The organism is Butyrivibrio sp. WCE2006, from assembly GCF_000701985.1.
Taxonomy (GTDB): Bacteria; Bacillota; Clostridia; order Lachnospirales; family Lachnospiraceae; genus Butyrivibrio.
Genome location: NZ_JNKH01000022.1, coordinates 1 through 53,242 on the forward strand (window position 1 = coordinate 1; position 53,242 = coordinate 53,242).

The window sequence follows — 53,242 nt, forward strand, 5'->3', positions numbered from 1 at the left end:
GAAGCCGTCTAATTGCTCTATAGAAAGATGTAGGATGAATGTCATGCAGGGTACACCATGCTCTGTCAGTCAAGCCACTACTACGGCAGTCCTGGATCAGGCAAAGCCATTGTTCGTTACTCAGTTTTTTCTTTGTCATGCGAATCCCCCTTGTAAATGTGATACGTTTACTACACAGTGACTGGAAGAAATGTGAGACGTTTACTACACATAATGTATCATCATGGTGTAGCAGTATAGCATAGCTGAAGTGTAGCTCTATCTTACAAGATCTATTTTATGGCAAAAAGAGACCCCCGTAACTACGGGGGAGTAAAAAGCGCTTACAAGCGTTATCATTTGGATTAAATAATGTACAGATTATAATTTTTCTTCAGAATAAATATAATCGCACCGGATCAGATCCTCGCAAAGCAAGGGGCGATTATCTCTTTGCCCGCAAGAAGTTAAACTTATCGCAATGAAAAGTAACCCTTATATCTGGCAATTAGTATTACTTATTTTTACAAATTGTTCTATCATGATATTATCCTTATAACAAATTTCGAAGGGAGATATGTAACATGGCACAGATAAAAGAAAGCGCACTTGAACTTATTGGTAAGACACCTATTCTTAAACTTAATGGATATAGCAAAAAAGCAGGAGTTACAGATGCAACAATTCTTGCAAAGCTTGAATATTTGAATCCTGCCGGATCAGTAAAGGACAGAATTGCTCTTGCAATGATCGAAGAGGCTGAGAAGAGTGGAAAGCTTAAGCCGGGAGCAACAATTATCGAGCCTACATCAGGTAACACAGGAATCGGCCTTGCAGCTGTAGCTGCAGCAAAGGGATACAAGGCAATTCTTACTCTTCCTGATACCATGAGTGTTGAGAGAAGAAATCTCCTTAAGGCTTACGGTGCTGAGCTGGTACTCACTGAGGGTGCTAAGGGAATGAAGGGAGCTATTGCTAAGGCTGAGGAGCTTGAAAAAGAGATAGAAGGATCTATCATTCTTGGTCAGTTTGTAAACCCTGCTAACCCTGCTGTACATAAGGCAACAACCGGTCCTGAGATCTGGGAGCAGACAGACGGAAAAGTTGATGTATTCATCGCAGGTGTAGGTACAGGTGGAACAATCACAGGTGTTGGCGAATATCTTAAGGAACAGAATCCTGATGTTAAGGTTATTGCTGTTGAACCTGCAACCAGCCCGGTTCTTTCACAGGGAACAGCTGGTGCTCATAAGATTCAGGGTATTGGTGCCGGATTTGTACCTGTTGTTCTTAATACAAAGGTATATGATGAAGTAATTGCTATCGAAAATGATGATGCTTTCGAAGAAGGCAGAAGGTTTGCTTTATCAGAAGGAATACTTGTTGGTATATCTTCAGGTGCTGCACTTAAAGCAGCTACCATCGTAGCACAGAGAGAAGAGTATAAGGGAAAGAATATCGTTGTTCTTCTTCCTGATTCAGGTGACAGATATCTTTCAACACCTCTTTTTGCTAACTAATACTAAAAAATAACAGTACTCGGCATTTATAAAAATTGAAAAACAAACTGGCACTGGCAGCGATAGTCAGGCAGGAAATTCAGAACATGCACTGTGTCAGTTTGGCGGATTTACCGACCGGATAACCGGAGGCTTACTGATTGCACGGAATCATTTGACGTGTTAGTGCTTTGGGAATTAAATGTTTACTATTTATCATTAAAATAGGAGATATTTAATTTCTAAAGCAGAATCAGTGAGCCTCCTTTTATCATTTAGGGACAAGAGAATTTTTATTATATATATTTGGTAAAACGATAATTATGTAGCATTATAGTGTTCTTTGTAGGAGATATGAAAAAATGGCGATTAAGTACAATGGTGTCAGAGAATCCAAGCCAAACCGTGTGAATGACGGATATGGCTCCGGTAAAGAACTGGCAGAAAAATTCAAAGGGGGATGTTTAAAACGCGCTGACAGAAGCTTTTCACAGGGGCTTCAGTGTCAGGAGATCAATGGAATGCAGGCAGTAGTTTCCATAGAGGACTCGGTATTGATAGCTCATGCTCCTCAGGGCTGCACAGGCTGCGTGTCAATGATGGCCGATGGCTATAAGGTAGGTCAGATTCACAGACATGTGGATCATGTTAAGAATCCTAGAATTTTCGTGACTAACCTTGACCAGAAGAGTGTGGTTTTTGGTGGGGAGCAAAGGCTTAGAGATACAGTTAAGAAGGCAGTTGAGAGATATAATCCCAAGCTTGTCTTCATTTTCACCTCCTGCGCTTCAGGTATTATTGGAGATGATATTGATGCGATATCTGAGAGCTTAAGGAGTGAGTATCCGGACCAGGTTATAGTTCCTATACACTGCGAGGGCTTTAAATCAAAGGTATGTGCTTCAGGTTTCGACGCAACTTTTCAGGCTATCAATAAGTACATCCTTAAGGGCGAGAAGGCTGACAGGCAGGAAAATCTTGTCAACCTTTTTGCACCGACTACCATAAGCTATCGCGATCAGCAGGAAATGGAGCGTATGCTCGGACTTCTTGGTCTTGAGGTAAATTATGTTCCTTTTTATTCAAGCTATGAAAAGATAAAGAGAATTCCTCAAGCGGCTGCATCAACTGCAATATGTAAGGTTTTTGCAGATGAATTTATGATAGAACTTGAACAGGATTACGGAATTCCTTTTTCACATACAGTAATGCCGATTGGTCTTAGAAATACAGACAAATGGTTTATGGGAATCGCTAAGCTTGTGGGCAAGGAAGAGGAAGCCCGGAAGATAATAGATGCGGAGCACAAGAGAATAGAGCCTTTAGTTGAACAGATAAGAGAAAAACTAAAGGGCAAGAGGATATTTATCTGCGGTGGTACAGGAAGATCTTTTGCTGCTGCTGCGCTTGTTAGTGATTTTGGTATGGAACTGGTGGGGCTTCAGACGCCAACTTATGATGCTGATGCTCAAATTGACATAGAATACCTTAATGAAAGGCAAAAAGATTACGTTGTTGATATAGCCAACATGGAACCCTTCGAACAAGCTAATATGCTGCGTAAGCTCAAGCCTGACTGCTTCCTTGGCGTACCCACCAGTGCACATAAACTTGGTATTCCAACAACTCATGTACTTGATGGCAAACGTCCTACTCTTGGCTATGACGGACTGATCTATCTTGGAAATAAGATGATCGATCAGCTGTCAAATCCCGGATTCAACAGGAATCTTGCAGCACATACCAAGCTTCCCTACAAGGATAGCTGGTATGAACAGGATGCATTTAAGTTTATAACAGCAAATTGACTTAAGAAAATCGAGGAGGATTGATTATATATGTCATCAATAGTACAGAATCCAAGAGGGGGATGCGTACTGTCAGGAATAAGCGCAACTCTTGGAGCTATGAAAGGTTTTTGCCCGGTGTTCCATGCGGGACCCGGTTGCACAATGCAGACGTCGGCGGCGACCACGGCTGCAAATGAGCTTGGCGGAGTTATGGTACCCTGCTCAAACATGCTTGAGAAGGAAGTTGTTTTTGGCGGAATAGAAAAGCTTAGAACCACAGTTGCCGGGGCACTGGAGGTAATGGATGCAGAGATTTTTGTGATATTAAATGGCTGTACCTCAGGTGTTATCGGTGATGATGTGGAAAGCGTCGCTAATGAGTTCCGTGAAAAGGGAGAAAAGGTATATGCGATTGATACTCCCGGATTTCAGGGAAACACAGAGCTTGGTTATGAGGTAACCTGGAATAATCTGATCACGCAGGTTATAGAGAAGAGAGAAAGAAATGAAAAGCTTGTAAATCTCTTTGGATTAATTCCCGGACTTGATAAGTTTTACAGGGGGAATCTGGAGGAGCTCTCAAGAATTCTTAGAAGACTTGGACTGGAAGTAAATAACTTTTTTGTGGATGGACAGGGCGTTGAAAATGTTTTATCCAGTTCAGGCGCAGCCCTGAATATCATAGTTCATCCCTGGTTATTTGAAGGACCCGCTAAGAAATATGAAGAAAAATTCGGGGTTCCGTACATTAGAGTTGCAGGACTTCCAATAGGTGATACAGATACAACTGCATTTGTAAGGCAGGTAGCAGAAGCTCTTAATCTTGATAAGAAGCTTGTGGATGAAGTTATAGCAGATGAACAGGATTATCTTTACAGATATCTTGAGCATGGAACGGGAATTCTTGGATGGAAGAGACTTGCTGTAGTCGGTGACTCAAATTCGGTTATAGGTATGACAAGATACCTTTCAAACGATTATAGCCTCATTCCTAAGCTTGCTATTGTAACAGAACCTCTCTTCAGGGATTCTGACAAAGAGAGAATAACTGAGAGATTATCATCTCTTACCTATTGTGACGCTCCGGATATTCACTTTATATCTGATCAGTTTGATATAGATGGCGTTATCAGAAGCGGTAAGTACGATGATGTAACACTCTTCCTTGGAAGCTCTAATGACAGAGAAGCTGCTTCATATCTGGATACTATGTTTTATGAAGTGACTTTCCCTATTACAGGAAGATTTATTTTTAATAAAACTGTTGCAGGTTATAGAGGTGCACTGTCGCTGATCGAAGATCTGTTCAGTAATTTGTGATAACTGAAGACTGCGATATAACATAACTAATTCTTATAGCAAGGGATAATCATTAGATAATTGTTAAGATAATAGAATAATAGTATGTTATGTACAACAAAAAAATGTTGTGCATAACTGACCAGACAACTGGAGGTTAATGGATTTGCTAACATTGGGCAAAACTGTTGACCTCCTTTTGCATGTAAACAAACAATTTGGAGGAGAAAGACTATGAAAAGAAAACTACTATCTATCGCACTTACACTTAGCATTTTGGGAACAGCAATCACAGGCTGCGGAAAGGCAAGCGCAGCAGGAGGATCTGAGAGCGGAGTAAAGAAAATAGTAGTCGGTGCAGTAAGCACGGCTGACAAGTTTGGAACAGTTGAAGAAGATGGTACATTCGATGGCTATGAGGTTGCTTTGCTCAAAGCAGTAGATGAAAAACTCGAAGATTATGAATTTGATATTCAGCCATCTGATTTCAATAATATTCTGATCGGCCTTGATACAGGCAAGATTGATCTGGGAACCCATATGTTTGAATACAATGACGAGCGTGCCGAGAAATATTATTTTGCTAATCAGGGATACATAAATTTCAGTACCAACTTTATCATTCCAGTTGATAGTGAGAATACTACATGGGAAAGTCTTGTCGGCAAGATTTTTGGAGGAATAAGCGAGACAGATAACAGCTCACTTATCGTTAAGAAATATAACGAAGAACATCCTGATAAGGCTCTTGAGCTTGATTACTATGGCAGTATTGGTACAGAGGCGGTTTTACAGTCACTTATTGAAGGAAGATGGGATGCGATTCCCGGAATCTGGTGGGTTGCAGATCAGTATAACGAAGAATATGGAAACGGTAAGGATATTGTTAAGAAGGGCGATACTATCGGAACATCCCTTGCATACTATCTCTATCCAAAGAATGAAGATCATGAAAAGCTTCGTGATGATGTAGATAAGGCACTTGAAGAACTTAGAGCTGACGGAACAATGAAGAGCCTTTCAGAACAGTACTTTGGATTTGATATTACACCTGAAGAAAATGTGACACCACAGTAAGGATGAAGAGACTATGAACTTTTTTAGCTGGGAAAGATTTATTGAAGCATGGACATGGATAATTCCATATATTCCTATTACTTTAAAATTTGTCATCGTATGTGTTCTTGCTTCAACCATTTTTGCAATAGTTATTGCGGCAGTGAGGATAAAGAACATTCCTATTGCAAGGAATATATTAGGTTTATATGTCTCTTATATGAGGGGAACTCCATTTCTTGTGCAGCTGATGGTCGTGTATTACGGAGTACCGGTAATTGTTAACTCCTTGTTCGGGGTAAACATTTCCAGATGGGATGGATTCATTTTTGCAGAAATAGCGATGGTTATGAATGAAGCTGCATTTCTTGGAGAGACAATAAGAGGTGCGATACTTGCAGTTCCAACGACGCAGACTGAAGCCGGGTATTCCATAGGAATGACAGGAATACAGACCTTTTTCAGAATAGTGCTTCCGCAGGCGGTTAAGACACTTATTCCTGCATATAGCACTACTCTGGTGGGAATACTCCAGAGCTCATCCATGTTATACACAATCGGTGTTATCGAGATAGTAGCCAGAGCAAGGACAATAGGAGCAAAGACCTCACATATGTTTGAGGGATATGCAGTATGCGGAATCATTTATATTGTTTTCAGTCTGCTGATTAAATTTGCCTCAGGAAAACTTGAGAAACGAATGAACTACGGAAGAGGGGTAAATGCGGTATGACGTTTAATGTGGATTATTTTTGGGAGAGCATAAGATATGGTATAAAATACATCCCATTCACGCTGCAGTTTTCTGTAATTGTTTTTGTACTTTCAGTCCTTTTTGGTCTAATCATAGCCACAATCAGATTCTATAAGGTGCCTGTATTATCGCAGTTTTTTTCAGGATTTATTACTCTCTATTTGGGAGTACCACTGATACTTGCCATAAACATTTATTATGTTCTGTACGCAACATATTACAACGACATAGCGGGTATTCTGGGGACAGGAAAAACAATACGAGATGCGAATTTTACATCCGTCGCATATTTTACTCTCATCCTTAGTTATTCATGTATGATCTCGGAAACCTTCAGAGGTGCATACAGAACGATAGATAAAACTCAGTTTGAAGCAGGGTATGCTATTGGACTGACAAAGCTTGGAACCTTGCGGAGAATAATCTTTCCGCAGGTTGTTCCGGCGGTGCTTCCTTCAATGGTCAACTGGCTTGTAGGAACAATAAAAGGAACAAGCTTTGTGTCGATCATTGGTTTATATGAGGTTATGAATGGAGCACTTATTCCCTGTATCAATACCTACAGTTACGTAGAAGGATATGTGGCAGCGGCACTTATATATTGGGGGATAGTAGTTATAATAGAGCAAGTTGGGAAACTTGTAGAAAAAAGAAGTGCCAGGTTTAGGAGGCAGACTGTATGATAGAGCTTAATCATGTTAAGAAATCTTTTGGAAAGCTCGATGTTCTAAGGGATGTATCGATAAATGTTAATGACGGGGAAGTTGTAGTAATCCTTGGACCAAGCGGTTCGGGGAAAACAACTCTTTTGCGCTGTATTAATTTCTTGGAAAAAGCTGATGAGGGAACCATGAAGATGGGGGATAAATTCCTTGAACTTAAGAAGGCGAAAAAGGGTGAAATATTGGACATCAGAAGAAGAACAGCTTTCGTTTTTCAAAATTACGGACTTTTTGCCCATATGACAGCTTTGCAGAATGTTATGGAAGGTCTCGTCACAGTTCAGAAAAAGTCCAAGGCTGAGGCAAGGAAACTGGCAGAAGAGGCACTTAACTGGGTAGGCGTGCTTGATAAAAAGGATAGTTATCCCTCCCAGTTATCCGGCGGACAGCAGCAAAGAGTGGGAATCGCAAGAGCGGTGGCTCTTAAGCCTGACGTGATCTTGTTCGATGAGCCCACATCCGCGCTTGATCCTGAACTTGTGGTTGAAACCCTTGACGTTATTAAAAAGGTTGCGAAAATGGGGATCACCATGGTGGTTGTGACACATGAGATGTCCTTTGCTGAGGATGTTGCTGACCGCGTCATCTTCATGGATGGAGGAGTGGTTGTAGAAGAGGGCAAACCAAGCGAGATATTCTACAAGCCCAAGGAAGAGCGCACGAGGCAATTCCTGTCAAGGATCATACCTCAGGATGCTTATGTGATTTAAGCTGAAGATTACCTGATTTTTGGTAGATCAGTATGCAAGACAGCACACTGGTAAAATAGGACTAACCATGCCACGCCTTTTAGGATGCTTAGAAGTGGCTGATTAGTCCTTTTTTCAGGAATACTTCGTTTAGGATGAATAAAATTGCCTTTTTTTGACGATTAAAGCTTATTCATCCCTATCACAGATTCTCAAAAATACTTGTTCTCTGGTTCAGTGTTTCAGTAACTTTATTATTCTCGCTCATGGCATTGTCTATACCCTGGATCTCACCTACAATCTCAGTTGAGTTGGTAGCAGAGAGGCCGATGGCTTCTGAGCTTTGCTTTACGGATTCTGTGATGGAACCGACAGAATCAGCCATCTTATCCATGATGATATTCAGGTTGTCAGCCTTGCTGGTGAATTTCTCAAGCATCTCATCCATTAGGATAGCAGCCTGCTCATATTTATCGCCGGTTTCTACGAAAGAGTCATAGTCTGCAATAACTGTATTGTTGATGAAATCAATGACTTCAAGTGCGTTGTCTGACAGACTCTTAACTGCATTTGTTACTTCATTGCTGATAACCTGGATGTTACCTGCCGTCTGTCTGCTGTTTTCAGCAAGAGAACTGATTTCGCCTGCTACAACAGCAAAGCCTTTTCCTGCTTCACCCGCTCTTGCTGCTTCAATGGAAGCATTAAGAGCAAGAAGATTTGTCTGTGAAGCGATGTCCAGAATAACATTTGTAAGTTCGTTTATCTGTGAAACCTTTTCACTGTTCTTTACAGACTCCTGTAGTACATTGCCAAGTTCAGAGATCTTGCTGCCTGTGTTTTCCTTCTTCTGTGCAGCTGTAGCCTTGATCGCATCAGCTTCGTTTCTGATACCAATGGCTGTTTGTGCACCCGCTGAGGCTTCGTGTCTTATCTCATCAGCTGCATCTTTAACTTCTTCAAGTCGGCCGTTGATCTGATCTGCTGTAGTTGCAACTGTATCCATGCTGGCTGATAATTCCTCAAGAGCAGCAGAAGTGTTTGTGATATTGTCGCTTGCTCTCTGAATCTTATCTGTCATTTCGTCAGATGAAGTTCTTAGTACAACGGTGCCATCCTTTACGTCACGTATGATCACCTGAAGGGTTTCTATAAACTGGTTGATACCCATGATAATGGACTGCAGCTCTGTTTTTGAGGCGGTTTTGATACGTACTGTAAGATCACCTTTTCCTGCATTTATATTATCAATGATTGATGTTACTTCAGAAGAAATAGCACTTATCTTATTGCTGATTCTTACAATACCAAGGCCAAGGTTTACGAGAATGCACAATACAATAATGATCATACCTATATATGCATTTGTTTTTGCTGAGTCTAATCTTAATTGAAGAAAAGCATTCATTCCATCAGAGAGGCTTTTGATGGTTGCTTCGGCCGTATCAAAGGATGCATTCATAGCGTTCATGTTGGTATAATAAGTTGAAGACAGAATGCCAAATACAGTATTCATATCCTTGGCTTTACAACCCGCTGCGATTTTATCGGCATCAGCAAGATATGTATCCAGTGCAGTGGAGAGCTCGTTAAAAATCTGATCACCGTTTTGACCCTGAGTTACAAGAAGGCTGGTACTAAGGTAATTTAGCGCATCAGGGATCTGTGCCCTGGCAGCGTCTATATCACTTAGATACCCCTGTATTGTAGCTTCGTCAACGCTATCGATAGTCGAGGCTCCGATAAGAGCGCTGAGTCTGCCGTCGATAAGTAGAGTTGCCTGTTTTATTTTTGCTTCGGCTATAAGAGTTTCTGCTTCACCCTGGCTGGCAGTGACAGCAATTTCCTTCATTCCTATTAAGCTGTTAATAAGAACAATTGTAACTATAACAAATGCCAGGAGTATAACCAGATTTACAGATAAATTTTGGAACACAATTGATTGGAAAATATTTCCTTTTTTTAAGCTATTTTCCTGTTTTGAGTTTTGTTCGATTGCCATTTTTCTTGCCTCCTCAAGTTGAATAACAAAGATTAATCATTCCTTAATATTACTATTTAAAAGTGACATAGTAAGCATATTTTATGCATATTAAGTGCTTATATAATTATTATATCAATCAGCCCAACAGCAGCTATTAAATGATTCTAAAAACTTCATTAATTGTTACTGTTCACACCTTACGGTGCTCACAGCAACTGGATTTGCCCATTCCAGTTGCCTTCGGCAAAGGGGCAAATCCTATATTCAAGACGTAGAACATTCTCACGCTCAGCGCAGCAAGTGCGCAGAGCTGTCTGAACAGTAACCATTAATTTCTTTAATAAGAAATCACTTTCCTACTTGTTTTATTGCGACATGAATAATAAAATTTGTAGAGATAAAAAATAAGGAATGGGAGAGTAACATGGCACAGAGAACAGATATTCACAAGGTACTGATAATCGGCTCAGGTCCTATTGTCATCGGACAGGCCTGCGAATTTGACTATTCGGGGACTCAGGCATGCAAAGCCCTGAGGAGCCTTGGATATGAAATAGTTTTGGTTAATTCCAATCCCGCAACCATCATGACTGATCCGGAGATGGCTGACAGGACTTATATTGAACCCTTAAATGTGGACCGCGTTGCGGCTGTAATTGAAAAAGAAAGACCAGATGCCCTTTTGCCTAATTTAGGTGGACAATCTGGTCTTAATTTGTGTTCTGAGCTTTATAAGGCGGGTGTTCTGGATAAGTATAACGTCAAGGTTATAGGTGTTCAGGTAGATGCCATTGAGCGAGGAGAGGACAGAACAGAGTTCAAGAAAACCATGGATATGCTGGGCATAGAGATGGCAAGATCCAAGGCTTGCTACAGCATAGAAGAGGCTTTGGCTGAGGCAGATGAACTTGGCTACCCTGTGGTACTCAGACCTGCTTATACCATGGGCGGAGCAGGTGGCGGCCTTGTTTACAATAAGGAGGAGCTGCAGACGGTTTGCGCAAGAGGTCTTGCAGCGTCAATCATCCATCAGGTTCTTGTTGAGGAATCAATCCTTGGCTGGGAGGAGCTTGAGCTTGAAGTAGTAAGAGATAAAGACAATAACATGATCACAGTCTGCTTTATCGAGAATGTGGATCCTGTCGGAGTTCACACGGGTGATTCCTTCTGTACGGCGCCTATGCTCACTATAGATGAGGAGCTTCAGAAGGAGCTTCAGCGTCAGGCATATAAGATTGTTGAGCACATCGGAGTAATCGGAGGCACGAACGTTCAGTTTGCACATGATCCCAAGACGGGAAGAATTGTTGTAATTGAGATAAATCCCAGAACATCAAGATCTTCTGCACTTGCAAGTAAGGCAACAGGATTCCCCATTGCTCTTGTTTCAGCAAAGCTTGCTACAGGTCTTACCTTATCAGAACTTCCTGATTCCAAGTTTGGAACTCTCGATAAATATGTACCAAACGGGGACTATGTGGTTGTCAAGTTTGCACGCTGGGCCTTTGAGAAATTCCACGGAGTTGAGGATAAGCTTGGCACCCAGATGAGAGCTGTCGGTGAAGTAATGTCCATCGGAAAGAATTTCAAGGAAGCTTTTCAGAAGGCTATCAGATCCCTTGAAAAGGGCAGATATGGACTTGGCAATGTGAAAAAATATGAGGAGATGGATAAGGATGAACTTCTTCATCTTTTAAAGGATGCTTCTTCCGAGAGATATTTCCTTATATATGAAGCATTCAAGAAGGGTGTTACTGTTGATGAGATCTTCGATATCACTAAGGTTAAGCACTATTTCTTAAATGAAATAAAGGAGCTTGTGGACGAAGAAGCAGCTTTGGTAGAAGCTTTTTCAGGGAAAATACCTTCTAAGGAAGTACTTCTTAAAGCCAAGGAGGACGGCTTTGCAGATATTTATCTTGCAGGACTTCTTGGAGTGTCAGAGGATGATATCAGAAATAAGAGAGAGGAATTCGGCCTTCTCGAAAACTGGGACGGTGTTCACGTATATGGCACGGAAGGCGCAGCATATTACTACTCAACATATAAAAATGGAGTAGAGCTCGAAAATCCCAAGGATATGACAGGCTCTGAGAAGAGAAAGATCATGATCCTCGGCGGCGGTCCCAACAGAATCGGACAGGGAATTGAGTTTGATTACTGCTGCGTACATGCAGCACTTGCCCTCAAGAAACTTGGCTTTGAGACCATAATTGTAAACTGCAATCCTGAAACTGTTTCAACGGATTATGATACATCAGATACACTGTATTTCGAACCTCTTACACTTGAGGATGTTCTTCAGATTTACAGAAAGGAAAAGCCTGTTGGAGTAATTGCTCAGTTTGGCGGACAGACACCTCTTAACCTTGCAGCTAAGCTTAAGGAAGAGGGCGTGAATATTCTTGGAACAACTCCTGAAGTAATTGATCTTGCAGAGGACAGAGATCAGTTCCGTATGATGATGGAGAAGCTTGGAATTCCTATGGCAGAATCCGGAATGGCTTCAAATGTTGATGAAGCAAAGGCAATAGCAGCCAGAATCGGATATCCTGTTATGGTTCGTCCTTCCTTTGTCCTTGGCGGAAGAGGAATGGAAATCGTTCGTGATGAAGAGAGTATGGAAGGTTACATGAGGGCAGCAGTCGGAGTTACACCTGATCGTCCGATTTTGATAGATAGATTCCTTCACAATGCTCTTGAGTGTGAGGCAGATGCCATAAGTGACGGAGAGAGAGCCTTTGTTCCGGCAGTTATGGAGCATATTGAGCTTGCAGGTATTCATTCAGGTGACTCAGCCTGCATCATTCCTTCTAAGCACATCTCTGAGAAGCATTTAAAGACAATTGAGGAATACACCAGAAAGATTGCTGTGGAGATGAATGTTGTGGGACTTATGAACATGCAGTATGCCATTGAAGATGACACTGTATATGTTCTTGAGGCTAATCCCCGCGCATCACGTACAGTTCCGCTTGTATCAAAGGTTTGCAGTATCAGCATGGTGCCTGTTGCAACAGACATCATCACTTCAGAGCTTACGGGACGCCCGTCTCCGGTTCAGGAACTCATTGACTCTAAGAAGGACACAGAGCCTGAGTATTATGGTGTAAAAGAGGCTGTATTCCCCTTCAATATGTTCCCTGAAGTTGATCCTGTTCTCGGACCTGAAATGAGATCAACCGGTGAAGTTCTGGGACTTGCCAAGACTCCCGGCGAAGCCTTCTTTAAGGCAGAGGAGGCAGCAGGTGCAGCACTTCCGCTTGAAGGCGCAGTTCTTATATCCTTAAATAGTGAGGATAAGCCTGAAGCATCAGAGCTTGCAGCTGCATTTTCAAAGGAAGGCTTCAAGATATATGCCACAGGAAAAACCTATGAAAGCATCATTGATGCCGGAATTGATGCAACCAGAATAATGAAGAATTATGAGGGCGGAAGACCCAATGTGGAGGACCTTATCAAGAACGGAGATGTTCAGCTTGTAATAAATACTCCCATAGGAAAAGGCGCAGCCCACGATGATGCTTATCTTCGCCGTGCCGCTATCAAAGCCCGTCTTCCTTATATAACCACAGTTGCCGCTGCCAAGGCTGCTGCTCAGGGAATAAAGGAAGTTAAAAGCGAAGGCCGTGGAAATATCAGATCACTCCAGGAATATCATGGAGCTAACTAAAGTTTTGCAATAGACCGGCGCTGCTCAAGCAAGCTCGACTGGCATGGACCGCACTAAGCTGGCGGGAGATCTTGCTAAATGTTTTGCTTAATCAGTAATAGCCTCGTATCTCTTTACAGAGATAGAGGCTATTTTCTTATGCGATTTTCATTTCTTCAAGTTTATCTAATATTGCTGCAGATAAGCTTCTATGTCCGCTTTCATCCATGTGTTCGTCATCAATTGAGCTTGGACTTGCAAAGTCAGATGCTGCAAGAAACTGATTTCCGCGTCTTTTTGCAATCCTCTCATATTCACGTTTTAGATTAATGCTTGTTTTGACGGAATTCTCATCAAACTCGGGATCCTTTTCCGGAAGATATACTTCATCACCAAGCTTAATTGGAGATACTACAAGAATCTTTTCAGGAGCCACGTATTTTTCAAGTTCATCAAGGCACAGCTCAAGTCCTTTCCCTATGATGTGAGGATTTGCATTAAAAACTTTTTTGCAATCATTTGTGCCGAGCATGATGATAGCTGCATCAAGTGGGTAGTTACTCTCAAGACTTAGCGGCAGTATTTCTGTTCCCTTCCTAAAGGGTCTTAGATGATCGTCAAAAACGGTAGTCCTTCCACATAGTCCATCTTCAATTATTCTCACTTCACTTAGCTTCTCCTGAACAAGGCTGGTCCATCTGATTCCCCAAGGGTATCTCTCTTTAGTTCCGGGAATGAGTCCCCATGTATTTGAATCACCAAATGCAAGTAAATTTGCCATAAGTCACTCCTCATAATCTATGACTTCCACTTTTGTCGGCAAGAAGTCTCAAGTCTGCATCGCTATTTTGTTGCGGAAATTTTATCATCACTAAAATACATTCAAATCATTAAAAAACGACCTTACACATAGATTATGAATGTCTATGGGATATCTGTAAAATATCTAAAACTTTTAGTCACATATAATTACAAGCTATAACCTTTCTATCATTTGAAACAGATCGGGTGAAGTGAATTAGAGTTTGGGGGTATGATGAGTCCTTGTAGAAAGAAGAAGCTTTAGTGACTGATTAAGAAATGACATATTTATATTAAGAATCAGTCTAATAAGATCAACTATATGCTATAGACTTATTACTGACGGAATTATATTTTCGCAGAGGGAGTCTATGAAAAACAAGTACGCGAATAGACTGAAAGGCAGGCAGAAGGAAGATCCGCAGAGGGAGTCTATGAAGAATAAGTACGCGAATAGACTGAAAGGCAGGCAGAAGGAAGATCCCGCAGAGGGAGTCTATAAAGAACAAGTACGCGAATAGACTGAAAGGCAGGCAGAAGGAAGATCCCGCAGAGGGAGTCTATAAAGAATAAGCAGGTGATTAGACTGCATGGCGTGTAAAGCAGAAAACATTATTTAGGGATTTATATTTTCTATTCGTATCTGAGGTACTTTCACAACACTTAGCCATTTAATTACCCAATTATAAATAGCTATGCGTTATAATCTAATTAATGAATGAATCGCGAGAAATCCGGAGAAACAGGGCAAAGTTGTGTATCATCGGTAAGAAGAAATATAGTGTTGAAGCTATCATGTAAAGATGTCTTACTGCTTGGTATTTTACCTTTAATATTACATAATTTATCTAGACAAAGGTATGAGGAAAACGAGAATACAGGGGAACAAATGAAAATTGATATTCAAAAGATAATAAATGGTGAAGAGAGCCTTACCATACGCTATAAAGAGCCTAACCCCATTGTAAGCCGGATTATTGAAATACTCGGAAGGGAAGATAGCAGATTGTGGGGGAGAACGGATCTTGGAAGCGAGAGCGTTAAGCTATCGGATGTGCTGTACCTTGAGACGGTAGATGATAAGGTTTTTGCATATACCATGGATAAGGTTATAAAAATTGATGGTTCTTTGTATTCATTTTTGAATAGCGTAACGGACGATAACTTTTTCAGGTGCAGTAAGTCTATGGTAATCAATATTGCAAAGGTCAAAGCTCTTAAAAGTATGTCATCAAACCGTATTGATGCAATTATGGAGGGCGGCGAGCATATTTTGATATCAAGGCGATATGCTGTAGAGTTTCGAAGAATACTTAAGGGGGACAGATAAATGAAAGATAAAAACAGAGTTACCCTGTGGGAGCTTTATCTTACAAAAGAGATTGGTATTGAATTCAAGGCGTGTCTGTATTTCTTTGCGATACTGTTTTTCTATTGTGTATATCGTATGATCGGTGGAAGTTTCGTTGCGGATATTCTCCATATGACGGAGATGATTTTTACCTGCTACATCATAGGATATTTGCAGGTTTATATGCTATGGAATTTTGATGAAGCTGATGAATTTGGCGCTAAAGTCTGCATAGGAACGGCAATTTGTACGGCCATTTATTGCATTACTTCATACCTGTTTTCATGGTTTGACAAAAGCCTTCTGGTTACAGCATTATTTGCCGCCTACATTATCATAGTGTATTTGTGCGTCTTCCTGATTTATAAATCCAAGAGAACAATCGATGATAAACGCCTGAACGAGGATCTTCGCCTTTTCCAGTCGGAGCACAAAAACAAATAATAGCGGTATATTTATGCTCCGCCATATGGAACAGATCATGCTGACAGGAAACAGCTCTCTTTGACTTGTAATACTTATATTTTTATGGTCAATACATTTAATCCTAAGAGGTTCTGATAGGAAACTTCTTTTGCTATTTTATAAACAAGTCTTATTCCAACATTTTTACCGACTTCGTCCTGTTCATTGACTTTATATCGATCCGAGGGATTAAAAGCTCTGCAGTTGTCACGGCATCTGAGAATTATCTCTTTATCGTCACAAACCACTCTTAAATCGATGGAATGTTTTTTGTTATCCTTGGTAAAGCCATGTGCTACCACATTTCCTGCCATCTCTTCCATACTAAGTCCTGCAAGGAAGGATCTTCTCTGATCAATTCCATGATCCTTACAAAAATCCACAATTTTCTCTGAAATACTGACAACTTCATCCATGTCGTGAACAGTTATATCAAGTCTGTCTGAATCACCGGCGCCAAAGTCTTCCGGGATAGCCATGAGATCCTCTAAGTTACGGGGGAATCTCTTTAAACAAATGCAGGCAGCAATCACAATAATTGCGGTGCAAATTACACCATTTAAAATATTGGCTATGTATAAGCCATTCATTTTAAATAATGGGATTAAAATAAGGCTCCAGCATACAACTCCGATCATTCCATCTGTTGTAGGGAGAACTACCGCCAGGTTTTTTCGTTCAATTGTCTGTGCGTAGCAGGTAAATTGCGTGCATACAAGAGAAAGAATCATGCAGAATGGCAGAAGTCTTAAGCCCATAACAGTCATTCCAAATACCGGATCCTGAGGATCCTGATAGAATAAGAAGGTAAGCGGCTTTGCAAAAAGTACAATAAACGCTATGACTGCGAAGATTACCAACATACCCTTTACAGTACTGATATACATGGTGTCGATCAGAGACCTTCTGTCTTTTTCACCCACGCTAATGCTGTACAGCATTCTTGAAACCGCCATCATTCCAAAGACAACCGGCCAGAAAATAGCCATAACAGAGTTAGAAGCAGCAAAGGATGAAATCCCTACTGTTCCTACATAAGCAATAATCAGGTAATTTACAATAACACAGCGGAGGGTCTCAACTAAACGGGAAATGGCACCGGGCACCCCGAGACGGGCGATATCTTTTCCATCTTGCCAGTTACAGATTTTGAAATCGAATCTCCACTCTGATTTTCCTGCAAAATAATACTGGGCCTGAATCAGTAAAAATGTCCAGTATGAAAGGGATGTACTTAATGCCAGCCCAAAAATCCCAATGGGCAAAATTACTACAAACAAGTGGTTAAGGATAGCATTCATAACAAAGCAGGATATACTTGCAATCATAGTTCTTTTTGACTGATTTTCCAAAGATAAAAATGCAAAGAGCTGCTGTCCCAGAACCAGTGCCGGAATTCCTATAGACTGCCCGATAAGGTACAGGTTAAACATTGAAAGATCGGGCTCAGTGTCAACAACAATCCGCGTTGCTCCTGTGACTGCAGTAATAATTATAATCAAAGATGTTACAATCGACAAAATAACAGACAGAATAATATCGATTGTAAATACACTGTTTACTGATTCTCTTTTTACTGCTATGTATCTTCCATAGAGAATCTGCGAGCCTCCAACCAACATAATGCTGGCTGCATATAGAAAATGAGTAATTGGCGCATATAGTCCAATTGCAATCATGGCAGATTTGCCCAAAACATTGCTGGCATAGAGGGTATCCACTATACCATTTATGGCATTGATAACTATAAGAAGGATCTGGTAGGGCAGCAGGCGAAAAAACAGCCCGGTTAATAGCTCGCGATCCGATAAAACCTGTTTTTTATTATCTCCATCAACTGAGAAACTGCTTCTGTTATGATGCATGTATTCCCTCCAGGATAATCCACGAAAACAGCTACGGTTAAGTAATCACTATCTTGTATATAATTATCCAATATTTTCGCTATGCTGTTTATTAAATTATCATAAAATTCCCGGTTGGAATTTTTATGAGGGAACTGCCGCTAATTAATTCAGCTTGCCAGATCTCTTTTATCATAAAATATGAATGCAAAAATGGTGGCGCAAAGTATCACCATAACTGCTGTCACAAATGCCATAGCATCGGTCTCTACTCCTGAGAAAATTTCAGAAGCATTAGCATATGCATAGGGCCCTATAAAAAGATAATCCTTAAGGTCAGGAACCACGCGTCCTATCAGATCATATACATAGAAAACAAGTGCAATTCCAAGTCCCATGCCCATTTTACTTTTTCCTGAAACCGCTGATATTCCAAAACAGAGGGCAGCAATTTCAATATTCATTAGAAGCTGTCTGAGCATAAAGGAGGTGAATTCCTTAAGAGGCAGTTCTTCTTTCAGATAGACAAATCCTGCAACATAGAATAATGCGCAGATAATTGTAAAAAGTACCAGCAGTACTGCCACGCATATTCCCTTTGCGGCGACTACTTTGCTTCTTGATACAGGAAGTGAAAACAGAAATTCTCCTGTATGCTTGTCCTCTTCTTTTGACAATATATCAATTGCCAGAATCGCAGCGAACATGGCACCTCCAAGTCCATGGACAGTACCAACCTCTGTGGCAAAATATCCCTTCAAAGTAGCTATGCTAAGTGTGCTCATGCCAAATGCGTCGGAAAAGGCTCCCATATTGGAAAACATATCCGCCATATCCTTCATATCACCTTCCATACTCTGATAAAGAAGTATGCAGGCAAGCCCCATGAGCCCTACTGATAATGACCATATAAGAAAGCTTTTAAAATTCAGTTTTATTTCTCTTAATAAAATTGTTCTCATAATATTCACTCCTTGTAAAATATGTAATTAGTACGTTTATTCCGTAATCCTGACATATCGGTCGGAACCATTCCAAATCATGACTTCGTCATGACAGTTCATTCCTCATAGAATCTGATAAATTCATCCTCGTCAATCAGCACAGAATCCAGCATTGATAACCTTCCCTCCCGCATGATTGCTCCATGTCTGCAATATTTATTCACTTCAGATAGCACGTGAGTTGATAAGAGGCAGGTTGCACCTTCATTTACATATTCATCAATGAGATTAAAAAACGTCCTTTGCATAAGCGGATCAAGGCCGCCTGTCGGTTCATCAAAAATGAAAAGCCTGGGTCTGTGCTGCATGGCGCAAACTATGCTGACTTTCTTACGATTTCCATAAGACAGTTCTTTTATCCGTTTGTTCACATCAACCTTTAGTCTCTCACATAATTTCTCAGCTTCTGCGCTACAGTCCATTTTTCTGACATCTGCAGCATACTTTATGACATCCTTCACCTTCATTGAGGTGTAGAACCAACTCTCAGAGGGCATATATCCCACATTTTCAAGAATCTTTTCATGATCTTTGACGCTGTCCATTTCAAGAATTTTTATGCTTCCGCTATTTATCTTAAGAAAACCCAGCATAGACCTTATAGTGGTGGATTTACCCGCTCCGTTTGGACCAATAAATCCGAATATATCACCTTCCTCTATAGTCAGGGAAACATCGATAACCCCCCTGTTTTTGCCGTAGCTTTTTGTGAGATTTTGAATTTCAACTACATTTTTCATAAACGTCGTCTCCTTTTTTCGACAAGCCATCATTTTTACTAAGTATGAAGAACTACACATTTCTCTTATCTTACAAATACCAAATAACAAAAGCAGGAACAATAGCTGTCCCTGCAAGGTGCACTTATTTACCGCTATGTTTCACTTTTATCCTGAATAAAACAGTAGATTTATTCCTTTTTAGCTGCGATTTTGGTATAATTAGGATAAGAAAACAGAGTAGAGAGAATGATTATCTATAAGAAGAGATGTAGTAAAGAATCTATTTTTAGGAGGTAACTGTCATGGCTATTATAGATAAGATTTTCGGGGAACACAAAGGTTTGTACAATTCCCCTTCAGAGGATGAACTTCAGATGGAACAGACAGGGACCAAGGAAAAGAAGCCAAAGGCTGAGATTTCTGAGGATGATACCGTAAGATTCACTGAGCACGATAGATTTTGGGAGGGAATGAAATAAGTGCAGTGAAAGTTAGTGTTGATTTATCACGTTGACACTTTAGTGTACTAGTGCTATTCTTTTATAAGATTTAGATAGAGGTTGCGTATTCTATCAGTACGGATTCTGATGCGACAGGCGCAGGAGAGGGATTCGGAAAGGACAATACGCCGAAGGATGAGCCATCCTGTGAGGCTTGTACCTGGGCATGCAGTGAATAATTGCATGACTGTCATCGCAAGATGGGGAGCTATCAGCTAATAGAATCAATGGCGATTTTGTGAAGCTAACTCTCCGAGTGATGAGTTAGCTTCTTTATTTGAGCAAAGTTAGTAAAAGTTTTTTATAAATAATATTGAGGAGAAATATTATGGCAGTTTTTAAGGGTGCAGGTGTTGCTATTGCTACACCATTTTATGAGGATGGATCGGTCAATTATGATGAGTTCAAGAGACTGATCGATTTCCAGATTGATAATGGAACAGATGCCATTATTGTATGCGGAACGACAGGTGAAAGTGCTACCATGACCGAAGAAGAGCACATGGAGGTTTCAAGATTCTGCATTGATTATGTAAATAAGAGAGTTCCTGTAATTGCCGGTGCCGGATCAAATTGCACAAAAACGGCTATTGATCTGTCTGTTGATGCTGCTAAGGCAGGCGCTGATGGTATTCTTTCAGTAACTCCATACTATAACAAGGCAACTCAGGATGGTCTTGTTCAGCATTTTACAGCTATTGCCAAGGCAGTTGATGTTCCGATCATTCTTTACAATGTGCCTAGTCGTACAGGCTGCAATATTCAGCCTGCTACTGTAGTTAAGCTCTGCAAAGAGGTTGATAACATTGTTGGAATTAAGGATGCTGTGGGCAATCTTGCTCAGACCACCAAGATGATGCAGCTTGCTGATGGAGCAGTTGATCTTTACTCAGGTGAGGATGGTCTTGTTGTTCCAATCATGTCTCTTGGAGGACTTGGAGTAATTTCAGTCCTTTCAAACGTAGCTCCTGCTAAGACACATGAGATGTGCCAGAAGGCACTTGATGGCGATTTCAAGGGTGCAGCTAAGATACAGCTTGAGGCACTTCCTCTTATAGATGCGCTCTTCTCAGAGGTTAATCCTATTCCTGTAAAGGCAGCTCTTGAGATGATAGGCTTCAAGGCAGGTCCGCTTCGTCTTCCTCTTACAACTATCACAGAGGAGAACAGAGTGGTACTTGAGAGAGAGCTTAAGAAATTTCTTGGTATGTAATTAGAAATTTAGCGATAAGAGAATTCCATGATTCGGAAATAGTGACTTAGCTATTTTGGTAAATGTGCCGGTGTATTCTTGGACGCAGATGAAAGAATAAAGGAGAATGGGAATGACAAAAGCGATAATGCACGGCTGTAACGGCCGAATGGGGCATGTTATTGTTGACCTTGCAGCAAATGATGACAATATAGAAATAGTGGCAGGAATTGACGCTTACGGCGAGAATAATTACAGTTTTCCCGTATTCGATTCAATTGATAAATGCGATGTAGATGCAGATGTGGTTATTGATTTTTCTAATGCATCAGCTATTGACGGGCTTCTTAAGGCCTGTGCTGAAAAAAAACTCCCTGTTGTATTATGTACCACAGGATTGTCTAAGGAGCAGCTTGAAGAGGTTAATAAGGCATCTGAGAAGACTGCAATCCTTAAGTCAGCAAATATGTCAGTTGGAATAAACATGCTTATGAAGGTATTAAAGGAGATTTCTCCTGTACTGGATGCGGCAGGCTTCGATATAGAAATAGTTGAGAAGCACCACAATCAAAAGCTGGACGCGCCCAGCGGAACAGCTCTTGCACTTGCTGACAGCGTAAACGAATCATTATCTGAAAAATGTGAGTACGTTTATGACAGAAGTGACAGACGTATGAAGCGTCCTAAGAAGGAAATCGGAATTTCAGCTGTTCGCGGTGGCACGATTGTAGGTGATCATGATGTTATCTTTGCCGGAATGGATGAGGTTATAACTCTTTCTCACAGAGCATATTCAAGATCAGTTTTCGCAAAGGGCGCAATTGAAGCCGCTAAGTTCCTTGCAGGAAAAGAAGCAGGAATGTACGACATGAGTGATGTAATATAATGATATAGGTGTCAAAAGTCAAAAATGCGTACATGCTTGCATGTTAAGCATTTTGACTTTATGACCCGAACAAATATGAGGAATTAGCAATTTACGCAGTAAATTAGCGGTTTCCGAATATTTGTAGAATTGCAAGAGTTTCGAAGAAACGGAGCAATTCGTATATCATATAATGAATTATTAAAATGCTCCATGCTTAGTGCTGGAGCATTTTTAGTGTAAGACATAAAAGAGGTAAATATGAGATTCAGGCCGTGTATAGATATACATAATGGACAGGTTAAACAGATAGTAGGAAGTAGTCTGCGTGATGCCGGTGATGTTGCTGCAGAGAATTTCGTGGCTACTCAGGACGCTGCATTTTATGCAAAAATGTATAAGGATAAGGGGCTTTATGGAGGGCATATTATTATCCTTAATGCAAATGATAGTCCCTACTATGAAGCATCGGTAAATCAGGCTTATATGGCTCTTAGACAGACTCCGGGATGTCTTCAGGTTGGTGGCGGTGTAACTGCTGAAAATGCTGCGCAGTATTTAGCTGCAGGAGCTTCACATGTGATTGTGACGAGCTATGTTTTTAAAGATGGAAAAGTGAATTATGAAAATCTGAGGAAACTTGTTAGTGAGACCGGAAAAGAACATCTGGTGCTGGATCTTAGCTGCCGTAAAAGTACTGAGGATGGGAAATATTACATTGTTACAGACAGATGGCAGAAGATGACAGAAGTAGAAGTGAATGCAGACATTCTTGATGAGTTTTCATCCTACTGTGATGAATTTCTTGTTCATGCGGTTGATGTTGAAGGCAAACAGTCAGGAATCGAAAATGAGCTTGCAGGGTTACTTGGAAACTGGGGAAAGATACCAATGACCTACGCCGGAGGAGTGCATAACCTTCAGGATATAGAAGAACTTAAGAGATGCGGCATGGGAAAGCTGGATGTGACAGTTGGCAGCGCATTGGATATATTTGGCGGTACGATTTCTATAGATGAAATAGTAAATGAATTAGAGTAGAGGCATGTTTTCTTATAAAACCTGCAATCATCCGAAGGCGCTCTAAAGTAATCAGCAGAAATATTTGGCGCTTACTATAGCAATTGAACGCAAAATTACGCCCCCGAAATGTATAGATTCCTGTTTTTCCTTAGAAAAACGGGAATCTATACATTTCGGGGGCTATAATTTGAGCTTTCTATGGAGTATGTTCTCTTATAGTGAGAACCTGGCTACAAATTCCTGAAGTTCCTGTGCGTTTTCAGCAAGACGATCGGAAGCTTCTGCAACCTCATGGGTGGAAGCTGTCTGCTGCTGGGATGCTGCAGATACATTCTGAGTCTCATCTGCAACACTTACGCTCATTTCTTCAATCTTCTGAATGTTATTAGCAATTGTCTCTGTACCGCCGGATAGCTGGTCAACAATTTCGCTCATGCGAGCACTCTGCTCGGAAACGGAATGAACCTTGTTAACAATTTCATTGAAGGTATTACCGGCCTCATTAACGACTTCAGAGCCTTCAAGAACGCTCTGTGCACCGTCTTTCATGGAGTCAACTGCTTCTTCAGAGCTCTTCATTATGTCTTCAATAAGAACTGTGATATTGTTTGCAGCTTCATTTGACTGATCAGCCAGTTTGCTGATCTCACTTGCTACAACTGCAAATCCTTTACCCATTTCTCCTGCACGGGCAGCTTCAATGCTGGCATTTAGAGAAAGGAGATTGGTCTGACTTGCGATTTCAGCGATAGTATCAACGAAGGAATCAATATTTTTAAGCTTGTCGCCCAGTCCTTCAACCATGGTAGCTGTATTTTCAACAGAATCTTTGATGGTTTCCATCATGGTTGTTGCACGATTCATGTCAGAAGCGCCCTTTGTTGCTGCTTCGTTGGTTGCCTGTATCATTTCGCTGGAAGCTACAATTGCATCCTGGAATTCCTGCATATTATTTACAAATGCCTGAGTTTCATCACTTGCACCTGATACAGCTGTAATCTGGCCGCTGCAGGAGTTTGCAACGTTTGTGCAGGAGTTTGCAACCATTTCACTTGCTTCAGCTGACTGGGAAGCACTTGCTGAAAGTTCCTCAGATGCGGATGCAACATAAGCGGTAGTGTCAGAAATCTTAGCCATCAGCTCTCTGATATTTGAGTGAAGAAGATCGAGAGCATCGGAAATAAGGCCAATTTCGTTATTAGTTTTCTTAAGAGGTCTAACCTTCTTCATATCGGCATTGTCACTGAAGTCGCTGTTTGCCATGTGCTCCATTTCTTTAGCTACAAGCACGATAGGAGTAGTGATTTTCTTACCAATGTAGAAGGCTACTATAATCCCGCATATAATAAGAACTACAAGAACGATGAGGGATTTAATAATAGAGTTCCTGAGGGCTTCATCAGCGTGTTCTTTGTATACCGCTTCAAGACTGTCAATGTGATCAATCCAGACACCTGTACCAATAACCCAATCAAAGGGCTCATACAGCATTGTGTAACCCATCTTGGGAAGGGGCTCGGTTTCGTTCGGTTTCGCGAAACTGAAATATGAAAATCCGCCGCCTGCCTTTGCGTTAGCAATGAAATCTTTTATCATGTATACGCCATTAGGATCGTGCTGTTCAAGACGGTTAGTACCTTCTGTATCGCGGCCAAGAAGAACCACGTTTGTACCATCTGAAGTATCAACCCAGAAATATCCGTCGCCGTCCATGAAACGAAGTTCACGAACATAATCAGCAGCGATTCTCTTTGCGTCTTCTTCTGAAAAAGCACCTGCAAGGTGCGCTTTATCTACCTGTTCAACAAGACTTACAACATTTTGAACCTGGTTTCTAAGCTCAGATTGCTGATCCTGCATAAGTCTTTCTCTATAAGCAGCAGTCTGTTCCTTGGTGGTTGCGATTGTACTGTTAATTGTGAATAACTCAATGATGATGCCGGTCAGGATAACTGCACCTGCTATGACACCGATTAGAGCATACAATAAAGAACCTGTTCGTTTTTGCATTGTTACACCTCCATAAGAAATTATGACACACATTCAGCTTAGCAAAACGTGTTTGGTATAACAATTAATTAAGTATAAAATTTTGGTAAATAAGTTGTGCACTATTCGAATTTTTTACGTGTTGATTTTTGATAATTTTCAATATTTGACAGGCTTTTGTTTTCCTTCGGAAAAGGGGAATTGTGTTGGTCAGATCCTCGCAAAGAAATGGGAGTGTTCTGCGGATCTGGTCAGTTTTTTTATATCAGAAAACCCATCCGTTTCCGGATGGGTTAAGTGATTAATCATTTGTACACTTGCTGATTCTATATATAAAGAATAAGGCACATTGTAGTCTTGATTAAAATGATTGTCCGTTAATCAAAGCTTGTTTACGTTAACGGCCTGAGGTCCTTTTTCGCCCTGGATTACATCGTAATCAACTGCAGCGCCTTCGTCGAGAGACTTGAAGCCCTCCATGTTGAGTCCTGAATAATGTACGAATACATCATTGCCTGCCTCATCAGAAATGAAGCCGTAACCCTTCTGGTTGTTGAACCACTTAACTGTACCCTTGTTCATAGCTTACCTCCACTAAAAAATAAAAAATAGTTCTAATCGTCAAATGAGTACTTCTATTGACGATATGTTGTATTAAAACAACATAGTTAGCATATCATAAGGAAACTTAAAAGTAAAGAAATTATTAAAATATTCGCGAATTAATTCACAATTCATCTAAATGAAGGTCCCTGTTACTTTACTTTAATTGTTTAGTGTGTTAAAATATGCAAGCAGTAAAGTAAATTGACGAAATTAAGTTAATTTGGATACTTGGTTGATTATAACTCAATTGAGTAGTGGAGGGATACATGAACAAAAAAATTCGTACAGAAGCGGTGGATCATTTATTTGAAGCGATTCTGTCACTTGATAATAAAGAGGAGTGCTATAGCTTTTTTGAGGATTTGTGTACGGTTAATGAATTGATGTCACTTTCTCAGAGATTTGAAGTAGCAGCAATGCTCAGAAAGCATAAGACATACCTTGAAATAGCAGAGAAGACAGGAGCATCAACTGCCACTATAAGCAGAGTGAATCGTTCTTTGAATTATGGAGATGATGGATACGCTCTGGTTTTCCAGAGAATGAAGGAAAGCTGATTTTTAGTGCGATCCATAATTTTTCTTAGAATTTTTTAGAGAACATTTAGTTGATATATTTAACTGATAAAAAGAACCCCATGATTGGTAATGTGATTACAATCATGGGGATTTTGACGTACAAAAAACTGAAATACAATTAGTTTGCAGCAGCTCGTTCTTTTGCAGTTTCAGCAGAGGTTTTTTCAGCTGTCATATTACATTGTCCCTGGAAAACTGCATTTTCATCAATTACAAGAGTTTTTGCTGTAAGATCACCTATAAGCTTGCCTGTGTCACTGATCTCAACTTTTCCGGTGCCAGCACTTACATTGCCCTGTATTTCACCTGCCAGAAAAAGATTAGTGGCGGAAACTGCGCCTGTGATTTTTCCTTCCTGACCAACTATGAGTGAACCGTTGACGGATACATTTCCGTTTATCGTACCGTCTACTCTGGTACTCTCCTTGGCGGTAAAGGGACCATCCACAATTGCCCCTGCAGCGATGAAAGATGTTATTGGTTCTGCGGAAACATCAAGTGTTCCATCTTTTGCATTATTAAATAGTGCCATCTTACTCCTCCTCTAAGCACATTATTTTAATCATCCATTTATCTGAACAAGTTCTTCAGGGTTAATGAAAACCCCGTCTTTTTTGATCTGATATCCAAGCTTGGTATTATCACTTCCGACTACAAACAGTGTAGCTCCTTTAACGACGGTGTCACCTTCGTGAACAAGGCTTTCACCGGAATTTCTGTAAATTGAAATATAGCCATTTCCGTGATCAATGGTCACACTGTTGCCGTATTTAATATCTCCGGCTACAGAAGTTACGGTTCCTGCACCTGAAGCAATGATTGTAGAACCTTCCTCGGTTGTCAGAAGAAGAATAGGATCTAAAGTTGAAACATCGACAGGTTCTGTGGCTTCGTCGGTATTTTCTTCTGTGTTCTCAGCATTTTCTTCACCGTTTTCGTCATTGTTTTCTGCATTTTCTGACTGATCAATAGCATTTCCATCTGCATCTATAATGCCGGCTATAGCAATCTCAGAGGATCCGGGATCATCATATGTGCTGATCATGGATGCAGTACCTGAAATAGGAAGCTGTGAGGGAATACTCAGCTGCTCAGCCTCTGCTGCGCTTTGAGCCTCTGCTTCAACCTTCTGATTGAGCGCCTGACTAAGCTGAGTGACTTCATTCTGCAGTTCGGAATTGGATTTGGTAAGAGTCTTGTTTTCCTCATCAAGCTCAAGTATTCTGGCATTCTGCTCCGCTGTATATTTTTTTAATGATGAAACTGTGATTGCTGAATTTACAAGAAAACAGACTAGTGCTACAAACACGGCAAAAATAGAAAATGCCAGCACCTGTGTGGCAATATGGCCAAGATGGATACTTCCGCTGCTTCCATCGGAATCTCCTGATATTATCATAAAAGTATAATGCCTTTTATGTCTGTGTTTTTTAGGTTTATTAATGTCTGCCATAAGAACCCCCGTTTAAATCGTAATAATGATATCACAATTAAGCAGATTAGAAAAGAATTTACTGTGAAGTACAAGGAGTTAGAGTTTATTGTATCTACAATTTACATTAACCTAAAAAGATAATATAATATGATGGATTGCGACATGAGAATCATGTGCATATAGAAATACTAATTATTGGAAGTGAGGTTACATTATGGCATTATTACAACAGTGGCGTGATATGGCTTATTCAGAGAAAGCTGATAAAGCTCAGCTGCAGAAACTTTGGACAGATTATTTTCAGAAGGAAAAGGAAATCTACTCGATCCTTCTTAAGAATCCTGATGAGGTAGTTAAGGGCACAGTTAAGGAACTGGCTGACAAATATAGCATTGATGTAATGACAATGACAGGTTTCCTTGATGGAATCAATGATTCACTTAAGGAGCAGAATCCTATCGAAGAGATGGAAGAGGACACAGAGGTTCAGCTTGGTTTCGACAAGGAACTTCTTTACAAGAACATGGTAGCTGCAGGTGCTGACTGGCTCTATGGTCTTGAAGAGTGGAATGATATCTTCTCTGAGGAGAAGCAGAAGGAGCTCTACAAGGAACAGAAGGCTTCTCAGACAGTTCGCAAGGAGAACAAGGTTTATCCTAACGATCCCTGTCCGTGTGGAAGTGGTAAGAAGTACAAAAAGTGCCACGGTAAAGGCAAATTCTAAGAGAGACTGATCAAAATATAGCTGTACCCGGTTGGTATGGCAGAAAGAGGATAAAATGACAAAAGAAGAATTTAAAGAAGTGTATCGCCATTCATTGGCACACATCCTGGCAAAAGCCGTAATCGAGATTTACGGTAAGGAGACTCAGTACGCAATTGGTCCGCAGGTGGCAGACGGTTGCTACTATGATTTTGTTTTGCCCAAGGCTGTAACAGAGGATGATTTCAAGACTATCGAAGATAAGATGCGCGAGATCATCAAGAGAAGAGAAGACTGGACAAGAAAAGAGGTTTCTAAGGAGGAGGCTCTTGAGATCTTCAAGGATCAGAAGTTTAAGACAGAGCTTATTAATGATCTTCCTGATGGCGAGGTTATCACCACATATAACACAGGTGATGATTTCATCGACCTCTGCAGAGGACCTCACATCGAGAATTCTCAGGAGCTGATGAATGTTTCATATAAAATAAAAGCAGTTTCCGGAGCATATTGGAGAGGAGACGAGAAGAGAGATTCCATGACAAGAATCTATCTGTACGCTTTCCCTTCAAAGGATGAGCTCAAGGCACATCTTAAGATGATCCAGGAAGCTTTGGAGCGTGATCATAAAAAGATTGGTGCACAGCTTGATCTTTTCATGTTTGATGAGACAGCACCCGGTATGCCTTACTGGCTTCCCAGAGGATGGAAGATGTACCAGAAGCTCCTTAAGTTCTCAAGAGACATTCAGGAGAGACATGGATATACCGAGATCGCAGCACCTCTTATTGACAATAAAAAGCTTTGGCTTATCAGTGGACACTGGGCTCACTACATCAACAACATGTTTATCGTACCCGGAATTGCAGGACACGTTCAGGCTGACACAACTATTCCGGACGTTGCAGATGGCATGGAAGAGGATGCAGCTAAGGCTCCCGTTAAGATCGAGAGAGGCTCTGTTATCTACAACAGAGAAGCACTTGATACAATGGGTGCTAAGCCTATGAACTGTCCTAACGCTATGATGACTTACAAGAGAACAGTTCATTCTTATAAAGAGCTTCCTATTCGTTACAGTGAGTACGATGTACTTCACAGAAAAGAGAAGTCCGGACAGATGAACGGTCTTTTCCGTGTTCAGGAGTTCAGACAGGATGATGACCATACATTCGTAATGGAGTCACAGATTCAGGATGAGATTGCAGATATCATCTCAATTGCTGATGAGATCTACAAGACATTCGGTGTTACATACAGAGCTGAGTTCTCAACACGCCCTGATGATTTCATGGGTGATATTGAGGTTTGGAACAGAGCAGAGGCTGCTATTAAGAGCATTCTCGATAAGAAGTATGGCGAGGGTGGCTATGAGATCAACGAAGGCGACGGCGCTTTCTACGGCCCCAAGATCGACCTTCAGATCAAGGATGCACTTGGAAGAGAGTGGCAGTGCGGTACAGTACAGCTTGACTACCAGCTTCCTCATAACTTTGGTCTTACATATCAGGCTCAGGACGGAAGCCTTGAGATGCCTGTTGTTATACACAGAGCTATCTACGGTTCACTTGAGAGATTCATCGGTATTATCATCGAGAACTTCAAGGGTGCATTCCCGTTCTGGCTCAGCCCTTATCAGGTTGGTATTGTGCCGATCCGTGTTGAGCACAACGAATATGCTAAGAAGGTAGCAGACCTTCTCTACGAGAACGGAATTGATGTTGAGGCTGATTACTCTGACAACAACATGAAGGAGAAGATCAAGAAGTTCAAGAACTTCAAGGATCCCTACATCATTGTACTTGGAGATAAGGAAGCAGCTGAGAATACAGTTTCTATCAATGTGCGTGGCTCTAATAAGCAGATTCAGAATGTACCTCTTGATAAGTTTGTTGAGATGTGCAAGAAGATGAATGCTGAGCATACACTTGAACTTATTGACAGTGTTGAATAAAAAATATGGGCAACAGTAACAGAGCAAAAACATTATGGATCAAGGTACAGAGGCTCTTTAGTTTAATCATGTATCTGTTTTCAGCAGGCATGCTTGGCTTCATGGCTTACCTGTGCTTTAGTCCGGATATATGGTATGACGAGCTTTTTAGTATTCAATTTGCTCTTAAGCCCATACCTGAGATGGTTAAATTAACAGCGGCGGATGTACACCCGCCGCTGTATTATATTATTGCGCACTTTTTTGTAAAAATATTTGGCTTACTAAGCGGAGTATTCGGTGGCGCATCAGGCCATGGGCAGGGAGCTTTGGATTTAATACAGGCAGGGAATCTGCCTGTTTATGCTGCGAAGTTTGCAAGCCTTATTCCACTTATTATCTTATATATCTATGGGCTGACTATCATAAGAAAGCGATATGGATGCCTTATTGGAGGAATGTTTTCCTGTGCTATGATCGCAATGCCTCAGATGTCAGAGTATGGTGTTGAAATCAGAATGTACAGCTGGGTGATGCTTTTTGTGACAGCTTTATGTATCCATGCAAGACCATTTCTTGAAAGCAATCTCGAAAAGCAGATTAAGGGGCTTAAGTGGAAGAATATTTTACCTGTTTTTATATATGGGTTACTTGCCTGCTACACTCAGTACTACGCAGCGGTTGCAGTTGCGGCAGTTTATGTATTTCTGATTATTTTGTCTATAAGGAAAAATATCTGGCAGCTCGGGATAATCCTCATCAGTGCAAATCTGACTGCGGTTTGCTATTTTCCATGGATTGGGGTTGTGCTATCGCAGGCAAAAACTGTTTCGGGCAGTTATTGGATTCAGCCTCTGGGATTAAGAAGCATTGGAGGTATTATAAAGTATCTGCTAAAACCGGGATTTTTTAATGAAAAGCTGGCTACATTCCTGGCGGTAGTCATATTTATACTGCTTTGTGTTCTGGTTATTACGAACATAAAGGATGAATATATGTGGCTGTGCTTTATGCCGATAATTGGAATTATTGTTTTTGGATTTGGAGCATCATTGCTGCTTAGGCCTGTATTTGTTTACAGATACATGATTCCCGGCATGGGAGCCTTATGGTTTGGGGTATTAGAAGGCATCCATGAACGACTAAAGGATGGTAGCAGAAATTCGGGTAAAACAGTGTCTTATATATGTATGGGACTCCTGGGACTTATGACCGTTTTCTGCGTCAGGGATTTCTGGGCTTTCCGTGGAAATGAGCTGTATAAACGTGTTAATATGGTGGAAACGCAGAAGGTCTGGGATGCTATTGATGAAAACACAGTACTTATCTGTAACTTTGATCAGGTAGCAGCTTTATCTTGGTACTACTCAAATGGCATGACCGATGTAATAAACGTAGATAAAGACCAGCTTCCTGCTCATGTGTACCTTTATGGTGGAACAACTGATGTGGTTTTGGAAAATATGTTTTCCGGAATAAGCATGATATATGAACCCTCAGAGGTAGCAGAACTTGTTGAAAATGAGGACAGGGTACTGTTTCTTGGCAGTTTTAATTCCAGGGAGGATATTTTAAAAGACTGGAAAGAAAAAGCAGGAATAGATTGCGTCAATAATGGAAGCTTTATGAACGAGAGATATTGGTTTGATGTATTCGAACTTAGTTTAGCAACCGGGAAAAATTGTTGTACATATTATTGTGTGAGGGAACAGTGAGGAAAACTGATATATTGAAAAACAGAAAAATTCAAATGATGGGATGTTTTGCTGCGACGGTGCTATCGATATGCCTTGTAGGGGATACAGGCTTACCGGCACTGGCTGAAGAGAATAATGATGCAAGTGGGTCGGTACCTGTTGTTGCAGGTGAGATTACAGATGCAAGTGCAGTAGGTGCCAATGCAGTGCTTGAAGAGATAGTGGAAGGCAAAGACAGTAGCCAGGAAGAAAGCAGTGAAGACAGTCAGAACCAGTCAGGTAGTACTGGAGAAAATGATGAAGGAAAAAGTGGTAGTACTGAAGAAAATGGTAATGTCATTAGTGAAGCAGAGAAGGCTGAAGGCAGTAAGCTTGATGGAAGTCAGAATTCAGAGCCTTCTAAACTGAGTACTCTTCCGGAAGCGCTTTGCTGCTCTTTTATAGTTCCTGCAGGTTTTCATTTATCTGATGTAGCTGGGCAATATGTGAATGATTATTATCCTCTTGAATCTGCAAACATAACTTATAAAGTGACTCAGATTCCCAAAGCCAAGGTACTTACCAATGCACAAAAGGCTGCCGGGGAAAGTGCAGATGATGGTGTGGAATACAGATATGATGAGCTGACTTCTGAGATGTATGAAAGCATTCAGAAAGAAAACTATGAAAATCTCTATGGGGAAAACATAAACTTTATTCTTGAGAGCTTTGAAAATAAGGAATTTGAAGGATTCCCGGGATATCTTATAAAAACCTCATTTACTCCTGAAAACTCCCAGACTATTCATCAGATGACAGTCATGGTTTTATCATCAAACAAGGTATTTACTTTTGTATTTTCCAGGGCAGAGGATGATGATTTTGAGGAGATTTTTAATGAGACTCTTGAGACTATACATGTTATAGGAAAATAAGTATTACTGTTTTTATGAAAAAACGGGAATCGTATCCTGTAGAATGCAGAAATTCTGTGGTTTATTTCAACTCCCCTAAAGGGAGTTGAAGTTTCTTAAATATCTGAATAAACATCCATATCTTCCTGATTTAGTGTTGTAAATAGTTTCCTAATTAGGTAAAATCTCTTTTGTGAAAAATATTTTGGAGGGAAACTATATGTCAAAACAACAAGAATCAAATCAGGTAAGTATTATTTTTTCTATCGTACTGCTTCTAAATGTTGCGATTGTAATAGCGGCACTGCTGCTTTCGAAAGTTGACATTTTCATGGGAATCTGGTCTACAGTCCTGGCCGAGGCAGCAATCTTTGTTCCGTTAATCATTTATCTTAAGAAGAATGGGGAGCCTGTCATTAGCACACTTGGCTTCCATAAGATAAAGATTTCAACAATTCTTCTTACAATTTTACTCACAATAGTGATAAATCCCATATTGATTTTTGGTAATTTATTTTCTCAGCTTTTTGTACCGAATGTAATAGCACAGGGAGCATCTAATATGATGCAGGATTCTGCAGCCCCTATAATTATGGTAATTTCATTGTTACCGCCTATTTTTGAGGAAATCTTTTTCCGCGGTTTTCTGTTCAATAAATACAGAACAATATCCACCATTATGAAGGCAGCAATTCTTTCAGCACTGTTTTTCGGAATCCTGCACCTTAACCTGAATCAGTTCTGCTATGCATTTTTACTTGGTATAATCTTTGCCTTTGTTAATGTGGCAAGTGGAAGCATTGTTACATCAATGATCATTCATTTCCTTATTAACTTTGGAAATATTCTTATGCTCTATGTATACACAATTGTAATGCAGTCAGCAGGGAAGGATTTATCAACTGAGATTGAAACTGCAAGACAGAGCGGAATGGGTACAGCAGTTTTAATTTGGTTCGTTATTGCTGTGATTGCTGCATTTATTGCAAAGATAATCATGCAGGCTATCGCTAAAAATGAAGGACACCTTGAAGAGTTCAAATCAATATTTGCTAAGAATAGTTCTGAGGAAAAGGAAGTAGTTCACATTTTCCGTACAGCACCTTCTGTTTTTGCAACAGTTCTTGGAGTTGTAGCAATCGGACTTATCTCTTTTTACCTGCCTAACGTATTTTAACTGGCAAAAACAGTTTATTGCTATTTTGTAATGAACTAAATATTAAAAATAAAAAGCAGAGGAAGCATACTTCTTTTAGTAGAGGGGCTTCCACTTTTTATTTGTGCGGAGCACTTGGCGAGGTATTTTCGAGCCTAGTGATATTTGTTTGAGCAGAACACATAGTAAGGTCTCTTTGAGCAAGCATTCTTAAAAAATGTCGGAGAAAGGTCAAAATAATTTGTTTTTCATCCAAAATGCAGATATTAAAATTTTAATGTAGTAATTTGAGAAATCAAAAGGCAAAGGAAGATAAATATGAGAAAGACAAATTGGAATGATAACTGGCTTTTTTGGAATAGTAAGGATGCGTTTGCTCTTGTGTGGGATATTCCGCAAAACGCAAGGAAGATAGACCTTCCCCATGACGCGATGATTGAAACCACGCCTCATGCTGATTCTATAAACGGTGGAAATACGGGATTTTACGACGGAGGTTCATATACCTATGTAAAATTCTACGAGTCAAAACCCGGAGACAGGGAGAGAAATATTTCGCTCCTTTTTGAGGGAATCTACATGAATTCTTTTGTGTATGTCAATGGTCAGCTTGCAGGCAATAGACCTTATGGTTATTCAGAATTTATAGTCCCGATATCGCACCTTCTGAAGGAAGAAGGGGAAAATGAAATCCGCATTCAGGTTAAAAATAGTTCCGGGAAAAACAGCCGCTGGTATACAGGTTCAGGAATCTATAGGGATGTTTATATGCTTACCGGTGGAAAAACATATGTGAAGGAAAACAGCTTCCTGGTTTCAACTGAAGATTGCAGTGAGGAAGAAGCAACCGTTTTGCTTAGCGCAAATGTAATGAATGGCGAGCCGGTATCTATGGACATTGCTGTCTGCTTTGAACTTATGGACAGGGTAGGAAAAGTAATTGCCAAAGAGCGAAAAATAGTAAGCACCAAGGCGGATTCAGAAAGCAAGGTGCTCTCAAGATTGTTCGTTGAAAATCCATTACTGTGGTCTGAGGACAACCCTGAGCTTTATAAAGCAGTTGTGACTGTTTCTGTGGCTAAGACTGAAGACAACGGTTCATTTAGTCAGGGAGAGATTCTGGATACGGAAGAGACTACTATCGGCATTAGGAAACTCAGTCTTGATTCACGTCATGGACTTAGAGTAAACGGCAAAACCGTGAAGCTTCGCGGAGCTTGTGTTCATCATGACAGCGGAATACTGGGGGCAAAGACTTATAAGGAAGCTGAATATAGAAGAATTTCCATACTGAAAAAGGCGGGCTTTAACGCTATCAGAATGTCTCATCATCCTGCCGCACCGGTGCTGCTTGAAGCCTGCGATGAGCTTGGTATGTATGTGATGGAAGAAGCCTTTGATATGTGGACCAGGGCCAAGTCGGATTATGACTACAACCTTTATTTCATGGACTGGTGGGAGCGTGACATAGAAGCAATGGTGCTTAAGGATTACAATCATCCTTCTGTTATCATGTATTCCATAGGTAATGAGATTCCTGAGATCGGAACAGACGAGGGCAGCAGACTTGCAGGAAAAATAAGTGCGCTTTGTCATAAGCTTGACCCATATAGATTTACCCTGGCATCCATCAACGGTGTATTTGCTGCAGGGGATGCCGTGCCTCAGATTACTGCTGATGTGGCATCATCTGTTGGAGAATCTGATGACTCAATTAATGTCAATGATTTCATGACTATCATGGATAAATATATGGACAAAATAGTTGTTCATCCTGAGATTACAAAAAGACTTGATAAGGCCTGCGCTATGACGGATATAGCAGGATACAATTACATGACTGCAAGATATGTTCTTGATAATGAAATTAACCCTAATCGCATTATTGTAGGCAGTGAGACTTATCCTCCTGAGATTGCCGTCAACTGGCGTGAAGTGATGAAGTTTCCCCAGGTAATCGGTGACTTTACCTGGACGGGGTGGGATTATCTTGGAGAAGCGGGAGTTGGAATCCCTGCCTACAACTTTGGAGAGGGAGGCTTTGGAGCTCAGTTTCCTGCTAAGCTTGCCTACACAGGAGATGTAGATATTACGGGATTTAGAAGACCCTTGTCATACTATAGGGAAATAGTATTTGGACTTAGAAAGGCTCCGTATATCGCTGTTCAGAACCCTGCACACTATGGAGAAAAGCTAATTAAGACCCCCTGGGTTATGAGCGATGCTATTTCAAGCTGGAATTTTGATGGATATGAAAATAAGCCTGTAATTATCGAAGTCTATTCTGCAGGAGATGAGGTTGAGCTTTTTGTAAATGATAAACGCATTGAGAAAAAGAAAATCAATAAAGAAGATAATTGCAGAGTGCTCTTTGAAACTGTTTATAAGCCAGGAAACCTAAAGGTAGTCTCATATTCTAAGGGAGAAAAAACAGGGGAGTATGAGCTTGTAACTGCTAAAGGAGATATCAGACTGGTTGCAGAGATAGATGAGAACACAAGTAAAGGGGATAAGCATGTGTTTGTAAATCTGATGCTGGAGGATGCAGATGGCAATACATTTACAGATCGGGATGAAACTATAACAGCAGAGATAGAAGGAGATGGTGTGCTTCTTGGATTTGGCTCCGGAGATCCTAAATCGCAGGAAGCATATACAGGAAATGTTACTAAAACCTACTATGGCAGAGCGCTGGCTGTTATACAAAGAAAATCTGTAGGAAATGTGGCATTAAAAGTATCATTAGATGACGGAAAACAGATTAAAATCAATATTTAAGCCTGCTTTATGAATATTTGCAAAAATAATGCACCTTAAAATATGTCGGATATGAATAAAGTTATTACATGGAGGCATGAGTAAACTCTTGCTATTATACTTTTGCAAAGCAAAAAACATTGTTACCAATAAAAACTAAGGAGAAGGACAATGGGGAACAAAAGTAATACTAATAGCAAAACTGAAGTTGGAAGTTCATTCAGATGGTTTCATGCAACTTCCGTAAATGGAGGAGCAATGGCAGCTGCGGCTGTTCTTGCCAGTTATCTGTCGGTTTACATGACTGATACATTAAAAATACCGGCAGCTATATGCTCTGTGATAATGCTTATCTCAACTTTATGGGATGCAATAAACGATCCTATCATGGGTGTTTTAGCCGACAGCACACATACAAGGCTTGGAAGATATCGTCCATATTTCTTATTTGCACCTGTGCTCTTAACATTTTTTGCAACAATGGTGTGGGTAGACTGGGGATTTACAAGTAATATGGCAAAGGCTGCATATATCCTTGTGATGTACATTGGTTACGGAATGACAGTAACAATGTATACCATGCCTCAGATGGCAATACTTCCAGCAGCTGTTAAGAGAGATGAAGAGAGAAATAAGATCATAACAATGGGTGCGGGATGCTGCGCTGTGGCATTTACAATCGGAAACACATTTACACCCAACATCACTGGATTCTTTAACAGCCTTGGATTTTCAAACGGATACATTCCCTACATGATAATATGCGGAATTCTTTCATTCGTATCCTTCTGGGGACTGTTCAGGGCTTCCAGAGGCCAGGAAAGATACCTTTCAAAACCTGAAAAGAATCCATTTAAGGGTCTTAAAATGATTCTCAAGTACAAAGAGGTTTATCCCAATATCATCGCATGGGTAATGGCTTCAATGGGATATGGCCTGATGTTTGCATCATCAGTTTACTATATGATGTACTACTATGAGAGACCTGATCTTATCAGTGTTTACATGGGAGTTATCTCAATCGGAGCGCTTGTTTCAATGGTTGTAGCAATGCCTATAGTTCTTAAGGTATTCAAGACAGGACAGAGAGCGCTGTGCTTTTCACAGATATCAACAATCATTCTTTATATGATATTGTTCTTCTTTGGAAAAACAAACTTCGTTTTTCTGTGCGTGCTTACATTCATCGCTTCAGTAACAGGAGCAATGCAGAATGCACTGGTTAACATCCTTGTAAATGATACTATCGACTTCATCATGTACAAGGAAGGAAAAACTGCAAATGGTCTTGTCTCATCAATCAAGGGATTTGCCCAGAAGTGTGGAAATACAGTAACAAATTCAGGTATTCTTGCAATCCTCGCTGCATCAGGATATGTGGCAGGTGCAATCGGCCAGCAGCCTGAATCTGCAATGTTTGCCCTTAACTTCATCAAATTCGGAGCACCTTCACTGACTGGTCTTGTAGTTATTCTCTGCGTAGTCTTCGGACCTATCAGAAAGTACAAGAACGAAATTGAAGAGATGAAGGCAAAGATGCATGCAGAAAATGATAATGCAGCATAAAATAATGTATTAAAGATGATGGTTCTTTCATCCTTAGTTTTCAGTAGAGAACGGGATGAAGGGACCATCTATTTTATTTTGTTTTCTGAATTCAGCAGGGGACATACCGAATTCACCCCTGAAGACTCTTGAAAAATGGTCGGCACTGTTATATCCGATTTCTTCAGCGATTTCATTGATTTTCTGTGTAGTGTTCATAAGAAGATCCTTTGCGTTTTTCATGCGCAGGCTCTTTATCAGGTCTGTATAGTTCTTTCCTGTGTTCTGCTTTATCAGAGTGCAAAGGTGAGGCTCTGAATAGTGGAAGAATTCTGCCAGTGAGGATAATGTCAGATTCTGATAATTGTGCTGGATATATTGAAGCACCAGTGAAAAATCTGAATTTATGTCATAGTTATAAAAGGATATGGTTTTACTGTAATTCCTGAGCAAATTTGAAAAGAACAGATTGATCAGATTGATGCAGCAGTTGTTGCTGTAGCTATCCTGGTTTTCAGTTTCGATGAGGAGCTTTCTTAGGAAAATCCTGCACTCCATATTGTTCTCTGTAAAAAGCATAAGGTAGTTGGAATGCTTTTCATCTTTTAACATGGTTCTAAAGAAACCTGACAGGAGATCCTGCTGGTACATGAGTGATGAAAAAGTGCTCTCAAAGGTGCTTCTTCTTATGCATACGGTATAAACTATAGAAGTTTCATCCTCTATCACAAGGTCATGAGTTGAGCCTGGGGCGATGATGCTTACTTCTCCCTCGTTCATTTTTCTGCAAGTCTCTTCAAAGTAAAAATTTGCCGAGCCCTTCACGACAAAATTAAGCTCAAAGTAGTTGTGGGTGTGTGATGAATGCCGCGTAAGACGGGGATGGCGAATAGTGAAGACGTCAAATAAACTGGGGATCATCTTATCCTCGCCTATTTCATTGGAACCGTTGTAAGTGGCTCCTATGTGAAGAGGAATGGAATCCACCAGCTTATCAAATTCCTCGTCATCCATGGAAAGTGAATCCAGAGGAATTCTGACATATGAAGGGGACTGATCCATAAGCCCCTTTTCATCCATTCTGGCTATCATCTCCGGAAACTGCATCTTCATGCCTGTGCGCTTATAATATGAGTTCATTTCACTCTGGAATTTTCCATAAGTTGTGTATTTGATCATAGGTACTCCTTGTGCTTCCTATACTTTTTCTGTCTAGTATATCATTTTATCACAAGATTAAAAAATGTCGGATATAGGAAAATTTATTCCGTTCAAAATTAGTGTGACAAATTATAAAATACTGATTATAAGCAAGAAAAGGAGTATTCAAATGATTAATTTTAAAGACAAACCCTTTAACCTTACTGAAGAACAAATTAAGTGGGTTGAAAGTACATATGAAAAAATGACGCTTGATGAAAAAATCGGACAGCTTTTTTGCCCGGTTGTCTTTAGCAAAGATGAAACTGAGTTAAAGGATTTTCTTGATAAATATAAGGTTGGAGGTGTTCTGTACAGAGAAGGTCCGGGAGAAGAAATTCATGCGGCTCACAGTTTCTTACAAAAGGAAAGCAAGCTTCCTCTTTTAATTGCTGCAAACCTGGAATATGGCGGAAATGGCTCTGCTTTGGAGGGGACATTTTACGGAAGAGAGATGCTTGTAGGGGCAACCGGCAATTATGAGAGAGGATATCAGCTTGGAAAGGTAAGCTGCTCCGAGGGCGCAGCGGTTGGAGTTAACTGGGCTTTTGCTCCGGTTGTGGATCTTGATAGAAACTACCATAATCCCATTATTAATGTCAGAGCTTTTTCGGATGATGAGGAAACTGTAATAGAGATGGGACGCGGATACCTTAAAGCAGCAAGGGAGGAAGAGGTTGCCACTTCTATTAAGCATTTCCCGGGCGATGGAATAGATGAGAGAGACCAGCACCTTCTGACAAGCGTTAATTCTATGTCAGCAGATGAATGGGATGAGAGCTTTGGAAAAGTGTATAAGGCTATGATTGATGAAGGGACTCTCACTGTAATGGCAGGGCATATCGCTTTACCTGCATATGAGGAATACTTTGATAAAAAGGCTCCGGATCGAGTAATCCCGGCTACACTTTCTAAAAATCTTCTTCAAAAGCTGCTTAGAGAAAAGCTTGGGTTTAACGGGCTTATAGTATCAGATGCATCTCCAATGGTGGGCTTTTGTGCAGCCATGGACAGAGAACATGCAGTTCCTGCCTGCATTGAGAACGGATGCGATATGTTCCTGTTTAATAGGAATATCGATGAAGACTATGAATTTATGCATAAGGGGTATGAGAGTGGAATCCTGTCAGAGGAGAGATTGAAGGAAGCTGTTGAGCGCATCCTTGCTACAAAGGCTGCTCTTAATTTACCCAAAAAGAAGAAAGCCGGCACCCTGGTGCCTGATAAAGATGCGTTAAAAATACTTTCCTGCAAAGAGCATGTAGAGTGGGCAAAGGAGTGTGCAGACGAAGGAGTAACACTTGTAAAGGATACTCAGAAACTTTTGCCTGTAAGTCCCAAGAGACATAAAAGAGTTTTGCTTGAACTAATGGGAGGCTTTGATTCCGATGAGAGAGTATCCTCCTACATGATAGGAAGACTTACGGAGGAAGGCTTTGAAGTTACCCTCTATGAAAAAGAGGGCTTTGAAGTTATGAATGACTCTGTGGGGAATTTAAAGTCTAAATATGACCTTATTTTGTATGTTGGAAACATTGAGACTTCATCCAATAAAACCACAGCAAGACTTAACTGGCATACTATGTTTGGCCTTGGAAATAACATGCCCTGGATGGTGAATGAGCTGCCGGTTATGTTCGTGAGTCTTGGTAATCCATATCATTTGCTGGATGCGCCTATGGTAAAGACCTTTATCAACGGTTACTGTAACTCTGAATTTGTTATGGATGCGGTGATCGACAAGATCCTTGGCAGAAGTGAATTCAAGGGAAAATCCCCTGTTGATCCCTTCTGCGGAAAGATGGATTTGAAATTTTGATCAGAAAGGAATACATGCATGAAAGCATATATTTTTGATTTGGATGGAGTACTGGTATTTACGGATAAATATCATTTTAAGGCATGGAAAATGATAGCTGACAAGCTTGGCATTGACTTCGATGAAGAGAAAAATAACAGGCTTAGAGGCGTCAGCAGAATGGAATCACTGGACATCATTCTGGAAGGCAGCACCAAGAAATTTTCTTCCGAGGAAAAGGAAGATCTTGCAACACAAAAGAATGAATACTACAAGCAATTACTTGAGAATATGACTCCGAAAGATGTATCTGATGATGTCAGAAGCACCTTGAAGGAACTTAAAGATAGAGGCCACAAGCTCGCTATAGGATCATCCAGTAAGAACACAAAATTCATTTTAAACAAGGTGGATTTAATGGACTATTTCGATGCTATTTCAGATGGAACAAATATTAGCAGATCAAAGCCGGATCCCGAGGTCTTTGAAAAAGCTGCTGAGTTTTTAGGTGAAGAGCCAAAAAACTGTATTGTGGTAGAGGATGCCTATGCAGGTGTGGATGCCGGAAAGGCAGCAGGTATGGCAGTTGTGGGAATCGGTGATGCAGCTTCGTACGATAAAGCCGACTACTCAATAAAAGAATTTAATGAACTATTAGAATAACAAAAAACACGTGCAGCCAAGTTGTGGCGGCACGTGTTTTTTCGCGAGTTTAGCGCAAATATTTAAAATTTTACTTTAGGTAAGTTCCAGCGGAAATGTCTTGCCATTGCCCTGAGGATTATGACGAATGCAAAGCTGCATACCATTGCTGTATCCCAGGTGTTCATGATTTCATGCAGCATAACCATTATGATGCCCCCTATTATTACGGGAAGGGCATACACATGCTTTACGAAAATGGCAGGCATTTGGACTGACAGAATATCTCTCAATACTCCTCCGCCGACTCCGGTGAGAAATCCAAGAAATGTAAGAAGAAAAAGGTCATCTTCATAACCGAAATTCACACCTATCATTACTCCGTCTACCATGAATGCGGCAAGTCCGAGGGTGTCAAAAATAAACAGTCCACGGTCATACACGCCTGAATACTTAAGCGGAACACTTTTATGAAAATACATAATTAAAAATACAATATTGGCTACTATGGCAGCCACCAGAACATAAAATGGATTCACGAACATCTGTGGAGGGAAATTACCCATTACTATATCTCTCATAAGACCGCCGCCGCAGGCGGTAACTATAGCAAGTATATTTACTCCCAGTATATCCATTTTTTTATGGATGCCTGTTATAGCCCCTGATATGGCAAAGGCAACAGTGCCAATAAAATCAAAGATCAATAAAAGTTGTACTGACATCTTCTTTTCATAAATCTCCCATTTGTATTGCGCTTATCTTCTGCTCCAGGTTCTGGGAGAGAAGAGTATCAGCATAGGCAGAAGCTCAAGTCTTCCTGCAAGCATATCAAACATAAGGACGAACTTTGACAGGTCTGAGTAGGCACCAAAGTTGCCTGTGGGACCAACCATGCCAAGTCCGGGACCGATATTATTTAGTGTAGCGGCAACCGCTGTAAAGTTTGTCTCGTAATCAAATTCATCTATTGAGATGAGCAGGATTGAGAACATAAAAATTACAACGTACATGCTAAGGTAGGCAGATACTGATTTTACTACAGTAGAATCAATCGGATGGCTATCCATATAAACCTTTTTAACAGATTTGGGATGCACAATGTAAATCAGCTCATTTTTCATAGCCTTTAATAAAATCCAAAGTCTTGAGAGCTTGAAACCACCACCTGTGGAACCTGCGCAGGCACCAAGCAGCATAAGGGTTGCAAGTAGCGTTTTGCAAAGCTGCGGCCAGGTGTTAAAGTCGAGGGTTGCAAAACCTGTTGTGGTCATTACTGATGCCACAGTAAAAAGCGAATGATGGAAGGACTCAAAAGGAGTATTTGTGATTCCCTGATCGTAGATCATAAAAGCAATAAGAGTTGCAGAAGAGAACATGAGCAACAGATAGAGCTTAACCTCATCATTCTGGAGCGCTTCCTTCGGACGCATTGTGATCAGATAATAATAAACACTGAAGTTTATACCGCAGAGGATCATGAAAATAGTAATTATGATCTGTGATGCGGTTGAAAACTCGTTAATTCCTGCATTTGATATACCAAATCCACCGGTACCAACAGTTGCAAAGGTGGTTGTAAGTGATTCATACAGATTCATTCCGGTAAAAAGAAGGAGAACGATTTCTGTTATGGTTATTCCTATGTAGATGAGATATAGTATTTTGGCTGTGTCACGCACTCTGGGAACGATTTTGCCAACAGAAGGTCCGGGGGATTCTGCGCGCATAAGGTGCATACTGTAGCCGCCTGACATAGGCATTATTGCAAGTATAAATACCAGCACACCCATACCGCCGATCCAGTGGGTAAAGGTTCTCCAGAACTGAACGCTGTAATACATACTGACATCTGAAAGTATAGTGGAACCGGTTGTGGTAAGGCCGGAAATGGTCTCAAACATGGCATCCACATAGCTTTCTGTGACACCTGTCATTACAAAGGGAAGTGCGCCAACCATACTAATAAGTATCCAGGTCAGGGCCGTGGTGACAAAACCTTCCCTGGCATAGATGGCTATGTTATGTGGCTTGAAATACGCACCAATTGAACCTACGAGAATACATCCTGCTATCAGGATAATGAACATTTCTGCACAGAAGTATTCTTTGTAGATCAGAGCTACTATAAGTGGTAGCAACATAAGAAGTCCTGTTATCTGAAGAACACGTGATAACAGAAATCGTATCATTTTATAATTCATTTTTTTTCTCCAAAAAAGTTTTATCCATTCCTGAAAAGTAATCGTTAAATTACATTCAGGCAAGTATATCTGATATATCAAGAAGACCAAGCTGGCTGGTAATTACAATAACAGTATCGCCGGCCTTTATGACACTCTGACCTGTAGGTGAGATTATCTCGCCCTTGCGATTTATGAGAGCCACAAGGATACCCTTTTTCAGGTGCATCTCACTGAGGGGCTTATCAATTACTGCAGCATTCTCAGTAACAAAGAATTCCAGCGCTTCAACTCTGCCGTCATTCATCTTGTAAAGTGCCTCAATACTATTGCTTCCAAGAGAGTTGGTCATACCGCGGACATACTGGACAATTCTCTGGGCAGTTACGTTTTTGGGATAGATCACACTGCCTATCTGGAGAGAACCTATTATCTCGCCGTAGTTAACCCTGTGCACCTTTGTAATAAGCTTTGCCTTGGGATTAACACTCTTAACGTACATTGAAAGCATGATGTTTTCTTCGTCGAGGTTTGTCATGGCAACAAAGGATTCTGTTCCCACAAGACCTTCCTCCATAAGGGCATCCTTATCAGTGCCGTCTGCGTTGATGATAAGAGCCTGAGGTAAAAGGTCTGATAGCTGTTTGCAGCGCTCAAGGTCTTTATCAAATATTTTTACATCTATACCGAAGGATATAAGCTGCTCTGCAAGGTAGTAGGAGGTTGCTCCGCCGCCTATGATCATGCAGGAATGTACCCTTGCGGTGGGAAGACCAATTTTTCTGAAAAATTCAGCGATACTTCTTGAAGCGCCCACAATGGTAAGTTCATCGTTCTGTCTCAAAACAAAGTCACCGTTGGGGATGAAAACTTCATCTGCTCTCGAAACTACCGCAATCAGCACCTTACTTCTGATCTCAGACTGGATTGTTTTAAGGGACTTGTCACATATTCTGGAATCCTCAGTGACAGTCATGTGTACGATCTCAGCACGTCCTCTTGCGAAGGTCTCAATCTTGGTAGCAGCAGGGAACTTCAAAAGTCTTGCTGCCTCTGCGGCAGAGAGCTCCTCGGGATTCACGATAAGTGAGAGACCAAGCTCTTCCTTGATGAAGCTTATCTCTCTTTTATAGATAGGGTTCTTAACGCGGGCGATGGTGTTACAATGACCAGCCTTTCTTGCTATCAGACAGCAGAGAAGATTGAGTTCATCGTTACCTGTAACAGCTATCATAAGGTCAGCATATTCAATACCTGCATCCTTCATGACAAGATAACTTGCACCATTACCTACTATTCCCATTACATCAAAATTATTCACAAGGCTCTGGATGACATCCCTTTTCTCCTCGATTACAGTGACATCATGACCTTCACCGCTTAATTGCTCTGTGAGTGCTGCACCAACATTACCGCAGCCAACTATGATTATTTGCATATTTGCCTCCTGATTAAATACATCAAACTATTATAACACAAACTTAATAATCCGCATCATTAGGGCAAAATTAGGTAATAAAGGATTAAGGGATTTTTAAGAAAGATTTATATGCGATTCATTGTAATTTTAAGTAATGAAAATTATACTTTCTTTAGATTGAGGGGATTTGTCTATTAAAAGCTTGATAGCAGGATAAGGAGCTGTATTTAATGAAAGATTTTCTCTATCGCTTATTTCAGGGTAGATATGGTGCATACGGAACGGACAGACTTACGAAATTCTGTCTGGTTATAGCAGTTGTTTTACTGTTTGTGTCATTCCTGACCCCGCTTGGATTTTTGTATTATGTAGCTATTGCCATTCTGGCTTACAGCTATTTTAGGCTTTTTTCCAAGAATATACCATTTAGATACAGAGAGAATGAGATCTTTGTTAAATATACCAACAAGATAGCAGACTTTTTCAGAAGCTTTGGTGACAGCTGGACGCAGAAGAAAAATTATCATATATATAAATGTCCTAATTGCGGTCAGAAAATCAGAGTGCCAAGGGGGAAAGGCAGGATAGAAATCAGATGCCCAAAGTGTGATAACAGATTTTTGAAAAAGTCCTGACTGCGATTTTTGCAAGAGGGATTCATGCTGAAGTATTTAGTTGTTTATGCGAGTGAAACAGGTAATACCAAGAAAATAGCTGATGAAATTTTCTATGCGATTCCTTCAGATTCGAAGGAGGAAATCAATGTAAGGCGCTGGAACGGCAGGCATGACGCGGAGACGTATTTCATAGGTTATTGGGCAAACCGGGGGACTTGCTCACTTGAAGTTATAGACCTCATAATGTCACTTCATGGTAAAAATGTGGCTTTCTTCGGAACCTGTGGCATGGGAAATGATGCCGCATATTACCGCCAGGTTGAAAATATCGGCAAGGTGTGGCTTCCTGATGACAACAAATACCTTGGAGGGTATTTCTGTCAGGGCAGCATGCCGATAGCCATAAGGGAACGCTACCAGGAAATGCGTGGCAGGATTAACGATGATAAGATTGAAAGAATGGTGGCGATGTTCGATGAAGGGATCAGTCATCCCGACAGGCAGGATCTTTTGAGGGCACATGTTTTCGCTGATACCACGGTTCGCAAGATTCCGGGGTACGATATTTTTTCAAGAATAATGGATATAATATAAAAGTCTTAGAATACCGGGCGGGTAATCTAAGACTTTTATATTATAAGTTGGAATATAAATAGCATCTGACCAGATATACAAAAAGAAGGTGAACTGGGTAAAATGCGTAAAATGCAAGCTTGAATCTTTTGCGCAGGCGGCCGCTTTTTCCATTGTATAAAAATGCCAGCATTGTGAAAGCCGGAAGACTCCATGCTTCAGTCGACATGTTCATGAAAAATATATATCCGGCAATGCAGGCAAGCACACGATTTTCTCTAAATACAAAAAATATTGCTATAAGTATTATGCCCCAATATGAGTAGTCGGTTTTCATCAATTTGGCAAGGTATGCTCCGGCAGCTACAGGTGCGATATACAAAATGAGGTAAAGCGGTTTTGAAGGCACCTTTCCGAGGGGCGAGAGAGGATTTTCAATAAATAAGTTATCCTCCACATACTTCATGATCCATATCACTATCAGTCCGATGAGGAGAGTGAAGTAGACATTGGATTTTTCCATTATGTATTCTGTATTCCTGGCAAGGACATATGGTATATTCGGTGAAAAAACATTCTCTTTTAGTCTGAAGGCCAGATCAAAACAAGGCTCTGATATGATTCCGAAAAGTCCAAGCCTTAGCATGTATTTTTTGACGTTTCTGGTATGTATAAGACCCTCTACAATGAAAAAACAGTAGATGGGGAAGGACCATCTTCCTATATGCCTGATATATTGGTATAGAGCAGCTGACTGGTCAAAATCCATGCCGAAAGGATAGTAGCCGGATCTGACTAGGAACAGTAGTATTCCTGCCCCTATGTGATCTATAAACATTGTGATCACGGCAAATATTTTTAAACGGTCAGAGCTTAATACCTGGAAATTGATCATGTAATCCGGGATTTTTTTTATCATAGTTTTCATAGAGGATATTATAACCTGAAAAAGACTATCGGCAATACCTTAGATTCAGAATTATGATGAAAACCGGAGGGTTTTAAGAAAAAAATTCTTCTTTAATTCCGTTATAATTTGTGTGATAATGCAATCTAGTTAAACGAATAACGCAAATAGCGCAAGGAGGAAAAAAGTTATGCCGGCATGGTTATCTGATGCAGTATTTTATGAGATATATCCTCAGTCATTTAATGATACAAATGCTGATGGTATCGGAGATATTGAAGGTATTATTGAAAAACTTGATTATGTGAAGGGACTTGGCTGTAACGCGATATGGCTCAATCCCGTATTTGATTCACCTTTTAAGGATGCGGGCTACGATGTCCGTGATTATAAGAAGGTTGCGGAAAGATATGGCACAAACGAAGATTTGGTGCGACTTTTTGACGAGGCGCATAAAAAAGGAATAAAGATTCTGCTTGATCTTGTTCCCGGTCACACTTCAGAGGAGCACGAGTGGTTTAAGAAGAGCTGTGAACCTGAACGAAACGAGTTTTCAGACAGATATATCTGGACAGACAGCGCATTTTGCGGAATTGCAGGCCATCCCTATATCGGAGGCGAGGCTGAGCGAGAGGGCTGCTATATGCTTAATTTCTTCAAATGCCAGCCTGCTCTTAACTATGGAGTATTAAACAAAACTGAGAAATGGCAGCTTACACCTGACCATCCCTCATGTATTGCCACAAGAGAAGCTTTGAAGGACATTATGCGTTTCTGGCTCGATAAGGGCTGTGATGGTTTCAGAGTGGATATGGCCGACTCCCTTGTAAAAGAGGATGATGAGGTAAAGAGCGCAACAGGTGCTGTGTGGCAGAATATCAGGGAGATGATGGATAAGGATTATCCTGATGCTGCGCTGGTTTCTGAGTGGTGCAATCCTCAGTGTGCTTTGAAATACGGCTTCCACGCAGACTTTTACCTTGATCATCACGGAAATGGTTACAACGTTCTTGTAAGAGACTGCGAGACAGAGGGCGGTGACCACAGCTATTTCAAGAAGGATGGCGGTGATGGTCCCCAGAGATTCCTTAAGGATTATCTTCCAAGATATGAAGGCTCAAAGGATTATGGCTATATCAGCTTTATTACCTGTAATCACGATACTCCTAGACTTACAAAGGCTCTGGATATCTCAGAGATAAAGCTTGCATATGCATTTTTCTTCACTATGCCCGGCGTGCCGTTTTTATATTACGGCGATGAGATCGGAATGAAGTATCTTGATTATGTAAGAACTAAGGAGGGCGGATTCCAGAGAACCGGCTCCAGATCTCCCATGCAGTGGGATAAAAATGAGAAGAATTTTGGCTTCTCTGATGCAGATAAGGATAAGCTCTACATTCCGCAGGATTTATCAGATACGGCGCCAAGCGTAGCAGAAGCTGAGAACGATCCTGATTCTGTACTCCATACAGTAAGAAGCCTCATATGTCTCAGGCATGAAAACAAGGATCTGCAGGCTGATGGTGACTTTGAAGTGGTATATACCGCTGAAGGTGAGAGGATTTTTGTATACAGAAGAGGTAAATTAGTCATTGCAGTGAACCCTGATGGAGCTGAGGCAAGGGTTAAGAGAGCAGACTTTAAGTGCGATACTGATGCATCAGGAAATCTTATCTATGGCATAGGAAGTGCAGACTTTACTGATGAAGAGATTGTTCTGGGACCTCAGTCCTTTGCAGTTTGGGAATAAGATTCATGGTGTCCGTTTGGAAATGAGCAGTTTCAGACGGGGCGATGATTTACAAGATTAAAAAACAGATAAATGCCTATTGTTCTAAATAACATTGAAGGGGCATTTATCTGTTTTAAATTTCCGGAAATCACAATTTGGTGCAACAAATATTTTTAAATGGATATTTTTGTGCCGGGCGCTATTGTTAATTTACTCGAATTTTCCGATCGACAGGAAAATTGCTGCCAGAATTAATAGAATAAGTAATACAAAGATGATTTCTATTATCTTTGCAAAAAGACTAAACTGCTTAAATTCTCCGCTGAAGAATAAAAATCTTATCAGGACGAGGAAAAATATCAGTTCAGTAACTATTATGATGGCATCAAATATTATGGACATAAGGGCTATTGAAGCCATTACCGGAATCGTGATCATACGAGTTGTCCTTCATAAAATCTATTATTCCTGAGGCGATATCTGCCTGCAGGTATTTTTTCTCACCTTCATTCTAACACCAAATGGATTACAAAGAGAATCCATAAACCCCATTTTTAAGCCATTTTTAATATGGTGTTAATAGAATTATCATTGTTATAGTGATACCATAAAATCGTATTATCATACAATGGTATTGTGTGAGAACTGTGTGTATTAAGTTGCTCATATGTGGAGAGTTAATCATGAAAAAGGGAAAAGTTACTCTTACAATGCAACTGGTTATTATAGTATCTGCCATTCTTCTCATAGGCAATGTGCTTGTGGGTCTTGTTTTGTTGAACCAATCCCGCGAATCAATTAAAACCATAATAAATGCGCGAATGCTTGATATTGCCAATACGGCAGCAGCCATGCTGGACGGCGATATTATGGAGCATATTTCTCCTGAGGATGAGGGGACGGAGGAGTATGAGTCCCAGATGAACAATTTAAGGGCTTTTCAGGATGCCATCGAACTAAAATATATCTATTGCATAAATGATGAGGGAAATAAACATTTCACTTTTTCAATTGATCCGACTGTTCTTGATCCAGCGCCCTTTGGCGATGATGTTGTATATACCGATGCGCTGTATGAGGCAAGCCTTGGAACCCCTTCCGTTGATGATGAGCCATATGTGGATGAGTGGGGATCTTTTTACAGTGCCTACAGCCCGGTTTTTAATTCCAAAGGCGAGGTAGCAACGATTGTTGCCGTGGATTTTTCAACGGAATGGTATGAGAAGCAGATAAGAAAATTCGCAGAGACAATTTTTATCAGTGTAATTGTGACAATCGCTCTTGGTATATTTGCGGTCACAGTTGTAATGAGCGGGGTAAGAAAGCACTTTAGGGATATGAATTTGGAACTGATTGACCTCACTAAGGATATTGATGACATTACCAGAGAAATCGCTGTATCTGCTGCTGTAGACAGAAGTATGAACGGTTTTCATGAAAAACTGTCTATAGAATCAGAGGATGACACCGGCGGGGAAAAGGCAGTTGAGGATGCTATTGATGATATACAGGCTCTTGGGGAAAAGGTCCATTACGCAAGAGGAATCATACGAGAGTATATAGATCATGCCCAAAGGCGTGCAAACAACATGATCACTGCGCTGGCAGCCGATTACAGGAGTGTTTATTATGTAAATCTTGATACGGATTCAGGGGTGTGTTACAGAGCGCATTCCAAACTTGAAAACGGCCTTGCAGAGGGGGAGGATTTCATTTTCAGTGAAACCTTCACAAATTATGCCAACGAATATGTGGATGAAAAATACAGGGAAGGTTTTCTCAAATTCATCGATCCGGATAATATAAGGAAAAGTCTTGAGACACAGCAGCTGATAGCCTATAGATATCTTGTATCCAAGGATGGCAAGGAGTCCTATGAAATGCTCAGAATGGCAGGTGTCAGAAAAGCAGAGGACAGAGATGACCATATGATCCATTCCATTGGTGTGGGATTTACTGATGTTGATGCTGAGATGAGAGAGTCACTTGAGAGAAGTCAGGCTCTGTCGGATGCACTGGCAGTGGCTGAGGAAGCAAGTAAGGCAAAGACTGTCTTTTTATCAAATATGAGTCATGAGATCAGAACACCCATGAATGCTATCATCGGGCTTGATAAAATCGCTCTCAGTGATACGGATATTTCTGACAGGACAAGGGAATATCTTGAGCAGATAGGAAGTTCTGCGGGACATCTTTTAAAGATCATAAATGATATTCTCGATATGTCCAGGATCGAATCCGGCAGGATGGTAATAAAGAATGAGGAGTTTTCATTTACAAAGCTTCTTGAACAGGTAAATACGATAATAGGAACGCAGTGCAGCGATAAAGGTATTTATTATAACTGTGAAGTCCTTGGAGAAATCGATAACTATTACATCGGCGATGATATGAAACTAAAGCAGGTTCTTATAAATATCCTCGGAAATTCCGTGAAGTTTACGGAGAGGGGCGGGAATATAGGACTGACTGTTGAAAAGACCGCAGGTTTCTATGGTAAGTCAACGCTAAAGTTTGTTATGAAGGATGACGGAGTTGGTATGGATAAGGAATTCATACCAAAAATATTTGATGCCTTTAGTCAGGAGGATTCTTCAACCACCAATAAGTATGGAAGCACCGGTCTTGGAATGGCTATAACCAAGAGAATTGTGGAGATGATGAACGGAGCAATCGAGGTGGAGAGTACTAAAGGCGAAGGAACTACGTTTGTAGTATCCGTGACTCTTTTGGATTCTGATAGAAAAGATAGCGATGAGAATATTGGAGAAATCAATCCTCATGAAACAACGGTTCTTATCATAGATGATGATCAGATAGCCTGCGAGCATGCCCATGTTGAGCTTGAGAAAGTAGGCATTGTATCAGAGATCGCAAGCTCAGGAAAAGAAGCAATCGAGATGGTAAAGCTCCGTCAGGCAAGACGTGAACCCTACAGCCTCATTTTGGTTGATCTTAAAATGCCTGAGATGGATGGAATTGAAACAACAAAGAAACTGCGGGAGGTAATAGGCGATGATTCAGCAATCATTATCCTCACCTCGCAGCAGTGGGAGGATGTGCTGGATGAGGCTATAAGTGCCGGTGCTGACAGTTTTGCATCAAAACCCCTTAATACTTCTTTCGTGCTCGAACAGTTTAAGGAGGCTCTGATCCAGAAAAATATCAAGAACTCCGCAAGGACTGATAAGGCAAACCTGGAGGGCAGGCGAGTTCTTTTGGCTGAAGATATCAAGGTCAATGCAAAGATTATGCAGAAGGTGCTTAGTATGAGAAATATTGAAGCAGATCATGCAGAAAATGGCAGGATTGCTGTTGAATTGTTTAAGTCTCATCCCGAATGGTACTACGATGCGATTCTTATGGATATGAGAATGCCAGAAATGGACGGACTCCAGGCAACTATGGCCATCAGAGCCCTTGACAGGGCGGATTCAAAGAAAATCCCCATAATTGCACTTACGGCTAATGCTTTTGATGAGGATGTTCAGCGAAGTCTGCAGGCGGGACTTAATGCCCACCTTAGCAAGCCGGTGGAGCCTGATGTGGTATTTGATACACTTGAAAGTCTTATCAAAGATGATGACAGATGTTACTGTTCAGACAGCTCTGCGCACTTGCTGCGCTGAGCGTGAGAATGTTCTACGTCTTGAATATAGGATTTGCCCCTTTGCCGAAGGCAAC

45 protein-coding genes and 1 riboswitch are annotated in these 53,242 nt (G+C 40.7%); of the genes, 29 read left to right on the top strand and 16 right to left on the bottom strand.

Annotated features, from left to right (window positions below; translation table 11 throughout):
• Positions 1-139 (bottom strand): IS66 family insertion sequence element accessory protein TnpA (gene tnpA / locus T501_RS22915; RefSeq protein WP_442856373.1); only part of this gene is annotated, 139 nt, incomplete at its 3' end.
• A gap of 424 nt (positions 140-563) precedes the next feature.
• On the opposite strand from tnpA, the gene cysK reads away from it, so the two are divergent.
• The 7 genes from cysK (at position 564) to T501_RS13030 (ending at position 7,809) form a co-directional block, all read left to right on the top strand.
• Positions 564-1,499 (top strand): cysteine synthase A, encoded by a 936-nt coding sequence (gene cysK, locus T501_RS13000; RefSeq protein ID WP_026512166.1) that lies wholly within the window; start codon positions 564-566, stop codon positions 1,497-1,499.
• Between the two features lie 341 nt (positions 1,500-1,840).
• Positions 1,841-3,286: a nitrogenase component 1 gene (locus T501_RS13005; RefSeq protein WP_050008305.1), complete on the top strand. Its 1,446-nt coding sequence runs from the start codon at positions 1,841-1,843 to the stop codon at positions 3,284-3,286.
• A 30-nt stretch (positions 3,287-3,316) separates the two neighbouring features.
• Entirely contained in the window at positions 3,317-4,588 is a 1,272-nt protein-coding gene (locus T501_RS13010; protein WP_044915261.1) for a nitrogenase component 1, read from the top strand.
• Between the two features lie 213 nt (positions 4,589-4,801).
• Positions 4,802-5,644 carry a transporter substrate-binding domain-containing protein gene (locus T501_RS13015; protein ID WP_044915263.1) on the top strand — a complete coding sequence of 281 codons (843 nt, stop codon included), beginning with the start codon at positions 4,802-4,804 and terminating at the stop codon, positions 5,642-5,644.
• Positions 5,645-5,657: 13 nt separating this feature from the next.
• Positions 5,658-6,356: an amino acid ABC transporter permease gene (locus tag T501_RS13020; protein ID WP_044915264.1), complete on the top strand. Its 699-nt coding sequence runs from the start codon at positions 5,658-5,660 to the stop codon at positions 6,354-6,356.
• Positions 6,353-7,060 (top strand): amino acid ABC transporter permease, encoded by a 708-nt coding sequence (locus tag T501_RS13025; RefSeq protein WP_044915265.1) that lies wholly within the window; start codon positions 6,353-6,355, stop codon positions 7,058-7,060. Before T501_RS13020 ends, T501_RS13025 begins: the two co-directional genes overlap by 4 nt.
• The gene (locus tag T501_RS13030; RefSeq protein WP_044915266.1) at positions 7,057-7,809 is read left to right on the top strand and encodes an amino acid ABC transporter ATP-binding protein; all 753 of its coding nucleotides are present in this window, start codon (positions 7,057-7,059) and stop codon (positions 7,807-7,809) included. Before T501_RS13025 ends, T501_RS13030 begins: the two co-directional genes overlap by 4 nt.
• A gap of 181 nt (positions 7,810-7,990) precedes the next feature.
• Here T501_RS13030 and T501_RS13035 read toward each other — a convergent pair whose 3' ends face one another.
• Complete coding sequence (locus T501_RS13035; protein WP_044915267.1) at positions 7,991-9,790, bottom strand: methyl-accepting chemotaxis protein; 1,800 nt, start codon at positions 9,788-9,790, stop codon at positions 7,991-7,993.
• Positions 9,791-10,196: 406 nt separating this feature from the next.
• Between T501_RS13035 and carB the strand changes: the two genes are divergently transcribed.
• Positions 10,197-13,445 (top strand): carbamoyl-phosphate synthase large subunit, encoded by a 3,249-nt coding sequence (carB, locus tag T501_RS13040; RefSeq protein ID WP_044915268.1) that lies wholly within the window; start codon positions 10,197-10,199, stop codon positions 13,443-13,445.
• Between the two features lie 136 nt (positions 13,446-13,581).
• Here carB and T501_RS13045 read toward each other — a convergent pair whose 3' ends face one another.
• The gene (locus tag T501_RS13045) at positions 13,582-14,205 is read right to left on the bottom strand and encodes a GDSL-type esterase/lipase family protein (RefSeq protein WP_026512154.1); all 624 of its coding nucleotides are present in this window, start codon (positions 14,203-14,205) and stop codon (positions 13,582-13,584) included.
• Positions 14,206-14,596: 391 nt separating this feature from the next.
• On the opposite strand from T501_RS13045, the gene T501_RS21355 reads away from it, so the two are divergent.
• From T501_RS21355 to T501_RS13055, 3 genes are all read left to right on the top strand, one after another.
• Positions 14,597-14,746: a hypothetical protein gene (locus tag T501_RS21355; RefSeq protein ID WP_155994858.1), complete on the top strand. Its 150-nt coding sequence runs from the start codon at positions 14,597-14,599 to the stop codon at positions 14,744-14,746.
• Positions 14,747-15,114: 368 nt separating this feature from the next.
• Entirely contained in the window at positions 15,115-15,555 is a 441-nt protein-coding gene (locus tag T501_RS13050; RefSeq protein ID WP_044915269.1) for a LytTR family DNA-binding domain-containing protein, read from the top strand.
• Positions 15,556-16,020, top strand: a complete 465-nt coding sequence (locus T501_RS13055; RefSeq protein ID WP_026512152.1) for a DUF3021 family protein — start codon at positions 15,556-15,558, stop codon at positions 16,018-16,020.
• A gap of 74 nt (positions 16,021-16,094) precedes the next feature.
• On the opposite strand, the gene T501_RS13060 is transcribed toward T501_RS13055, so the two are convergent.
• From T501_RS13060 to T501_RS13070, 3 genes are all read right to left on the bottom strand, one after another.
• Positions 16,095-17,906 (bottom strand): MATE family efflux transporter, encoded by a 1,812-nt coding sequence (locus tag T501_RS13060; RefSeq protein WP_044915270.1) that lies wholly within the window; start codon positions 17,904-17,906, stop codon positions 16,095-16,097.
• 149 nt (positions 17,907-18,055) lie between these two features.
• A complete protein-coding gene (locus T501_RS13065) occupies positions 18,056-18,847 on the bottom strand; it encodes an ABC transporter permease subunit (RefSeq protein ID WP_026512150.1) in 792 nt (263 codons plus the stop codon).
• A 98-nt stretch (positions 18,848-18,945) separates the two neighbouring features.
• On the bottom strand, positions 18,946-19,629 hold the full coding sequence (locus T501_RS13070; RefSeq protein ID WP_044915271.1) for an ABC transporter ATP-binding protein: 684 nt from the start codon (positions 19,627-19,629) through the stop codon (positions 18,946-18,948).
• 284 nt (positions 19,630-19,913) lie between these two features.
• On the opposite strand from T501_RS13070, the gene T501_RS21360 reads away from it, so the two are divergent.
• The 4 genes from T501_RS21360 to hisA all read left to right on the top strand — a co-directional run bounded on the left by T501_RS21360 (position 19,914) and on the right by hisA (position 23,209).
• The gene (locus T501_RS21360; protein ID WP_155831576.1) at positions 19,914-20,090 is read left to right on the top strand and encodes a hypothetical protein; all 177 of its coding nucleotides are present in this window, start codon (positions 19,914-19,916) and stop codon (positions 20,088-20,090) included.
• A gap of 67 nt (positions 20,091-20,157) precedes the next feature.
• A riboswitch (Lysine riboswitch) is annotated at positions 20,158-20,330 on the top strand.
• A gap of 109 nt (positions 20,331-20,439) precedes the next feature.
• The gene (gene dapA, locus T501_RS13075) at positions 20,440-21,324 is read left to right on the top strand and encodes a 4-hydroxy-tetrahydrodipicolinate synthase (RefSeq protein WP_026512149.1); all 885 of its coding nucleotides are present in this window, start codon (positions 20,440-20,442) and stop codon (positions 21,322-21,324) included.
• A gap of 112 nt (positions 21,325-21,436) precedes the next feature.
• A complete protein-coding gene (gene dapB / locus T501_RS13080) occupies positions 21,437-22,189 on the top strand; it encodes a 4-hydroxy-tetrahydrodipicolinate reductase (protein ID WP_026512148.1) in 753 nt (250 codons plus the stop codon).
• Between the two features lie 240 nt (positions 22,190-22,429).
• Positions 22,430-23,209, top strand: coding sequence for a phosphoribosylformimino-5-aminoimidazole carboxamide ribotide isomerase (gene hisA, locus T501_RS13085; protein WP_044915272.1), 780 nt, complete (start codon positions 22,430-22,432; stop codon positions 23,207-23,209).
• A gap of 195 nt (positions 23,210-23,404) precedes the next feature.
• On the opposite strand, the gene T501_RS13090 is transcribed toward hisA, so the two are convergent.
• Positions 23,405-25,201, bottom strand: coding sequence for a methyl-accepting chemotaxis protein (locus tag T501_RS13090; protein ID WP_044915273.1), 1,797 nt, complete (start codon positions 25,199-25,201; stop codon positions 23,405-23,407).
• Positions 25,202-25,561: 360 nt separating this feature from the next.
• On the bottom strand, positions 25,562-25,762 hold the full coding sequence (locus T501_RS13095) for a cold-shock protein (protein WP_022761586.1): 201 nt from the start codon (positions 25,760-25,762) through the stop codon (positions 25,562-25,564).
• 290 nt (positions 25,763-26,052) lie between these two features.
• Between T501_RS13095 and T501_RS13100 the strand changes: the two genes are divergently transcribed.
• Complete coding sequence (locus T501_RS13100; RefSeq protein ID WP_026512145.1) at positions 26,053-26,343, top strand: YerC/YecD family TrpR-related protein; 291 nt, start codon at positions 26,053-26,055, stop codon at positions 26,341-26,343.
• 139 nt (positions 26,344-26,482) lie between these two features.
• Here T501_RS13100 and T501_RS13105 read toward each other — a convergent pair whose 3' ends face one another.
• Together T501_RS13105 and T501_RS13110 are read right to left on the bottom strand one after the other, a co-directional pair.
• The gene (locus T501_RS13105; protein WP_049945990.1) at positions 26,483-26,896 is read right to left on the bottom strand and encodes a bactofilin family protein; all 414 of its coding nucleotides are present in this window, start codon (positions 26,894-26,896) and stop codon (positions 26,483-26,485) included.
• 30 nt (positions 26,897-26,926) lie between these two features.
• Complete coding sequence (locus T501_RS13110; protein WP_044915274.1) at positions 26,927-27,817, bottom strand: M23 family metallopeptidase; 891 nt, start codon at positions 27,815-27,817, stop codon at positions 26,927-26,929.
• Positions 27,818-28,013: 196 nt separating this feature from the next.
• Here T501_RS13110 and T501_RS13115 point away from each other — a divergent pair, with 196 nt between their 5' ends.
• The 7 genes from T501_RS13115 to T501_RS13145 all read left to right on the top strand — a co-directional run bounded on the left by T501_RS13115 (position 28,014) and on the right by T501_RS13145 (position 38,504).
• On the top strand, positions 28,014-28,523 hold the full coding sequence (locus T501_RS13115; RefSeq protein ID WP_044915275.1) for an SEC-C metal-binding domain-containing protein: 510 nt from the start codon (positions 28,014-28,016) through the stop codon (positions 28,521-28,523).
• 55 nt (positions 28,524-28,578) lie between these two features.
• Positions 28,579-30,456 carry a threonine--tRNA ligase gene (locus tag T501_RS13120; protein ID WP_044915277.1) on the top strand — a complete coding sequence of 626 codons (1,878 nt, stop codon included), beginning with the start codon at positions 28,579-28,581 and terminating at the stop codon, positions 30,454-30,456.
• Positions 30,457-30,461: 5 nt separating this feature from the next.
• Positions 30,462-32,150 (top strand): hypothetical protein, encoded by a 1,689-nt coding sequence (locus T501_RS13125; protein ID WP_155994859.1) that lies wholly within the window; start codon positions 30,462-30,464, stop codon positions 32,148-32,150.
• A gap of 14 nt (positions 32,151-32,164) precedes the next feature.
• Positions 32,165-33,046: a hypothetical protein gene (locus T501_RS13130; RefSeq protein ID WP_155994860.1), complete on the top strand. Its 882-nt coding sequence runs from the start codon at positions 32,165-32,167 to the stop codon at positions 33,044-33,046.
• 199 nt (positions 33,047-33,245) lie between these two features.
• The gene (locus T501_RS13135) at positions 33,246-34,202 is read left to right on the top strand and encodes a CPBP family intramembrane glutamic endopeptidase (RefSeq protein ID WP_044915281.1); all 957 of its coding nucleotides are present in this window, start codon (positions 33,246-33,248) and stop codon (positions 34,200-34,202) included.
• 297 nt (positions 34,203-34,499) lie between these two features.
• Positions 34,500-36,959, top strand: coding sequence for a glycoside hydrolase family 2 TIM barrel-domain containing protein (locus tag T501_RS13140; RefSeq protein ID WP_044915283.1), 2,460 nt, complete (start codon positions 34,500-34,502; stop codon positions 36,957-36,959).
• A 150-nt stretch (positions 36,960-37,109) separates the two neighbouring features.
• Positions 37,110-38,504 (top strand): MFS transporter, encoded by a 1,395-nt coding sequence (locus tag T501_RS13145; protein ID WP_044915284.1) that lies wholly within the window; start codon positions 37,110-37,112, stop codon positions 38,502-38,504.
• Positions 38,505-38,537: 33 nt separating this feature from the next.
• Here T501_RS13145 and T501_RS13150 read toward each other — a convergent pair whose 3' ends face one another.
• Positions 38,538-39,662 carry an AraC family transcriptional regulator gene (locus tag T501_RS13150; protein WP_026512136.1) on the bottom strand — a complete coding sequence of 375 codons (1,125 nt, stop codon included), beginning with the start codon at positions 39,660-39,662 and terminating at the stop codon, positions 38,538-38,540.
• Between the two features lie 151 nt (positions 39,663-39,813).
• Between T501_RS13150 and T501_RS13155 the strand changes: the two genes are divergently transcribed.
• Positions 39,814-41,502, top strand: coding sequence for a glycoside hydrolase family 3 protein (locus tag T501_RS13155; protein WP_044915286.1), 1,689 nt, complete (start codon positions 39,814-39,816; stop codon positions 41,500-41,502).
• Between the two features lie 18 nt (positions 41,503-41,520).
• Positions 41,521-42,144: a beta-phosphoglucomutase gene (gene pgmB / locus T501_RS13160; RefSeq protein WP_044915288.1), complete on the top strand. Its 624-nt coding sequence runs from the start codon at positions 41,521-41,523 to the stop codon at positions 42,142-42,144.
• Positions 42,145-42,206: 62 nt separating this feature from the next.
• Here pgmB and T501_RS13165 read toward each other — a convergent pair whose 3' ends face one another.
• The 3 genes from T501_RS13165 to trkA are packed head-to-tail and all read right to left on the bottom strand — an operon-like array spanning position 42,207 to position 45,744.
• A complete protein-coding gene (locus tag T501_RS13165; protein WP_044915289.1) occupies positions 42,207-42,848 on the bottom strand; it encodes a trimeric intracellular cation channel family protein in 642 nt (213 codons plus the stop codon).
• Positions 42,849-42,881: 33 nt separating this feature from the next.
• Entirely contained in the window at positions 42,882-44,327 is a 1,446-nt protein-coding gene (locus T501_RS13170) for a TrkH family potassium uptake protein (protein WP_026512132.1), read from the bottom strand.
• A 55-nt stretch (positions 44,328-44,382) separates the two neighbouring features.
• Entirely contained in the window at positions 44,383-45,744 is a 1,362-nt protein-coding gene (trkA, locus tag T501_RS13175; RefSeq protein WP_026512131.1) for a Trk system potassium transporter TrkA, read from the bottom strand.
• A 212-nt stretch (positions 45,745-45,956) separates the two neighbouring features.
• Between trkA and T501_RS13180 the strand changes: the two genes are divergently transcribed.
• Both T501_RS13180 and bilS read left to right on the top strand, forming a co-directional pair.
• Entirely contained in the window at positions 45,957-46,361 is a 405-nt protein-coding gene (locus T501_RS13180) for a TFIIB-type zinc ribbon-containing protein (protein ID WP_044915290.1), read from the top strand.
• A gap of 24 nt (positions 46,362-46,385) precedes the next feature.
• Positions 46,386-46,937 carry a flavodoxin family protein BilS gene (gene bilS, locus T501_RS13185; RefSeq protein ID WP_044915291.1) on the top strand — a complete coding sequence of 184 codons (552 nt, stop codon included), beginning with the start codon at positions 46,386-46,388 and terminating at the stop codon, positions 46,935-46,937.
• 40 nt (positions 46,938-46,977) lie between these two features.
• Here bilS and T501_RS13190 read toward each other — a convergent pair whose 3' ends face one another.
• Positions 46,978-47,835 carry a TraX family protein gene (locus tag T501_RS13190; protein ID WP_207641194.1) on the bottom strand — a complete coding sequence of 286 codons (858 nt, stop codon included), beginning with the start codon at positions 47,833-47,835 and terminating at the stop codon, positions 46,978-46,980.
• Positions 47,836-48,013: 178 nt separating this feature from the next.
• Between T501_RS13190 and T501_RS13195 the strand changes: the two genes are divergently transcribed.
• Positions 48,014-49,576, top strand: coding sequence for an alpha-amylase family glycosyl hydrolase (locus T501_RS13195; protein ID WP_044915295.1), 1,563 nt, complete (start codon positions 48,014-48,016; stop codon positions 49,574-49,576).
• 192 nt (positions 49,577-49,768) lie between these two features.
• Here the strand turns inward: T501_RS13195 and T501_RS13200 are convergent, their stop codons facing one another.
• Positions 49,769-49,996, bottom strand: coding sequence for a hypothetical protein (locus tag T501_RS13200; RefSeq protein WP_026512127.1), 228 nt, complete (start codon positions 49,994-49,996; stop codon positions 49,769-49,771).
• A 245-nt stretch (positions 49,997-50,241) separates the two neighbouring features.
• On the opposite strand from T501_RS13200, the gene T501_RS13205 reads away from it, so the two are divergent.
• The gene (locus tag T501_RS13205) at positions 50,242-53,187 is read left to right on the top strand and encodes a hybrid sensor histidine kinase/response regulator (RefSeq protein ID WP_050008306.1); all 2,946 of its coding nucleotides are present in this window, start codon (positions 50,242-50,244) and stop codon (positions 53,185-53,187) included.
• The last annotated feature ends 55 nt before the right edge of the window (positions 53,188-53,242 follow it).

Excerpts from the sequence above, each read along its gene's own strand:
- T501_RS13065 (WP_026512150.1), bottom strand. The coding sequence starts at position 18,847 with ATGAGAACAATTTTATTAAGAGAAATAAAACTGAATTTTAAAAGCTTT.
- T501_RS13050 (WP_044915269.1), top strand. The coding sequence starts at position 15,115 with ATGAAAATTGATATTCAAAAGATAATAAATGGTGAAGAGAGCCTTACC.
- T501_RS13115 (WP_044915275.1), top strand. The coding sequence starts at position 28,014 with ATGGCATTATTACAACAGTGGCGTGATATGGCTTATTCAGAGAAAGCT.
- T501_RS21360 (WP_155831576.1), top strand. The coding sequence starts at position 19,914 with ATGGCTATTATAGATAAGATTTTCGGGGAACACAAAGGTTTGTACAAT.
- T501_RS13090 (WP_044915273.1), bottom strand. The coding sequence starts at position 25,201 with ATGCAAAAACGAACAGGTTCTTTATTGTATGCTCTAATCGGTGTCATA.
- T501_RS13095 (WP_022761586.1), bottom strand. The coding sequence starts at position 25,762 with ATGAACAAGGGTACAGTTAAGTGGTTCAACAACCAGAAGGGTTACGGC.
- T501_RS13100 (WP_026512145.1), top strand. The coding sequence starts at position 26,053 with ATGAACAAAAAAATTCGTACAGAAGCGGTGGATCATTTATTTGAAGCG.
- pgmB (WP_044915288.1), top strand. The coding sequence starts at position 41,521 with ATGAAAGCATATATTTTTGATTTGGATGGAGTACTGGTATTTACGGAT.
- T501_RS13170 (WP_026512132.1), bottom strand. The coding sequence starts at position 44,327 with ATGAATTATAAAATGATACGATTTCTGTTATCACGTGTTCTTCAGATA.
- T501_RS13165 (WP_044915289.1), bottom strand. The coding sequence starts at position 42,848 with ATGTCAGTACAACTTTTATTGATCTTTGATTTTATTGGCACTGTTGCC.
- T501_RS13045 (WP_026512154.1), bottom strand. The coding sequence starts at position 14,205 with ATGGCAAATTTACTTGCATTTGGTGATTCAAATACATGGGGACTCATT.
- dapA (WP_026512149.1), top strand. The coding sequence starts at position 20,440 with ATGGCAGTTTTTAAGGGTGCAGGTGTTGCTATTGCTACACCATTTTAT.
- T501_RS13205 (WP_050008306.1), top strand. The coding sequence starts at position 50,242 with ATGAAAAAGGGAAAAGTTACTCTTACAATGCAACTGGTTATTATAGTA.
- T501_RS13010 (WP_044915261.1), top strand. The coding sequence starts at position 3,317 with ATGTCATCAATAGTACAGAATCCAAGAGGGGGATGCGTACTGTCAGGA.
- T501_RS13030 (WP_044915266.1), top strand. The coding sequence starts at position 7,057 with ATGATAGAGCTTAATCATGTTAAGAAATCTTTTGGAAAGCTCGATGTT.
- T501_RS13145 (WP_044915284.1), top strand. The coding sequence starts at position 37,110 with ATGGGGAACAAAAGTAATACTAATAGCAAAACTGAAGTTGGAAGTTCA.
- T501_RS13155 (WP_044915286.1), top strand. The coding sequence starts at position 39,814 with ATGATTAATTTTAAAGACAAACCCTTTAACCTTACTGAAGAACAAATT.
- T501_RS13110 (WP_044915274.1), bottom strand. The coding sequence starts at position 27,817 with ATGGCAGACATTAATAAACCTAAAAAACACAGACATAAAAGGCATTAT.
- T501_RS13025 (WP_044915265.1), top strand. The coding sequence starts at position 6,353 with ATGACGTTTAATGTGGATTATTTTTGGGAGAGCATAAGATATGGTATA.
- carB (WP_044915268.1), top strand. The coding sequence starts at position 10,197 with ATGGCACAGAGAACAGATATTCACAAGGTACTGATAATCGGCTCAGGT.
- dapB (WP_026512148.1), top strand. The coding sequence starts at position 21,437 with ATGACAAAAGCGATAATGCACGGCTGTAACGGCCGAATGGGGCATGTT.
- T501_RS13150 (WP_026512136.1), bottom strand. The coding sequence starts at position 39,662 with ATGATCAAATACACAACTTATGGAAAATTCCAGAGTGAAATGAACTCA.
- T501_RS13005 (WP_050008305.1), top strand. The coding sequence starts at position 1,841 with ATGGCGATTAAGTACAATGGTGTCAGAGAATCCAAGCCAAACCGTGTG.
- T501_RS13060 (WP_044915270.1), bottom strand. The coding sequence starts at position 17,906 with ATGCATCATAACAGAAGCAGTTTCTCAGTTGATGGAGATAATAAAAAA.
- T501_RS13105 (WP_049945990.1), bottom strand. The coding sequence starts at position 26,896 with ATGGCACTATTTAATAATGCAAAAGATGGAACACTTGATGTTTCCGCA.
- T501_RS13195 (WP_044915295.1), top strand. The coding sequence starts at position 48,014 with ATGCCGGCATGGTTATCTGATGCAGTATTTTATGAGATATATCCTCAG.
- T501_RS13135 (WP_044915281.1), top strand. The coding sequence starts at position 33,246 with ATGTCAAAACAACAAGAATCAAATCAGGTAAGTATTATTTTTTCTATC.
- T501_RS13140 (WP_044915283.1), top strand. The coding sequence starts at position 34,500 with ATGAGAAAGACAAATTGGAATGATAACTGGCTTTTTTGGAATAGTAAG.
- T501_RS13120 (WP_044915277.1), top strand. The coding sequence starts at position 28,579 with ATGACAAAAGAAGAATTTAAAGAAGTGTATCGCCATTCATTGGCACAC.
- T501_RS13035 (WP_044915267.1), bottom strand. The coding sequence starts at position 9,790 with ATGGCAATCGAACAAAACTCAAAACAGGAAAATAGCTTAAAAAAAGGA.
- T501_RS13020 (WP_044915264.1), top strand. The coding sequence starts at position 5,658 with ATGAACTTTTTTAGCTGGGAAAGATTTATTGAAGCATGGACATGGATA.
- bilS (WP_044915291.1), top strand. The coding sequence starts at position 46,386 with ATGCTGAAGTATTTAGTTGTTTATGCGAGTGAAACAGGTAATACCAAG.
- T501_RS13055 (WP_026512152.1), top strand. The coding sequence starts at position 15,556 with ATGAAAGATAAAAACAGAGTTACCCTGTGGGAGCTTTATCTTACAAAA.
- T501_RS13180 (WP_044915290.1), top strand. The coding sequence starts at position 45,957 with ATGAAAGATTTTCTCTATCGCTTATTTCAGGGTAGATATGGTGCATAC.
- T501_RS13190 (WP_207641194.1), bottom strand. The coding sequence starts at position 47,835 with ATGATAAAAAAAATCCCGGATTACATGATCAATTTCCAGGTATTAAGC.
- T501_RS13015 (WP_044915263.1), top strand. The coding sequence starts at position 4,802 with ATGAAAAGAAAACTACTATCTATCGCACTTACACTTAGCATTTTGGGA.
- T501_RS13200 (WP_026512127.1), bottom strand. The coding sequence starts at position 49,996 with ATGATCACGATTCCGGTAATGGCTTCAATAGCCCTTATGTCCATAATA.
- hisA (WP_044915272.1), top strand. The coding sequence starts at position 22,430 with ATGAGATTCAGGCCGTGTATAGATATACATAATGGACAGGTTAAACAG.
- cysK (WP_026512166.1), top strand. The coding sequence starts at position 564 with ATGGCACAGATAAAAGAAAGCGCACTTGAACTTATTGGTAAGACACCT.
- trkA (WP_026512131.1), bottom strand. The coding sequence starts at position 45,744 with ATGCAAATAATCATAGTTGGCTGCGGTAATGTTGGTGCAGCACTCACA.
- T501_RS13070 (WP_044915271.1), bottom strand. The coding sequence starts at position 19,629 with ATGAAAAATGTAGTTGAAATTCAAAATCTCACAAAAAGCTACGGCAAA.
- T501_RS13125 (WP_155994859.1), top strand. The coding sequence starts at position 30,462 with ATGGGCAACAGTAACAGAGCAAAAACATTATGGATCAAGGTACAGAGG.
- T501_RS21355 (WP_155994858.1), top strand. The coding sequence starts at position 14,597 with ATGAAAAACAAGTACGCGAATAGACTGAAAGGCAGGCAGAAGGAAGAT.